The organism is Microcoleus sp. Pol17C6 (assembly GCF_036701145.1).
In the GTDB taxonomy this organism is placed as follows: domain Bacteria; phylum Cyanobacteriota; class Cyanobacteriia; order Cyanobacteriales; family Microcoleaceae; genus Microcoleus.
The window spans coordinates 57672-115342 of sequence record NZ_JAUBQH010000010.1; the positions used below are offsets into that span (position 1 = coordinate 57672).

Here is a 57671-nt window from a genome sequence, read left to right on the forward strand (position 1 = left end):
CCCACTCCTGACTGCTGACAAATGACTACTGACTGCTGACTAATGACTAAATTACCAGCCCAGAGCCGAATAAAACTCGCTGGCGGGCACTTGAGCTCCTGCTGCTTCTGATGTTGCATCCGAGTCTGGTTGCACCCGAATTTCGGTACAAAAAGTCGATGTGCTGAAACCGCCAAAGCGCTTTACGGTACTCGTCCGCATCCGCACGTTCGGGTTAGGAAACCAGAAACGCTCGATCGAACTCATCGTCTCGTATTCCGTAATCAGCAGCAGCCCATCCTCATCATCCATCTCAAAACGGCCAGCCACAGGCACAATTTCCGCATAGCCTCGTTCGCGCAACATCAAGCCCTGCCGGGGATTTTCAGGATCGGGGACGATCGCGAACACCGTAGACCCTTTATGATTCTCATCATCCTTATCCCACGCCATCGAGCCGTGCCATGTCACAAAAGCCCCCCCAGCAGCCCGGCTCGGATCGACTTCGTGCATCTTGCAAATCTCCGCGACTCTAGCGTCATCGGCAGCTAGGGCTGTTACCTGAATATTTGAATCCCCAATCTCCGCTTGGCGGAAAGCGAGGTGGTGAGTGCTGCGCTGAGAACGCCACTCCCCAGCACTGCTTTGAAAAAACTCCATTGCATCCATACGAACTAGCTCCTTTGGCTTATGCTTCCCGGTGTTGACGCCTTTTTATGATAGAGCTCCCCCCACTTAGATGTACTTTTGCTACACAAATTAGTCTCAAAATGTCTACTTTGGACATATTGTCAAGTGAATGTTATGATAGTTTACAATGTAGGAGACACAACAAATCCTGCGAAACGTCATTCCGATCAATTTCGCATCAATCTCAGCAAACTGGAGGAGCGATTTATGGATATGCCTACAACCAGCCTCAGCATGGAACAGCAGTTCAAACTTCAAGTGCTGCGCGAAGAAGTAAAAAGGTTAAGCCAAGACCAAGCTCAGGAATACTTGCTCGAAGTTATGCGGCAAAACATGGTTAAAGAAAACCTGTTCAAGCATTGGATGAAGAATATGTGAACTCTTCGAGCATTTCTTCACAAAAATCAGCGGCTTATATCTGCAAAAAGTACGATCGAGCTTTTAATCATAAAATCCAGAATCCCGCTTTCTCCAAGAAAGCGGGATTCTCAATTCAGAAAAGTTTTACGCGGTTTTTTTTGTTGCTACCAAACTCAGCAAATTAAATGTTTTTACTCTCTTAAAGAGGGACGATAGTTTGTGTAGCGACAGGTTTCAACCTGTCGGGGACTCAACCAAAACGGCCACTCACATAATCTAAAGTAGACTCTTCCTTCGGACTTTGGAAAATTACCTCAGTCTTATCACACTCCACAAGATAGCCAAACCGCTTCCCATCGTCAGAAAGTTTAGCATTGAAAAAAGCAGTCAGGTCAGAAACCCGAGAAGCCTGCTGCATATTGTGAGTAACGATCACAATCGTATACTTCTCCTTGAGTTCCCGCATCAACTCCTCAATCTTAATCGTAGAAATCGGGTCAAGAGAAGCGCAAGGTTCATCCATTAACACTACATCAGGATTAATCGCGATCGCCCTAGCAATACACAAACGCTGCTGCTGGCCACCCGAAAGAGAAAAACCGCTTTGCTTCAACTTATCCTTCACCTCATCCCACAAATAAGCTTGGCTGAGCGATTTTTCCACCAGCTCATCCATATCTCCCTTATAATTGTTTACCCTCGCACCGTAAGCAATATTGTCATAAATCGACTTCGGGAAAGGATTCGGCTTTTGAAACACCATCCCAATCTTGCGGCGCACCGCCACAGCATCAATATCGGGATCGTAAAGATTTTGACCGTGGTAATCAATTCTACCCTCTAAACGAAAACCGCTCACTAAATCGTTGAGCCGGTTAAAACATCGCAGAATTGTACTTTTACCGCAGCCAGACGGCCCAATCAAGGCAGTAATGCGATTTTTAGGAATCTCCATTGAAACATTTTTAACCGCGTGAAAAGCGCCGTAAAAAATATTGATATTTTCTGTCCGTAAAACTGTTTCCGTTTGCTTGTCTAAATCCATCATCATACAGGTAAGTATCCAATCGAATTTTACAAAATAAGGAGAAGATGAGAGTGGGAAAGTTGGAGATAAGGAAAATCTTCCTTCTTTTTACCCGTTCGCCAAGTCGAAGAATCTTCTTCCTTCAATAAACTTTTTGGCGAGTAGCCCAGCGAGAAAGAATACTCGTCAGCAAAACCATTATCACCAAAATCAAAGATGCCGCCCAAGCCAATTCTTTCTGTGCCTTAAAAGGAACCGTTGCAAAGTTGTACACCAAAACCGAAAGACTCGGAGTTGGCTTATCAAATCCTGCCGGCCAAAAAGGCGAATTCAGCGCCGTAAAAATCAAAGGAGCAGTTTCTCCAGCAGCGCGAGCAATTGCCAGCGTCACGCCCGTTAAAATAGCTGGAATGGCCGCAGGCAAAACCACCTGCAACACCGTCTGATAATTAGAAGCACCCACACCAACCGACGCCCATCTAATATCTTGCGGGACGATTTGTAGAGCTTCGTCAGTAGTCCGCACAATCGTGGGCAACATCAGCACAGCCAACGCCGCACCCCCTGCAATTGCCGAAAAACCTCCCATATTTACCACGAACAAACCGTAGGCAAATACCCCGGCAATAATCGAAGGAACGCCGCTGAGGACATTAGTAGCAAAGCGTACCCAGCGAGCTACTTGGCCGCTGCTGAACTCCGACAAATAAACTGCTGCCAATACACCAAAAGGAACAGCAATTAAAGAAGCAATTCCCACCGTCATCAATGTACCGAGAATTGCATTAGCAATACCGCCTCCCGATAGTCCGGGCGGCGGTGGCAGCTTGGTAAACAAGTCTAAATTCAGGCGATTGAAACCTTGTACGGTGACATAGGAAAGAACTGCAAACAAAGGCAGCAGAGTGATGACCAGACTAGCTCCAGCCAGTACAGTCATCCCCAGACCAAACAGCGCTTGCGGGCTGTTTTTAACCTTCTTTAAACTGCCTGTTTTCGATACCAAAGAATTCTCATCGGAGACGCTATTTGACATAAACTAAAAATATGTAGGAAATGGCGGCAAACTTCTAGTTGTACTTCGCTCTTACTTGAGAGACAATCCACTCTGCCAAAATATTAACAATCAGTGTCATAATAAACAGAATTAGCCCTGTGTACATCAGAGCTGCTACTTGCAACCCGGAGGCTTCCGCAAACTGATTTGCCATCAGAGAAGCAATAGTATTTGCCGGAGCTAGCACAGAAAGACTTAACTGATTGGAATTACCAATTAACAGAGTTGCAGCCATTGTTTCTCCCATGGCGCGACCGAGCCCAAGCATAATTCCGCCGACAATGCCGGAAAAAGCTGCCGGTACGAGCACTCTAAAAATTGTAGTCCAGCGAGTAGCTCCTAAACCTAGAGATGCTTGCCGCAATTCGGGCGGGAGACTTGCCAAAGAGTCGCGGGAGATAGCTGTAATAATGGGCAAAGTCATGATTCCCAAAATTACTCCGGCTGGTAACATTCCCGGCCCAACTGGCGAGGTGCTAAAAATCGGCAGCCATCCGAAAGTGCCGTTGAGAAACTTGCCGAGAGTGGTAATCATGGGAATCAATACAGCAATTCCCCACAAACCGTAGACTACGCTGGGAATGGCGGCTAAAAGTTCTACTAAAAAAACTAAAGCTGTACGCACTGGTAGCGGCAGAAAGTCCTCGCTCAAGAAAATGGCAGTCCCTACTCCTAATGGTACTGCAATTAGGAGCGCGATCGCCGAACTGACGATCGTCCCGTAAATCATCGGCAGCGCACCGTACTCTTCTTTAACCGGATTCCAGCTACTGCCAAACAGAAAGCCCAAACCGTACTGTTGAATCGCCGGTAAAGCCCGATAAGCAACCGTGAGCGCGATTACCAGCAAAATTACACCAACTCCTATGCCCAAAATCCGCGTGAGCCAGATAAAGCCTTGATCTAAGGACTTTTCTGCCCCAGAGCGAGATCGGGTCTGCGATCGAGCGCTGTTATTATCTGAAATCATAGAAAAAAAACCAAATATATAGTAGCCGAAAATAGCCTGTTTCGGAAAAAGCTAGAACGAAGCAGAAAGAAAGACCATAAATAAAATCAAAGAGGGGCGGGTTGATTAATTCCCTGACTTTTCAACAAGTATTTCTGGTCAAACCCACCCCTACACAGATGCACCGATTGTTACATAGAAGAGGGGCGGATTTATTAATCCCCTGACTTTTTAACAAATATTTCTGGTAAAACCCGCCCCACAGAAATATCTCTCTTCGTTCTTCCTGATTTTTACCCGCACGCGCAATGCCGAAGGGCTTTTTTCCCTCTGACAACGGACAACAGTCAACAGTCAACAGTCAACAGTTACTATTTTGCAACCTCAATCTTGTAGTCTGCGCTGATGCCGTCAGCGGCCGCTGCTACTTTTTCTTTAACGCTTTGGGGTAGAGGAACGTAGCCCAATTCGGAACTAACTTTTTGACCTTCAGTTAAGCCGTATTCAACCATTGCCTCGATGGTTTTGGCTTTGTTGGGGTCAGTAACTGTTTTGGGGACGAGCATCCAAGTGTAGGTGACAATTGGATAGGATTGAGCGCCTTCGGGGTCTTCGATAAATGCTCGCAGGTTTTCCGGCATCGGCACAGTTGCTAAAGCTTGAGAAGCTGATTCGTCGGTAGGTGCGACAAAGCTGCCTGCTTTGTTTTCCAAAGATGCAAATTTGACATTGTTGTTTTTGGCATAGCCGTATTCTATGTAGCCGAGGCTGCCTACGGTTTGCAGAATTTGGGCTGTGACGCCTTCGTTGCCTTTTGCGCCTACGCCTACGGGCCACTGTACTGTTTTGCCGTCGCCTACTGCACTTTTCCAGTCGGGGCTGATGGCACTCAGGTGTTTGGTGAAGACGGCGGTGGTACCGCTACCGTCGGAACGGTGGACGATGGTGATGGCTTGGTCTGGCAATTTAGCGGCCGGGTTGGCGGCTGCAATTCTGGGATCGTTCCAGTTGGTAATTTTACCGGCGAAGATATCTGCGTAAACGTCCCGTGGTAGTTTCAATGGTTCGGTTAAGTCTGGCAGGTTGTAGCCGATGACGATACTGCCGGCTGTCATGGGTAGCAAGATCACGCCTTTGTCTGCTGGAACTTTGGCGATTTCGTCGTCTTTCATGCCGGTGTCGCTGGCCCCAAAGTCTACTGTGCCTTTGGTAAATTGTTCGACTCCAGCGCCGCTGCCTACTGATTGATAGTTAATTTGTACTTTGGGGTTGATTTTGTTGAAGTCTTGAAACCAACGCTGGTACAGAGGGGCGGGGAATGAGGCGCCGGCTGCGGTGATTGCTACGTCTGAGGCTAGGGCGAGTTTGGTGTTTTCCGCGGTGCCCGTGGCTGCAACGGGGGAAGCGCCGGGGGATGCTGCGGTGTCGCCGGGGCTGGTGGTGCTGCTTGTGTTTGTGCTGGGACTGGTGCAAGCTGCTACACTGAGGGCGATCGCCATAGCGGAAATTGCAGTAGTCAAACGGTTTGGATTAATCAAGTTGAGACGAAAAAGCATAGGTATAAAAAATCTGCGATCGTTATATGGGTCTCCCGCATCAGCATAGCGCGCAAAAGTAAAGGTTAGGTTAAGAATCTTTACACTTAATCCCAATTTAATATTAATTAATATTATTAATGTTATTTATGAGCTTGACAATTGTGAAGTTATAAGATATAGGGCAGAGAAATAGCTACGGAAACAAGCAGTCGATCGCCCGATAGCGAAAAATTCCCCATTAAATTATCACAAGATCGAGGCTTGAGAACCAGAAAACCATACAATGGTGGTTATTTTGACAGTAGTGCTAGTATTAAGAATTTAAAAGCTGCGGGCATTGAAGCTTGCATCTGACAAATACATCCTGACGAATGCTGTTTGATGATATGGCAACCGCCCTGACGGTTAGGACGTTCTTAAGTGCACAAACATAAACGGTCGATTGCAACTTCGGTCTTCCTTCTTTCTTCTGCTATAATGCCTGCTCCTATTGAACTAATCTGGGCTGTTATTGGTTTGCTTCTGACGATAGGAGGCACTTTTTTGCCTGCATCTGTCACAATTCCTATTGGGTTGTGGGACGATCGAGGACTTCAGGCGTACTCTTTAGGTGTTACCTATCAAATTGGAGCCGTTTTGCTAGTAGGCTGCATGGGGGGAAAAAATGCTGCGGCTCTCTCGCAAATTGCTTATTTGGCATTAGGATTAACTTTGTGGCCAGTTTTTTCTCAAGGCGGCGGCATCGGCTATCTCAAAGAAGCGAGTTTTGGGTATTTGCTGGGTTTTGTGCCTGGTGCTTGGGTGTGCGGCTGGGTGGCTTTTAAGGTGGCTTCGCGGCTGGAATCTATGGCTTTTAGCTGTTTGTGCGGTTTGTTCACTGTTCACGCGATCGGCTTAACTTATCTAATTTTTACTTACTGGCTGCCTCCGGCAAAAAAAACACCTTTATTCGATGAGATTCTTAAATATTCGGTTTATCCCCTGCCGGGACAATTGGCGGTAGTTTGTGCGATCGCAGTGCTGTCATTTACTTTGCGCCGATTGATGTTTTATTAATTGCGAAGGAAGTTCGGCAACGGATTATGTAACGGATGTAACGGATGTAACGGATTTCAGGAAGAAGGAAGGAGGAAGAAGGAAGAAGGAAGAGGTAACTGGTAAGTGTCCAAAATAAGGTTATACTATCATTGCCAAACGGGAGATTAATCTCGCTGCGGCTGGGATTGCTTTGCTGCACTGCATTCTGATCGCAATGACAAGTGAGATTGGAGTAAATTCTCTCATGCCCGATGCCCCATTTTCTATTGCTTAATTCATGCGTTTTAAAAGAAATCCCTGGTTTTGGATTGCTGCTGTTATCAGTTTAGTTTTAGACCACCTGACTAAGTTTTGGGTGGTACAAAATTTTGACTTGACGGTTCCTCCGCAGACGCAGCCGCTGTTACCCGGGGTGTTTCACTTCACTTATGTTGTTAATACAGGTGCCGCTTTTAGTCTGTTCAGCAATGGCGGGGCGATTTGGTTGCGCTGGCTGTCTTTGGGCGTTAGTGTGGGATTGATTGTGCTGGCTTGGTTCGGGCCGCGAATTAACCGCTGGGAACAAGCTGGCTACGGTTTGATTTTGGGGGGAGCACTGGGGAATGGGATCGATCGATTTGTTTCGGGCCATGTTGTAGATTTTATCGATTTTCGGCTCATTCGGTTCCCGGTATTTAATCTGGCGGATGTGTTTATTAATGCTGGGATTATCTGTTTGCTGATTGCAACTTTTCACAGTGCACCGCCTACTCCGACTACTCCGAGAACTCAGGACGATCGCAATTCTATTTCAGAGTAAATTTGAAGAAGCAAGAATGAAGTTCGCCAACAGATTCGCTTTCTTCGGATGTAACGGATGTAACAGCTAACTAACGATAGGGTGCGTCAGGGGGGAGATTCTTAGTTTGTGATCGCCACATTCAACCCTGACGCACCCTACAATGACTTTGGTAATGGCTTAAAATGAGATAAGAACAGACCTATTGTTAAAACTAAATTTGCCCGTGACTCCTAATCCCTTTGCTCAAGAACGCTTACTGTTTGCCCCCGCAACGCCCGATACTGATGCTATCCCCACTATTTTTGCTTTTCCCAACGAGTACACCGTGGGTATTACCAGTCTCGGCTATCAGATAGTGTGGGCAACTTTGGCTGTGCGATCGGATATTGAAGTGGGCCGTTTATTTACTGATATCCGCGAACAACTTCCCCGACATCCAGAATTACTGGGATTTTCGCTTTCTTGGGAACTAGACTATGTAAATATTCTAAATTTATTGGAATCTTTAGAAATTCCGATTTGGGCGTCAAAACGAACTGATAATTATCCGATAGTATTCGGCGGTGGCCCAGTTTTTACGGCTAATCCCGAACCTTTTGCCGATTTTTTTGATGTGATTTTGCTGGGAGATGGCGAACATCTCATTGACAATTTTATTGATGCTTATAAAGAAGTCCGTACCGCCGACAGATTAACTAAATTGCGGCATTTATCCCAAGTTCCAGGAGTTTACGTCCCCAGTTTGTACGAAGTAACTTATCTGGATGCGACGGAGGGGATCAAATCGATTCAGCCTGTCGATTCTGGAATTCCCAGTGTGGTTGAAAAACAGACTTATCGCGGCAATACTTTATCTGCTTCCACTGTGGTGACAGAAAAAGCGGCTTGGGAAAATATTTACATGGTGGAAGTGGTTCGGAGTTGTCCAGAAATGTGCCGTTTTTGTTTGGCAAGTTATCTGACTTTGCCGTTTAGAACGGCGAGTTTGGAGGATTCGTTAATTCCGGCGATCGATCGCGGTTTAGCTGTGACTAATCGTTTGGGTTTGTTGGGTGCTTCGGTGACTCAGCACCCGGAATTTGAAGCGTTGCTGGATCATTTGAATCATCCGAAATACGACGGCGTGCGGCTGAGTCTTTCTTCGGTAAGGACGAATACGGTGACAGTTAAGCTAGCAGAAATATTGACCAACAGAGACAGCAAATCTGTGACAATTGCGGTGGAAAGCGGGAGCGATCGCCTCCGCAAAATCGTTAACAAAAAACTCGCAAATGACGAAATTATTCAAGCTGCTATCAATGCTAAGGCGGGCGGCTTAAAGGGAATTAAACTTTACGGGATGGCGGGAATTCCAGGTGAAGAAATGGAGGATTTAGAGGAGACGGTGGAGATGATGCGGGCGATTAGAAAAGCCGCTCCCGGTTTGCGGTTGACTCTGGGATGCAGCACTTTTGTCCCGAAATCTCACACTCCTTTTCAGTGGTTTGGAGTGAATAAAGATGCGGAGAAGAGGCTGAAGTTTTTAGATAAAGAATTGCGGAAGTTAGGTTTAGAATTTAGACCTGAAAGCTATAACTGGTCTGTGATTCAGGGTTTGTTGTCAAAGGGCGATCGGCGGTTGTCTCGGCTGTTGGAATTAGTGCGGCATTACGGCGATACTTTGGGCAGTTATCGGCGGGCCTTTAAGGAGTTGCGGGGACAGTTGCCGGAGATGGATTTTTATGTTTTTCAAGAGTGGGAATTGGATCAGGTTTTGCCTTGGAGTCATTTAAAAGGGCCGCTACCGGAGGCGACTTTGAAGAAGCATTTGGCTGAGGCGATGAGTCATACAACACGACAGCAAAATCAAGAATGTGAGAATTCACTAAGTCCCGTTTAGTAAATTAGATTATAATAGTCTCATGCGTGTCATTAGCCGAAAACGACTAACAGAATTTTGGGAAACACACCCCAATGCTGAAACAAGTCTGTTGCTGTGGTATCAGCGTAGTTGTGATGCTGAATGGCAAAGTTTAGTAGATATTCGTAAAGTATTTCCTTCGGCTGACTTAGTAGGTAACTTTACGGTATTTAATATTGGTGGCAATAACTATCGGTTAATTGCTTTTATCGACTATGAATACCAGATAGTGTTTGTCCGCTGTGTTTTAACTCATGCAGAATATAATAAGGAGAACTGGAAAAATGACGACTGGTTTAAAAACTCCTAGTAGCTACTATATCGAGATAATCACAACTTTTCCACCGCGTCCAATTACTTGTGAAGCTGAGTTGATTGCTACACAAAATCGGATTGATTTTATTGTGAGTCGGAGCAATCTCACGCAGGACGATCGGGATTACTTAAACGTGTTGGGTACTCTTGTTTATGATTACGAACAAAAACATGAGCCAATGCCAGTCTTGAAAGGTATCGCACTACTGAAAGCATTGATGGTTGAGGACAATATTCAAGAAAAAGATTTGGTTGATATTTTTGAATCAGAGTCTTGGGTATCTGAGATGATGGATGGAAAGCGGGAACTGACGGCGAGTCAAATTCACAAGTTAGCTAAGTTTTTCCATCTTTCCCCTGTGGAATTTCTTGAGTATAATTAATTGCCAGGATACTGGGATGAGTGACGCACTATAATATAATTATGCCCGAAGTCCAACCGAGAGAAATTCAGCGTTATACGACGCCAGATAACAAAGTGCCTTTCGAGGAATGGTTTAATTTTCTCCGAGATGGCAAAGCTAAAGCTAGAATTAGGTTGAGATTAGACAGAGTTCAACTCGGCAATATCGGAGATTATCGATTTGTTGGAGAAGGAGTCTATGAATTAAAAATAGATTATGGCCCTGGATACCGAATCTATTTCGGACAAGTCGGCACAACTATTATCCTGCTTTTAATAGGTGGGGATAAAAGCACTCAAGACCGAGACATACAGCAAGCTATCAAATACTGGACTGATTACAGGAGTGAAGATAATGCCTAAAAGTTTACCTTACCATCCCTTTCTAATAGAATCTCTCAAAAAGCCAAGAGATTCTGCTATGTATCTAGACGCTTTTTTTGAAGAAGAAAACCCGGAGTCAGAACTGCTAAAAATGGTACTTAGCAATGTAGCAGAAGCTCTTGGCAAACAGCAGATGTCTCCAGAACAATATGAATTGCACTTAAAAAAACTGGATGAATTGCTTTCGCAGCAAGGAAGTGATGCGATTTATAATCTGGGAACTTGGCTGAATGCTTTGGGATTGAAACTAACAGTTGCTGTTTGTACTGATACAGAGGATAATACTGCAAATGCTGAAACGCGATCGCACTTAACTGTCTAGCCCAAGGATACAATGCCCAATTTTAAATACTCGTCGCTGATTAATGCCACTGTTGAAGCAGTCTGGAACTTTCACGAAAGGCCCGACATTCTGCAACTTTTGACTCCGCCTTGGCAACCGGTGAAAATCATTCGACGCGAAGGGGGACTCGATGTGGGTGCTGTATCAGAATTTCGCCTGTTATTGGGGCCGATTCCTGTAAAATGGGTGGCGACTCACACTGAGTGCGAACAATATCGCTTGTTTGTTGATGAACAAACTGAGGGGCCGATGGCACGTTGGACTCACCGACACGAGTTTACCTCAGAAAATGGCAAGACTAGATTGACAGATGCGATCGCATTTTCGATACCGGGCGGCCCGATTGTCGATTTGTTGTTAGGTTGGTGGGTGGAAATGCGGTTAACAGATATGTTTCGCTACCGCCACGAAGTCACAAAAAGAGAGTGCGAAAAAGATGCAAACAACGGCTGAATATTACTGTGCTTTCTGCGGCGAACCGAGTACAACTTTTGTTGATATCAGCGGTGGTATGGAGCAATCATATATCGAAGATTGTCAGGTTTGCTGTCGCCCGAATGTTCTTTATGTCAGAATAGATGAAGATACCCTGGATATTGAAATAGATACTGACTATCAAGAATAAGTGACTATCAAAATGTATAAATTGCCTTTGATTCGGACTTGGTAGAATTTATAAATCTTGAAGCTGCTGCTTCTACGAAAGCCTGAAAAATTCGAGAGTTGAACGAACAGTTAGGTGACATTTCCGGGTGCCATTGAATTGCTATCATCCAAGGGTGATAACAGTGTTCCATTGCTTCTACCAAAGTGTCAGGTGCATTGGCTACTATTTGCCAATCGGATGTTACCTTCCGCACTGCTTGATGATGCCAGGAAACAACTGTTGTTGAAGTTTTTCCCATAATTTTTGCTAGCCGACTGTTTGGCTCAATTTCAATGGTATGCTCGATCGCGCGCGGGGGAATTCCCGATCCGTGATTAACCTCTTCTCCGTAAGCATCCGGTACGTGAATCACCAAACTGCCGCCGCTGGCTACGTTCAACATTTGCATTCCCCGGCAAATCCCCAACACAGGTATGTCAGCCTTCAAAGCTAGCTTTGCTAAGTTTAATTCAAAATTGTCGCGTTCTGCATTAACCGAGTAAACTGTGCGATCGACATAACCGCCATAAAGTTCTGGGTTGATATCTCCGCCCCCGGAAAAAATCAAACCATCTACTGCATCCAAAATACTAGCCGGATCTAATTGATTGGGCGGCAGTAAAATCGGAATGCCACCAGCCGCCTGAACTGCATCAATATAAGTTCCATTTAAACGATATTCGCCTGCTGGACAGCGGTTGTATGTTGTGATGCCAACAATCGGAAATTTTTTCATTTGCTAGAGGTTGGGAGATAATTATTTAGATTAATACTCAGATTTTGCACTATTTGTAATCAGTGTTTCATGGGCGGGCAACTAGGAGCAACGACCCACAATAAAACTTACTTATTGTTATGAAACATGCATCTTGCCTGTTTCTTGTCTGATTACTTGTGATTAATTCCTACATTACACTGAAACTTCCCTGCACGGCTGTCTAATTCGTAACAGTTTCAGTATTAGTTTCCGGCAGCGATTTGCGCGTGCACAGATAAGCCAGCGGCCCGAACAGCGGCACTAATGTTACCGCCCAAAAAGCTGTAGAATTCTGCATTCCTCGGTGGGCCATATCGTCTCCTAATAAGGCAGGAAATAGTAGGCAAAGCATACAAAAGTCTAAACTCATTACGTGGATAAAACGGTTGGTTTGCCACTGGGCAAAAAAATCATACCAATCGCCTTTTGTCAAGCCAAAGGCAACTAAACCAACAGCAGCTAATGTTAAGAAAATTCCAGTAAAACGGGAGTCTAATATCTTTAAAAAGATATTTTTATGACCGCGAAATTCTGCATTAGGTTCGCGCAGGGCTAAATAAGGCAGCAAGGCAAAGGCACCGACGCCAAAGGATAAAGTGGCAAACAACCATGCAGGTATTTTTTGGCCCCTGCCGTCAGCAAATAAGACACAACTGTAGATGAGCGGCCAGACTCCCATGAGGTTGAACAACGCTACAATTAAAGGGTTGATGTCTGCTATTTTGCCTGTGGAAAGATTGGTAATTAGTGTGATGGTTTGTTCTGGGCTGTCGGGTGGTGCAAATACAAAGGCGTAGGTGGTAAATGCAATCCAAATCACCCAAAATCCAATTTTTCTGAACATAGTTAGTTTTTCTTACTTCTGATATTACTATAGCAAGCTTAAAGGGTTTTTGAATAAGACTTTTTTTATTTACCGCAGAGGACGCAGAGGAAGAGAGGAGAATATCTGAATGTATTGCTATTTGGTATTGCGGGTTTTGGGCACATTGCTAAATTTTTGCATAAATTGGCGATCGATCCAATCTTTCCAGTACCACAGCAGCGCCGATTCCCACATGAAAGATCCGCGAGATGCGATCGCCCTTTTATTCCCAGTACCAATTAACCCTAAGTATTGTTCCTGCGGTGCAAATGGTTTCAGCGGTTTTTCCAATAAAAACTGCTGCAAATTTTCAAACAGCGGTTTGCCCTGACGCACGGCAAAAACGCCCGCTTTGGGACGGGGATAATTAACCATCGCTGCGATATCTCCAGCCGCAAATACGTTGGGGTGAGAGACTGATTGCAGGCAATCGTTGACTTGGATAAAGCCGTTTGAATCGGCTGCTAAACCGGATTCTCTGATCCAATTTGCTGCCGATGCTTGTGTCACCCAAAAAATGCGAGCGCACTCTAATTCTAAACCTGATTTACAGGAAATTTGGTAATCGGTAGGGAATTGAGGATTGGTTTGTCTCTCAATCTTTTTTACAGCACAGACTTTTTCCTTTAAATGCACTTTAACGCCACGACTAATCAGAATTTCTTGAAGGCGCCGACGCACTCGATGGTTATGTGCAGGCATTAATTCAGCACCGCTGTGAAACAAATGAATTTCTAATTCTTCTTCTTTCTTCCCCCTTCCCTTTTCTCTCTTACGTCTTTCGCTGTACCTTAATATCCATCCGTTAAATCCGTTACACAATCCGTTGCCGAACCCTTCTTCCTTCCCCAATCGAGATTGCATATTTAATGCTAATTCTACGCCGCCTGCACCGCCACCGACAATTGCGATCCGCAGCGGTTTATCGGGATGATTTTGCCTATATTCTATCAACTGATTCCAGCTAGCTAAAAACTCCGGTACGGGTTTAGCTGCAATTGCATATTCAGCGGCACCCGGTACAGATAAAGTCGCAGGAGTGCTGCCGATATCCACAGAAAGCACATCAAAATTAACCGGAGAGCGAGTTTGACAAATAACTAAGTTTTTGTTAAAGTCGATCGCGATCGCCCGATCGACCAATATTTGACACCCGGCAAATTCAGCGAGCGATCGCAAATCGATGTGACATTCATCATAATCGTAAAACCCGGCAACGTGTCCCGGCAGCATCCCCGAATAAGGCGCGTGCAGCACGTCGCTAATCAGAGTCAAACGCACTCCCGGCAGCGGTTTGATGCCGAACATTTTTAATACGATAGCATGACTGTGACCGCCACCAATTAACACTAAATCTTTCACAATTACAGATGTTCGATCGAAATATTCCAGCACCGATATTGTACAGCAATCGCATTCCTTGGGCCACACTGTCCGGTAAAGAGAGCTTGCAGTGCGTAATGAATGATTTCCCAGCACTTTGACATAATGCTCTCATCTACTCTCTGTGTCATAGATTATACTTCGCTTAGTTGCGATCGCATAACATCAATCCACTTATTGCACTTAACCGATTCCACATTCAGCGCCAATGGCTGTAGACTGTAGAGCGACCAAATTTTATCACCAAATTATGCCGGGGTGTGTTTCGATAGCTAACTCACCATTCAAAACTATGACATTACGCATCATTCCGCGCAGTTGGCAGCGATCGATTAAAACTCTTTTCCCGCTTCTGTTTGCCCTCTCATTCATTATAGTATTGCTGGCGAACAACTTAATTCCGGCGATCGCCCAGCAACCCCGCCAGGAAATTCGCGGCGTTTGGATGACGACAAACGACAAAGACATCCTCAGAGATCGTCGCAAACTAGGAGATGCTGTCAGCCAATTAAAGCGGTTAAATTTCAACACAATTTATCCTGTAGCCTGGAATTCTGGCTATGCAATGTATCCCAGCTATGTAGCGCAGCAAAGAGACATTCAACCCTTTGTTTACAGAGGGTTAGACGGACAAGATATGCTCGCCGATTTAATCGATCAAGCTCACCGCCAAGGCCTGTTAGTGATTCCTTGGTTTGAGTTTGGTTTCATGGCTCCTCCCACATCAGAATTAGCCACACTTCATCCCGAGTGGCTGACACAAAAACAGGACGGCAGCCAAACATCAAACGACGCCGGCGGCGAAGTAGTTTGGCTCAATCCCTTTCATCCAGAAGTCCAGCAATTCATTACCGAACTCGTACTAGAAATCACCACTCAATATAACGCAGACGGCATTCAATTTGACGATCACATGAGTTTGCCGGCCGAATTTGGCTACGATGACTACACAGTTGCTTTGTATACCAAAGAAACAAAAAAAGCTCCGCCAAAAGATTTTCAAAATCCAGCATGGGTGCAGTGGCGAGCAAATAAAATTACCGCTTTTATGTCGCAGCTAAATCAAGCCGTCAAAGCAGTCAAACCCAATGCAATTTTCTCGATTTCTCCCAATTACTACGATTTTGCTTACAAACATCACCTACAAGATTGGCTGGCTTGGGTGCGTTTGGATATTGCCGACGAGCTAATCGTGCAAGTCTACCGTCCCAATCTAGAATCATTTGTTGACAAGATTAACCGTCCAGAAATGCAAGAAGCACAGCAAAAAATTCCCACCGGAGTTGGGATTATGACAGGCTTGAGAAATAACCCCGTACCGATTCAGCAAATTAAATCTCAGGTGCAAGCAGTCCAAGAATACGGCTTAGGCGTCGCTTTCTTCTACTACGAAAGCTTGTGGGAATATGCGCCAGAACCCACCGCCGATCGACTTTCTCAATTTAGTGCTTTCTTCCCGTCTTCTGCATTCCGAACAGCGCTACAAATACCCAGACGCGCGGCGAATTTTCCTCCACCTGCGCCACCCAAACCCGACCCGAAAGCTAAGCCAGAGCAACCTATTAAAAACACCGCACCTTCACCCTCGCCCACCACGTAAAAGAATAAAGAGTCATCAGTCATTGGTAATTTTGTAGGGCGTGCCATTAGTCCGACAGTCCAACAGGGGTTTAAACCCCTGTTTCATAGCTGAAGTCGTCTTTAGACGACTGTAGCAATTTTATCAAAGCTGTTTTTGTATAGAGTTAGCGCAGAATATATGTGTAACTCTAATTTTCAAAATTGAGATTACTATTTGAGTCGGTTTTAACCGACTTATGCTATTAGACAGGGACTTGAGTCCCTGGCGGCCCGTGGCAGAATGAAACAGCTCTGCTGGGGGCTATGGGATACCGAGTTATGTTCCTATAAAATATCCGTATTACCAACAACTCCCATCAATAAAAATGCAAACAAAGCAAACAATTTTACTGCCAAAAATGGGCTGCGGCACTTGGGCCTGGGGCAACAGATTGCTCTGGGGCTACAATGAAAGTATGGACGAGGAATTGCAAGCCGTTTTCAATCTTTGTGTTAGTAACGGCGTCACTTTATTCGATACCGGTGACTCTTACGGAACTGGCAAATTAAACGGACGCAGCGAGCAGCTTTTGGGGCAGTTTTCTCAACAATATCAAGGTGCAAACAAAGACAGTATTTGTATTGCGACAAAACTGGCTGCTTATCCTTGGAGACTGACGCGACAATCAATGATATCGGCTTGCAAAGCCTCTGCGGCGCGCCTCGGAAAAAATGTAGATTTGGTACAAATGCACTGGTCTACAGCCAATTACGCTCCTTGGCAAGAGGGGGCTCTTTTAGATGGTTTGGCTGACCTTTACGAGCAAGGATTGGTTAAGGGAGTGGGCTTGTCTAATTACGGGCCGAAACGGCTGAAATGGGTGCATAGGAAATTTAGCGATCGCCAAATTCCTATTGTTACTTTACAAGTGCAATATTCGCTACTTTCTACCTATCCGGTGACAGAACTCGGGTTGAAAGATGTTTGCGATGAATTGGGGATAAAATTGATTGCTTACAGTCCTCTAGCCTTGGGTTTGCTGACGGGTAAATACTCGGAAAATGGCTCTATTCCTAAAGGTATTCGAGGTTTGGCGTGCAAGCAGCTACTTCCGGGAATGCGATCGCTTTTGGAATGTTTGCGAGAAATAGCTGCATTCAGAAACAAGACTGTTTCCCAGGTAGCAATCAACTGGTGCATCTGCAAAGAAACTATTCCGATTCCGGGGGCGAAATCTGCGGCACAGGCGAGGGATAATATTGGTGCTTTGGGCTGGGAGTTAGACTCCGGGGAGATTGCCGAATTGGATAAGGCAGCGGCGAGTGTAGATAAGAAAATGGTGCAGAATATCTTTCAAACTCGGTAATATCTGAGATGTTGTACCATTTTCGTGAACAGGCAAGATGCCTGTTCCACAAAGAATCAATTTCTTGTGGGGTGGGCTTCTAGCCCGCCCATAAAAGGCTTATTTACATAGCACAAAAATTTTCGACACACCGCACAAACATTTCTACACCCATCCCCAGCGCAGTTTCATCAAAGTCAAAACGCGGGTGATGGTGCGGGTAAGCCAAGTTTTTCTCTGCATTTGCTGAACCCAAAAAGAAATAACAACCGGGGACTTCTTGCAAAAAGAACGACATATCCTCGCCCCCCATTGTTTGACATTCGGGAACGATGCCTGCAGGAGTTTCGACAACTGATTCTGCCACCCCGCGCACCAATTCAGCTATTCTCGAATCATTAATAACTGGCGGATAAAGCGAACAATAATCTAATTGGTAATTTGCCCCGTGACTTTGACAAATTCCGGCAATTACTTGCTCGATTCGCTTTACAAAATAACCTTGATATGCAGGATTGAAATAGCGCACCGTGCCACCGATTTGAGCGGTATCGGCAATGACGTTGTGGGTGTGGCCTGCGTGGAAGTTGCCGACAGTTACTACCGCTGAGTCGATCGGGTCAATGTTCCGCGCGACGATTGCCTGCAAAGCGCTGACAATTTGGGCTGTAACTACGATCGAGTCCACAGTCTGATGTGGCATTGCGCCGTGTCCACCTTTGCCAAAAATCGTGCAGTCAAAAACTTCGACAGCCGCCATCAAAGCGCCGCTGCGGACGCCTACAGTGCCTAAAGGCAGATTGTTCCACAAATGCAAGCCGACGATCGCATCAACATCAGGATTCTTCAAAACTCCCGCTTCAATCATCGGTTTTGCACCCCCTGGCCCTTCTTCAGCGGGCTGAAAGATAAATTTTACTTTACCCGAAAAGCTGTGTTTGTGCTTGGCCAGATAACAGACAGTACCGAGGGCGATCGCAGTGTGGCCGTCGTGGCCGCAAGCGTGCATAATTCCATCATGCTGCGATCGATAATCCACCTCATTTTCTTCTTGAATCGGCAAAGCATCCATATCCGCCCGAATTGCCAAAACCCGCCCCGGTTTGCCGCTGTCTATAGTTGCGACAATACCAGTTTTAGCAATATTAGTTTCATGATCTATGCCCCATTCCTGCAACTTTTGTGATATAAACTGCGCCGTTAAATTTTCATCAAAACTCAACTCCGGCTTTTGGTGCAAAAGGCGACGCCATTCGACTAGCTGAGGCTGCAAATTTCTAATCTCCAGCCGCAATTGAGATAAATCGACAGAGGTTAAATTCGGTAAAGTAGAAACCATGTTTTATTCTCCTTATAGCAATTTGTAAAACTCTCTCTTTTCTTTCTCTGCGCTCTCTGCGATCTCTGCGGTTAAAATAAAATCTTAGTTTTTAACCGCAGAGGCCGCAGAGTACGCAGAGGAAGAGAAGAATGAGAAAGAGAGGTGTTGAGAATAGGGTTATTTAGAAGTCTGAGCAACTAAATTAACTCCTGGCAGTAACCGCTCTAAATCTAAATCTGAAGCAACTTTAGCTAATTTAGCAAGGTCAGTCGGGTCATCTAAATGCGGCAAAATACCCAACACAGGTATTTGAGTCAGCGACTGGATCAAATCAACGGGCGCTAAATCGGCAATTTCTTGTTCCGAATAAGCTTTAACGCAATTGAGCACAATTCCTCTCAGCTTAAAACCAGTGTGTCTGGCGAGAGCAACATTCGCTACAGCTTGCCCGATCGCCCCCAACCTCACAGGTACTACCAAAACCCCCCTCAGCCGCCAATCCCTGGCAATATCGGCCACCGTCAGTTCCCACGTTACAGGCGATCCCAGCCCTCCCAAAGATTCCACCAACACAAAATCCTTGCGCTGCGAGAGGCTTTGCCAAGCCGTCCAGACCTTTTCGAGTTCGATACGTCTCCCCTCCCGTTCGGCGGCGATCGGCGGTGCTAGAGGCGCATCAAAGTGCAGCGGATTGAGTTCTTCGGGGGATTGGTCGAGGGAAAACAAACGGGTGTAGAGTTCGCGATCGCCCGTTCCCGTTTGCAACAGCTTCATAATTCCCAAACTGCGATCGGGAAAATACATTTGCCAATAAGCAGCCAGAGCGCTGGTCAAAACAGTTTTGCCCGCGTCGGTATCAGTTCCAGCAATTAGCAGCGAGTTCATTGGCAAAAAGCTAACAAATAATTGGCCTCAACCTCAGTCTAGGGGAATTTTGCCAGAAGTTTAGAGTTCCGGCGATGGTGCGGGTGTTGGTGCTGGTTCCGGTTCCGGCGCGGGTTCCGGTTCCGGTTCCGGCGACGGTGCAGGAGTTGGGGCCGGTTCCGGCGACGGTGCGGGTGTTGGGGCCGGTTCCGGCGACGGTGCGGGTGTTGGGGCCGGTTCCGGAGTTGGTGCGGGAGTTGGCGCGGGTGTTGGTGCTGGTGTTGGCGACGGCGCGGGTGCTGGTTTGGGTGCGGGCGTCGGTTTGGGCGTCGGTTTGGGCGCGGGAGTCGGCGCGGGCGTCGGTTTTGGTGTCGGAGTTGGCGCTGGGCTGGGTTCTGGGCTTGGTTCCGGCAAAGGTTCTGGGCTTGGTTCCGGCAAAGGTTCTGGGCTTGGTTCCGGCAAAGGTTCTAGGGTTGGTTCTGGCAAAGGTTCTGGGCTTGGTTCCGGCAAAGGTTGCGGGGTTGGGGTTGGCAAAGGTAGCGGGTTTGGTATCGGAGTTAGTGTCGGCGTCGGACTTGTAAGTGCTGGCGGTGTCGGAGTGGGTTTGGGGCGCGAATTGTTGAGAAATGAGCCGACTAAAGCCCAGGAACCGAAGCCAGTCAAGATTACTAAGCCCGCCAGCAGTCCGATCGCAGCAATGGGATTGTCCCAAAAAGTGTCGCCAGCAGGCTCACTTAACGGGTCTGGCTGGTTTGGCGGGGGGGAACTCTGGGCGGCGGGCTCTGGCGGCCTGCCCACGGCCACCGTTGCTATTAGCGAAGGGTTTGTCGGCACCACTGCTGGCGCGGGCGGTACAGTTGGCTGGCTAGGCTTAGGATTAGTTTGGGCGTCGAGTGCTTGGGCAACTTCGCTGACAGATTGATATCGATCGCCCGGAGACCGGCTCAACATCCGATTCAGCACCAAAGCCAAACCCGTGCTCACCTGCACTTGCTGCTGCCAATTCCACTGCAGCGTTGTTTGATCGAGCAATTCCTGCGGTTCTTTGCCTGTCAGCAGGACGATCGCCGTTACAGCTAAAGCGTAGAGGTCGCTGCTGGCTGTTGCTCGCCCGCTGTGCAACTGTTCCATCGGCGCGTAACCGATTTTACCGACAGTTGTCGCGTGGGCTGTTCCTTCGGGAGACTGGACTTTGGTGGCGAGTTCCTTCACCACTCCAAAGTCAATCAGCACCGGCATTTGGTCGTTTTCCCTGCGGATGATATTTTCTGGGGAGATGTCGCGGTGGATGATGCCGCGGGCGTGGATGTGAGCGAGTACCGGCAGCATTTGCCGGATAAATACCAAAACTTCGGCTTCGGTGAAGCTGCGACCATTTGAAGTTCGATCGAGCAGCAGTTCGCGGTAAGTCATCCCTTCCACGTAATCCTGCACTAAAAACAAACGCTGGTTCTCTTCAAATATTGCCCGAAACTGGGGAATTTGCGGGTGCCCAATTTGGTAAAGTATTGCCGCCTCTCTTTGAAACAATTCCTTCGATTTTTCCAAAACGTAAGGCCCGCTTTGCACTGGGATCAATTCCTTCAGGGCGCAGCGTTCTTGAAACCGTCCCAAATCTTCTACTAAATAAGTCCGGCCAAATCCCCCTTGACCTAAAATATTCACCAAGCGGTAGCGGTTTTGTAGGAGAGTTCCAATAGCAATAGGTGGCTGCATAAGTTTAAGTAAAAACTGTTAAAAAATAGACGATCGCTCACAGACTTAGTAATGCTATGTCTTTAATGCTCTTGAGCATACTTCACTATCTGTAGTCCCCAGTCCCGACCAAAGTTAGTATTTTACATTTTTTTGACATTCTTGGACGCAAGGATGCTCAGAAACCGGGTTTTTTCACGAAAATACACAGGTTGCAACCCGCAAACCCGATCTAAAACCCGGTTTCTGCGTCAATATCTCAAGGGAGAAATGCACGATTTTTCGTAGAAACCGGGTTTTTTGGCCTTAGCCCTAATAAATTGTCGCCCCTCGGTCTAGGCTATACATCTCTATAAAGCTGGAGATTATTTATGGGAGATGTCTGCTGACTACTGACTACTGACTAAGCTTTGCTTTCACCATGTCTTGAATTCTGTTACCGTCTGCTTTGCCCTTAAGCTGCTGCATTGCCTTGCCCATCACCTTGCCCATATCTTTTGCAGAAGTAGCGCCAACCGAAGCAATCACTTCGTCAACGACTTGACTCACCTCTTCGTCTGACATCTGCGGCGGCAAATACTCTTCAACAATTGCTAACTCCGCCTCCTCTTGTGCCACTAAATCTTCGCGGCCACCTTTGCGGTATTGTTCGATCGAATCCCGGCGCTGTTTGGCTATTTGCATCAAAATTTCCATTTCTTGAGCTTCTGTCAGCGTCTCTTGGCCAGAGGGACGAAGGCTGACTTCTTTTTCGAGAATAAATTTCTTGATGCCGCGAACTGTTTCCAAGCGAACTTTGTCCTTGGACTTCATGGCTGCTTTGATTTCTGCGTCAATGCGTTCTCTTAAGCTCATCGATTTCTACCTTGCTTTGCCCAATATCAAAAATCTGGAGTATGCTTCCGATTCTTAACTTTTTTTACAGTATTTTTCAAGTTTATTGCCTGTTGGCGGCATTTTTATCGCATTGAACCCGGATGCCTTCGGCCTTCGACTGAATTTTGGGCGGCTTGACTTCCAGCCTCGGCCCCAAATTGACTCACGCCAGAACTTTTAGACGCCGGGACACAAGTGCGATCGTACTTCTGCCAGTACAGAGTTCGCTACAACCCACATTCCACACCTTGGGGGTGTCGCACAGCATAATTACGCAGAAAACTCTATCTTTACAGTAATCAATTATGCCTTTAAAAAGTTTTTTATCCGTTAATGTACGGTATTCAAGTATAATTCATAGTTTTATGGCTGGATAAAAATAAGTAAAAACCGATTGTGACCGTTAAGGGTACCGAATGTGGGGTAGAAACCGGATTTGTTGGACATATTTCTGCAAGTCCTATTCAATTCGCCTAACTTCACACTTGTGGCCGCCCCGAATGTTAAATCTATTAAAAAATTGGCTGAATATTTCTAGTTTCAGATGGTAAGATAGCGATGGAATAAATGTCCTGCAAGAGGCCTGCTGTGATCCGTTCTGCTACTTTACCGCTTCCGCTTCCCGAGCCGCCGGTTTCCGCTCATGACCGTCTGCGGCTGTTCTCCGGTTCTGCTAATGTTCCTCTCGCCCAAGAGGTGGCTCGCTATCTGGGGATCGATTTGGGGCCGATGGTTCGCAAGCGGTTTGCTGATGGGGAACTCTACGTTCAAATTCAAGAATCAATTCGGGGTTGCGATGTTTACTTGATTCAGCCAACTTGCTGTCCGGTAAACGATCGCCTCATGGAATTGTTAATTATGATCGATGCTTGTCGCCGCGCTTCGGCCAGACAAATTACTGCCGTCATCCCCTATTACGGATATGCTAGGGCTGACCGCAAAACGGCCGGAAGAGAGTCGATTACTGCAAAATTAGTGGCTAATTTGATTACGGAAGCTGGGGCCGGTCGCATTTTGGCGATGGATTTGCACTCAGCTCAGATTCAAGGTTATTTTGACATTCCTTTCGATCACGTTTACGGTTCGCCGGTGCTTTTGGATTATCTGGCGAGCAAGCAATTGACGGATATTGTTGTGGTTTCGCCGGATGTTGGCGGAGTCGCTAGGGCGAGAGCTTTTGCCAAAAAGCTTGGTGATGCTCCCCTGGCAATTATTGACAAGCGCCGCCAAGCTCACAACGTGGCAGAAGTGATGAATCTTATCGGTGATGTCAGGGGCAAAACTGCTGTGTTGGTGGACGACATGATCGATACTGCCGGCACGATTTCTGAAGGTGCGAGATTGTTGCGCCGCGAGGGTGCGAGGCAGGTTTATGCTTGTGCTACTCATGCGGTGTTTTCGCCTCCGGCGATCGAGCGCTTGTCTAGCGGGATTTTGGAAGAGGTAATTGTTACGAATACAATTCCTGTGCCTGAAGAGAACCGTTTTAAGCAGTTGACGGTGCTTTCGGTAGCCAATTTGCTCGGAGAAACTATTTGGCGGATTCACGAAGATAGTTCTGTTAGCAGTATGTTCCGCTAGAGGGCAAAGACACTTTTTGAATGTTTGTTTTAGGGTGCGTTAACCAAGTGTAACGCACCATTTTTTTGTGAATAGTGCGCTCGTTTCCCGCAAGTAATAAGCCCAGGCCCATCTAAATTTTACTGTCAACTTCCCTTAAATTCTTGTGGAGAGGGCGTCCCGCCCGCCCGGAAAATACAATTTAGAGCCCGAACAGCTTATCAAGTTCCTCGGTAAAATAACGGTTATAACTTTGTAGTGAGGACTCAAGTCCTGATAAAAATTCGCTCGGACTTTAGTTCTCACTACGAACCAAGGTGACGATCGCGGATCGATCGCACTTGGTACCACCGGAACAAGAGATGGTAAAATTCTATCTTGTTGTTGGAAGAGGGCGAATTTTTTATATTCTAGATAAGTCTCATCACAATAAGGAGCCAATAGGGAAAAATCATGAAACATTCATTGGCACGAACAGTGGCCGCACTGGCAGGTTCAGCAATTTTAACACTTGGCGCGATCGGTTCGGCTAAAGCATTTACTTTTGACGAAACCGACATTAACCAAGACCGAGTAATTGTCATCGCCCAACCCCGCCCTTCCGGCGGCTACCAATTGCTAATTCTAGAACAAGTATCTGACAAGCGAAAATGCTGGAGCGAAAGTGGCTCTAATCCCGTGAAAGTCGATCCCTTATTAGTTAGTTTTGATTTCACCGGTATTTGTGGCCGCGCAACAGACAGCAACGGCTTTTCAATTCGCATGGCAGGCACCGATTTAGCATTAAAATACACCCTAACTTTGGAAACTGTTGATGGCAATGTTCTACTAATTGGAACTCCGGTAGATTACCAAGGTAAATCGGTGATTATCGGTCGCACAAACGGCGATGTTAACGACTTCATGAAAATCACTCTCGATCCTGCTTGGCGATTGAGTAAAAGAGCTTATCAAGGCCGCACATTAGGTCACTTTTATTTCACTACCAATCAATCCGCACCGGAAGAAATTGGCAATACCGGAGGCAATACCGGAGGCAATACCGAAGCAATACCGCAGCCAATACCAATACCAATACCAATACCGCAGCCATCACCGCAGCCAATAACGCAGCCATCACCGCAGCCAATACCGCAGCCATCACCGCAGCCAATACCGCAGGAAATACCAATACCGCAGACAATACCGCAGGAAATACCAATACCGTAGGCCATACTGGCTTTTCTACAATTCGGAGATAGCTACCGATGATATCTACGCTTCCGAAATTAAAGAAGCTGTGGGCTTTGGATTTGTAGCCCGGTTTTCTCAAAATAATACCTTTCGGCTGCAACTTGCTGTTACCAGAGAGCAATTGGTATCTTTAGTATTGGAATCCTGGAAAAGAATACAAGATGCTATATTACATTTCCTAGCAATGTTTCTATCCGTCCCTATAGCGATGTTGATATTCTCCGCTGGAGTGCCTGAAAAGTTCTATTTGCGCGGGAAAACAAGATAGTTAGCAGTTATCAAGATTGAACTTTTAAACCTACGCAGTCCGTCACTCGCGCTGAATTGATGGCGGTGCTCCGTCGAGCGGCGGAATTTGGTTTCTCTGCCCGGGGAATGAACCGGGATTTAGTTGCTAAAGAGCCGTCTAAAACTTTTTCAGACACTCAGAATTATTGGGCTGCTTCTATTTTTACTCAAAGGTCTTATTATTGTTCTGTTGCTGCCGCTATTAACGAAATTGGCGATCGGTTTGCTGCGAATGATTCTGCAAAGCAGAATTACGCGGCCGCGACTACTTTGCGGATGCTGAAATGCGTTAAGGCTCAGTAGGGCGAATTAGATCCCCGACTTCTTCAAGAAGTTGGGAATCTAAGTATATTGCACAATTACCTCCTTTGTTGGTTAATAGTTATATGTTGTACTCTTGTCAAGAACGGGCAAGATGCCCGTTCCACAAAACTTGATTTTATTGTGGAACGGGCATCTTGCCCGTTCCTAAACAAGTAATTGAGAATGGTGCAAGATATCAGTTAATCAGGACTAAAGTCCTTACTACAAACCAGTTCGCAATCAGGAATTTAGTCCTCATCATATCGTTTTCTTGGGTTTCTTCTTAGATGGCTTTTTAGGAGTTTTCGGGACGGGGATTGTCTCGGATTCTTGCTGTGCGATGTCGGGGGCTAATTTGCACAAGTCATTTAAGGAAAGTTTTTGCTGGGATTCAAGTTCGTTGAGTCGGTTTGATGCTGTTTCTAATATTTGCTTTCCCTGTCTGGCTTGAATAGTAGTTTTATTTTCGATCGCATCTAGCAACACAAAAATCGAAACTGTTTGCCAAATATCTAAGTCGTCGCCGACGACATCGCAAGCAGAGACTATTTGGCCGTTTTGTGGGACGTGAATTCCTAAGCCGGAAGCTTGAATTAACGGCTGGATTTCTGCTAGACTTAAATTCGCAAGGTCGCTAATTTTATGTTCGAGGGATACTAAATCTGCTAAATCGGGTAAGTTGACCGATTCTGCGGCTAAAGGATCGAATTTAAAGGTAAGAGTTTGATTCAGCGGATCGGAAATGGCGTAAATTGATTGAATTTGCGATCGACTAACTGCACCTTTCTCGAAAAAATCTCTACCTTGCGGGGCGATCGCAATTTTTCCATTTTCAGCCACCTCCAAGCTTTCCAAACTAACCAGAGTCGCGGCCGTAGTCTTCACAAAAATCTCGTCCAATCCCAGCAAATCCGCCAATTCCTTCAAAGTTGGCGCAGGTTCAAACTCAACACCCGCCCGCAAAATGAACTCTTCCAACACGTTAAACTCGCGCGGTTCGCTAATCGCCACCTCCAGCGGAGTTTGGCGGATTGCGAAGCGAAATTGACGCGCCGCCAACACTGACAAACCCGGATTTTGTTGCTCAATCTGTTCGGCTAGCGAACTTAAATTCGAGTCTATGGGTTTAGTTGAGGACGCTAGAAACATCTACAAAACCTCCGCAGTGACGCACCGTTTTTGAAACTTCCTGATACATTTTTCCCACTGTACCTGTTTGCTGGGTAAATAAATCGTGGCAGCCGACAACTACCAGCAATTCTTGAGCGCGGGAAAATGCCACATTCACCCGTTCCGGTTCCTTAGCAAATCCAATATCGCCCCTAACATTATTGCACACTGTGCTGACAATAATTACAGGTCTTTCCATGCCTTGAAATATGTCAACAGTACCAGTGCGGATGCTCAAAGCAGGGAATCTTTCGCCTTCGATTCTGTCTTTAATTGCATTTAATTGAGCAGCATAAAAAGTGATAATTCCGATTTCTTTCGGCGGTTCACCCTCGGCAACTTTGGGCCGCCAAGCTGTCTCCATTTGTTCGCACAAACGCTCGATCGCATCAATCTCCTTGACATTCAACCGCGAAGTACCCTGTTTCTCTTCTTCAAACCCTTGTCCGATGGGCGTTTTCACCCACAGAATGTGATTATTTTCTTGAATGATTCTACCTGCGAGGTTGTGGGCGCGCTTGGTGTCAGCTTCCTGAATGCCACAGTTGAGTTTTTGCTGGTAAAATTGATTGATTGCGCCCATGATTTGTGGGTGCATTCGATACTGAGTTGTCAGCATTTTTTTGATGCTGTCGCTGGCATTTTCAAACAAAACTTTGAACAGCGATTCTTTGATAAAGCTAAGTTCGTCTCCGGTACAGCCGATGTCGTCGGCAATATCGTCGATCGTACTTTGATTAAACATCGGCGGCAATTGCCTGTGATCGCCCACTAATACTAACTTTCTGCCTTTCAAAGCGGGAATTAATAACTCTGGGGGAGTGCATTTGCTAACTTCGTCAATGATGACTGCATCAAAGCTGGGAAAGTTTTTAGTAAAATCGAAGCTAGCAGCTTGCACGCAAGTAATGCCGATAACGTTGGCATTGTCAATATAAATTTGCTTTAAATCGTTGCGGTCTTTTTCTGATGGATTGCGGAGTTTTTGAATCCAATCTGTCACAAATTTTTGAGAACGATTTAGGGCTGTTTCTTCTTGTTCTAATTTCCGCTCCCAAGTTTTGAATAAACGCTTAATTTTGTTTAAAAAAGCTACGGTAAATAATCCTGTATTCGGAACTTCTGGCTGATATTGAGTCGGGATAGTTTGCCATGCTGACTCCCACCAATTTCTTTCAAGCAGTAATGCTGCTGTCGGTTGCTGCTGTTGCAGTTGAGCGTTTATTTCGCTCAATTCTGTTTGAAGTTCGGCGAGTTGCTGCTGCGAAGTTGCAGCCGCAGTTTGCAGCGGAGATAAATGCTCGTCAAGAGTGTTTTTGATGGTTTCCAAAACCCCAAAAGGGTCGAGGTCAGCAATTGATTTTTCAAGCTGAATCAGGCTGGCTTTCCAAGCCTCAACTTGCTTGACAAACTGCTGCGGTTGCTCCCAAATATTCGATTTTTGGGCGAGATATTGTTCGGATAAAATCCGCAATTTTTCAGGTACATTTGGCTGTTGGACAATTGCTTGCAACAAATTAGTAACTTCGCTAATTTTTAAGTTTGCCTCTTGCTGTGCTGTTTCTACCTGAAGTTTAGCGGCGGATATTTGCTGCTGGTTTAAGGTTTGACCGATTTTATCTAATAATTGTTGCTGTTTGATAAGCTGCTGTTCGGTTTCGGTTTTCAGGGGAACCACGCACTGACGGGCATTTGCGAGGATACTGTGCAGCAATTCTTTGACTAGGCGATCGAAGGTAGCCTGGATATGATTTGGGTGTAATGATTCACTATAAAATTGTTGAATGCTACCTAAGAAAGTGCGAGCTTTTTCGATGATAAATTTGCGCTGACTTTGACTGACTTGGGAATAGCTGGCGAAGTCTTTGGCGAGTTGTTGCCACTGTGTACGATCGCCCGCAGAGAGCACGATCGGCGTTTGACTCAAATTTAGGTGCAGAAACTCGCTAAACCGGAACTGTTGCCCTTGTATGTCCTTAAAACCTGCGCTTTCTTCGTGGGATATCGCCTTTTGCAACCGATCCAAATCGGGCAAATTGATTTTGCATTTGGGCGGCACGATCGGCAATTTGAGCGATCGGGCAATTTTCAGCAATCCTGCGGGCAATTCTACCATATCATCCGTGAGCATTGCGCCCGTTTCCCAGCAAGCCTTCACGACTTCATAGAGTCCCGTATCCGCTGTCTCGATCCACTCTGCAACGGCGACGACAACGGCTGCAATTTCCGCTTTTCGCAGTTCCAAATTCTTGATTTTCTGTTCGAGATTGTGGCGGTGTGTCTGATTTTGCCGATCGCCCAATTCGAGTTGATTCACAGCCTCAGACATCTGCCGCGACACCCGCAACGACTCCGCAACCGCCGACATAGCGTGACAAACATCATCGGCGCGATCGAATGCCGTCTTAAATTCTGATATTTGCCCTGCTACAGTTTCCTGCAGCCAAACCGCAATCCCAAACGCGCCGCAAGCAGGACGATCGAAGCCGATTTGAGTAGCATTGCTGGTGGCAATCCGAACATTTGCCATAAAGTTTTCTACTAAAACATTACCTTCTGAATAGGGTTTTAGTTGGGGCATAAACTCGGCAACTTCTGGAGATTCCCAGTTGACATTCGGCGCATCTAGCAAATTTCCTAGTCCACTAACTAGAGATTCAATCTCGCTTTTTTCGCTTAAAATCCGTTCATAATCTGCTGCTTGCTGGCTGCACTTTTCCTCAAGATTGGCTTTACGGTCGTGCAGGTGTTTGAGTTCATTAAAGAAATCTCTCTCTGCGGCACAGTAGGCGGTAAATCGCTCTGATTCTGCCACCAACTGCCGCAAAGATTTGACATTAGTCAGGCGCTGCGAGAGCTTTTCTTCGCAGTCAGTCGCCGTATTTTGCAGCCAAGTGCCGATCGCATTTTCCTCTAAAAACGGCTGCCCTTCTTCCTGCACCTTATGAGCTTTTCCCTTCCGCAAAGCCCGAATCGCCGGATTGTGTACTAACCGACTCAAAGCATTGTCTACAGCCAAATTTGCTTGCGAAGCAATGAGCGTTTTGCCGCCCTGACGGGCGATTTGATAGCAAATCTCCGCAATCACAGTCGTTTTGCCCGTTCCCGGCGGCCCTTGAATCAAAATTAAATCCCGCGCCGAAAGCACCGTTTCTACGGCGGCAAGTTGATCCTCATTAGCATTGCGATTTAATAAGTTTTCCCGATCCAATTTAATCAGTTTTTCCGGCAGTCTCGCCTGAGAAGAATCGAATAAAAACTCACTCAAATAGGGATTTTGAGCGCGCCCGTCTGTCAGCATTTTTAAAGCTTTCTTCTTGCGTTCGATCTGACTGATATCGCCCGCCGCCTCAAAATATAAGAATCCTTGTTTGGGCAGTTGATATCTGCCGCCCGCCATGCGATCGCCTAAATCAACATCTAACTTAATTCGTAATTTACTATATTCAAAGTCAATTTCAGCGATGCTACCCAATGTCTCTCCATCGCGGCTGCTTCTGCTTCCGGGCGGCGAATCAAACAGGATTATTTCTTCATTTCTGGCTTTTTTTAGCCTTTCGCGAAAGTCGCCCAATTGTAAGGAATTTTCATCATAGCCGTCAAGAGTTGCGGAATTACGATCGATTTCAAAAGTGACGATTTTAAAGCCGGAACCGTAATTGTGTCCTCGGAAAGGTACGCAAAATTGACGCGCTTCCGCGATGCGTTTTTCCACATTTAAAAAAGTGTGCCAAACTTTTAGCTGTTCGGTAGTCGGTATGTGTCTATCGTCCCAAAATGGCATTTTTTGGACGCGGGCGATCGACTTTGCAGGAATTGGCGATCTACTGTTAGCCAAAAGTCGCAACTGAACAGGCAAAGCGTACCCATCTTTCCTCCCTCTGGGAACCGCCACCAAACCAGCATCCAGCAGTTTTAAACCCCCGATTCCGTCTTCACAGCGTACAGTTGCTAACAACCGCAAAGTGCGATCGGCTTTTTGCAACAATTGAGGTAATTCAAAATCATCTCCATCCGTAGCAAGCAGCAATTCCCAGATTTCTTCTTCAGAAAATCTCTCATTTACCTTTTGGCGGCGGACGTAGAAAAGATTGTGGGATTTGCCAGCTATCTCCGACATCAGAATTTCCGCACGTTCTTTGCATTCCCAATCGCAATATTTCCCTAAAGCTGCTTCTCCTTCTATATCCCGAATAAACTTATTAATTGTGCGATCGCCACTAAATTTATATCCCCAATCTTCTGTTACTAAAGATGGCATATTTTGATGTTAGATGTTAGATTTTAGATTTTAGATTGGATTTAAGATTAGCACATCGGAACTTGTGGCGACAGAACCGCGACATCCCAAAAAAAATTAAGGTGTGCATTGCACACCCTACGACCATCGCAAATTACCATACAGGCGACGGGCGATCTAATTAAACTGTTGAGAATCAAAAGGGCGAACGATGGGACTTGAACCCACGAATGGTGGTACCACAAACCACTGCCTTAACCACTTGGCTACGCTCGCCGTATCAGTTTTAACTATAGCATCAGATCTCAGCACAAGTCTAGGGGTAAGGCAAAAATATTTGGAAATATTTCTGAGCGTCCCTGAACCAGACAGATCGATTGTGCCTCAAATTCCAAGCACAGTAAGAGTTTAGCACAATTTTCGCTCTGTGCGATCGGCTTGTGCGATCGGCAATTATCTCGCCCCCAGCACTCATGCGGCGTGGGTTCGGCAGATCTGGTAGCGTCCCGATTCGATCTAGCGCATTAAAATAGCCTTATCACCCCAGGCGCATCTACATTTCACAGTCCTGTTTGATAAAACTCACCTCTGGCACCATTTTTAAGAACAGGCAAGATGCCTGTTCCACAAAGAATGAATTTCTTTTAGGGTGGGATCTTCTAGCCCGCCCCTAAAAGCCTTATTGAGAATGGGGCAACATCTCAGATGAAATGCTTGTGGGGTGTCCCGCCCGCCCGAAAAATACAACGCCCGAAGCGGGACAGCTTATCCCACACCGCATGAGTTTTCCACCATCCCTTTTCTCTCTCTTCTCTCTTCCCTATTCCTTCGCGCCGCTTCGCGTCTGCGCGGTTCGTTTAAAAAAAAGTCTTGTCCGCAATCTAAAATTTAAAATCTAAAATCTAAAATCGATATGAGCTACTGTGTGAACCCTGAATGTCAAAATCCTCAGAACTCCAACGCCGCACAATTTTGCTTAAACTGCGGCTTTAACCTGGTGCTGAGACAGCGATATCGCCCGATTGAACTTTTAGGTAGAGGCGGATTTGGTAAAACTTTTCTAGCAATTGATGAAGACATCCCATCTCTACCCCCCTGTGCAGTCAAGCAATTTTATTTTTACGACCGTGACCCCGAAATTTTCAACAAAGCCGTTGAATTATTTCGGCAAGAAGGCGTCCGTTTAGACGAACTAGGAAAACACCCGCAAATCCCTACATTATTAGCCTGCTTTGAACAAGAAGGTCATATTTATTTAGTTCAAGAGTTTATAGAGGGATCGACTCTTAAACAAGAATTAGACAAGAGTGTATACGATGAAGAGAAAATTTGGCAACTGCTGCAAGACTTATTGCCCGTGCTGCAATTTATCCACGACAAGCGCATCATTCACCGCGACATCAAACCTGAAAATATTATCCGCCGACAGTCAGACAACAAACTCGTATTGATCGATTTCGGCATTGCCAAACTGCTGACTGATTCAGCTATGCTTCGTCCAGCAACGGTCATCGGCAGTCAAGATTATGTAGCTCCCGAACAAATGCGCGGCAAAGTATTTCCTGCTAGCGACCTTTACAGTTTAGGTGTTACTTGCATTCGCCTAATGACGCAAGTTCCTCCCTTGGATATGTACGACTGCGACAACGAGCGCTGGTGGTGGCGCGAGTTTCTCCCCAAAGCCACGAGTCTTAGCGACGAGTTAGGTGAAATTTTAGATAAATTGCTGCAAACTCGTCTCACTCAGCGGTACAGTTTTGCTACGGAAGTTTTGCACGATATCCAAGCAGCTTTAGATATTCGCGATCAAAATTTGCTTTCGCCCAAAACGCCGATCGCTCCTGCTCTCGATAATAGCGACAACTCAACCGATATCAGCGCCCTACAAACTTCTGATTCTCCCATTTTACCGACAAAATACGTCGCAAATTCCGCAGAAACTTTTTCCTTATCTGTTACTTCAAATCTCGATCAAGCCCTAATTTCTGCACGGGGAGTAGATTATACCAAACTGCGAAATTTTTTGTCTAACCAAAAATGGAAAGAAGCCGATAGCGAAACTTGGGGCTTGATGTGTCAATCTCTTTCCCAGCCACCGGGAACTCAGCTAGAAATTAGCCAAATTTACCAGCTCCCCTGCGAAGATTTGCAAACACTCGATCGCCTTTGGTTGCGCTACAGTCAAGGTCGGTTTGGCTTCAGCGTCCAAAAGCAGATTTATGAAAGCGTTAAGGGAGACTATATCAGATTTTGCGATCGGGTTCACTGGCAAACCTACAATTCTGCTACTACTTTAGGGCAGATTAAATTTAGTCAGCAAGCACCAATCGGACACCTTCCCTCTCGCAGTTGGGTTGGCGGCATTCAGTGGCTGCGACACCTCGATGCCCTGTCAGCAAAATTAACCGAGTGCGACAATAATGCTGCTCCTAAATTGTAATGTTTATACCGACTAACTAACTAAAATTTTAACTTTAAACTCTACCTGAAAGCAGAGAAATTTGTCGCGCTAGATGTAACCAGCGACCGAGGTTCGGTGCGATCGCTTGTCGCACAATGGATGCTGAAGGTGAACACAGCTACAAGTCTGCAATCCAGAGACTGTAACAACAGAATTAAAAGAGGTATCGATCCATGTTTTTTCACAAAAAACAATTAATGGCTGCGGTGACAGTAGACGAAGCCAACCCCCGTTTTGCCCAATTGCTCCTAGAACAGTTTGGCGGAGCAACCGGAGAACTCACAGCAGCTCTGCAATACTGGGTGCAGTCCTTTCACTGTGAAGATGCAGGGATTAAGGATATGCTCCAAGATATTGCAATAGAAGAATTCAGCCACTTAGAAATGGTGGGCAAACTCATCGAAATGCACACCAAAAACGTTGACCAAACAGAAGCTTATAAAAGCACTTTGTTTGCGGTGCGAGGTGTAGGTCCGCACTTGCTGGATAGCCAAGGTCAAGCTTGGACGGGTGCTTACGTCAACGAAGGTGGCGATGTAGTGCGCGATTTACGCGCTAATATCGGTGCGGAAGCAGGAGCTCGCCAAACCTACGAAGAGTTGATTAAACTAGCACCGGATATGGGAACGAAAAAGACCCTGCACTTTCTGCTGACTCGCGAAATTTCTCACACTGAAATGTTCATGAAAGCTCTCGAAGCGTTGGGTAAACTCACCGATCCGCTGTTCGGTAATATTCCGCCAGATTCCACTGTGGATCTCTACTTTAACTTGTCAACAAATGGCAAGGATGAACGCGGCCCTTGGAACTCAGAACCTACTTTCCAATACATTGCCGATCCCGCTCCCAAAGGTTAATTTGAGAGTTGTTTAGATTGTGTGGCTTAGAAGATTTAAGCCCATTATTAAGTAAATTTTAAGCCGCGCACCTTCTTTTGTAAGGTGCGCGGCTTAGAAGATTTAAGCCCTGTGTTGAGTAATTTTCAAGCTGGGTACTTTGCTTTAGTTGTTAGAGGTGCGCGACTCGGAAGCTTCCGGTTGAGGGTTGAGTATTTTTCAAGTCACGCGCCCTACGGTGTTACAATTATTTGAAATCCCGATCGAACATTAACATCAAATCCATATTGAAATTGCGATCATCCACCTATTTATTAGTCTCTCACGGCAGCCGCGACCCCAGACCCCAACTAGCTTTGGAAAACCTAGGTCAACTGCTGTCTCAAAATTTGGCTGACTCGTTCCCCGCAGTAGCAACCGCCACCTTAGAACTTGGGCCCGCACCGCTGCACGAACAAATTTGCAGTTTTGGCGAACGTACCCTGTCGCTGGGACTGACAGAATTGCAAATACTGCCTGTATTTTTATTGCCGGGAGTTCACGTCGCCGAAGACATACCTGCAGAGGTGGAAATTGCCCAAAAAACTTTTGGTGACAAGCTAAAAATTGAATTGCGCCCGCATTTAGGTTCCCAGGAAGCAGGCTTAACAAAATTGGTAGAAAGTCAGATGCAAGAGGTGACTTTTCTCCCCAATCTGCTATTGCCAAAATGGATTTTATTATCTCACGGCAGCCGTCGCCCCGGAGGTAACTCGACAGTTGAGGAAATCGCTAGCAAACTCGGTGCGCTGACAGCTTATTGGTCGGTAAAGCCGAGTTTGGAAGAGCAAATTGACAGTTTGGTTCGTGGTGGACAGCAGCAAATAGGGATTGTGCCATACTTCTTATTTAATGGAGGAATTACAGATGCGATCGCCAAAAATGTCGCACAGCTAAAGCAGCAATTTCCTGCGGCGGAACTTCATCTCGCAAATCCTCTAGGCCCAAGTGTACAATTAGCAGACTTAATTGGGAATTTAATTCAAAAATGAACCGCAGAGGCAAAGAAGAGGTAAAGGAAGAAAGAAAAATGTCTTTAGGAAAAGTGTATTTAGTCGGTGCGGGCCCCGGAGATCCGGGTTTGATGACGTTGAAGGGAAAAGCTCTGTTAGAATGCGCGGATGTGGTGATTTACGACGCTTTAGTCAGCCCTCAAATTTTGGCAGCAATCAACCCCCAAGCAGAACGAATTGATGCCGGAAAACGCAAAGGTCGTCACTCGTTAATGCAGGACGAAACCACTCAACTAATGATAGAAAAAGCTGGAGATAATGCTATCGTTGTTCGTCTCAAAGGCGGCGATCCATTTATTTTCGGCCGCGGGGGCGAAGAAATGGAAGAGTTGGTAAAAGCTGGAGTTTCAGTAGAAGTCGTCCCCGGTGTAACTTCTGGGATTGCGGCCCCTGCTTATGCGGGAATTCCTTTAACACACCGATCGTACAGTTCCTCTGTCACCTTTGTCACCGGTCACGAATCAGCGGGAAAATATCGACCGGAGGTAAATTGGCAGGCGATCGCCCGTGGCTCGGAAACCATTGTAGTATACATGGGAATCCACAATTTGCCTTACATTATCGGCCAGTTAACAGATGCAGGATTGAGTGCAGAAACGCCCATAGCGTTAGTGCGCTGGGGAACGCGGCCGGAACAAGAAGAATTGATCGGGACTTTGGGTACAATTGTAGAGCAAGTTGAGGCGATCGGATTTGCAGCACCTGCGATCGCAGTAATCGGAAATGTCGTCAATTTGCACTCCATATTGTCTGGCTGTCGGCCAGTTTCTCAGACTGTAGAATAAGCGGGAAAATTGGGTCAGAAGCGATCTAATTTCGATCGCTTTGATTTCCTTCCCTCTGAGGTGGCTCGCCAGCGGGGACGAGGGCCCGCTCGATGTCATTTTGATGTCATTCCTGGACCCATAAATGACATAAAAATGTAATGAAATATGCCAATGCCTTGCCCTCCCACTGTCAAAGTTCCAAAGTGGTCAAACATGGACACCGCCAAGGTAAACAGAGCTATCTGTGTCGAAACTGCACTGGTTCTCGTCGATCATCTTTGAATATCCTCTTGTGGTTCATTAAAGTTATAATCCGTCACTTTAGTCTAGCGACTGTCTATTCCAGCCTCACTTGGGCCCCCCACAAATCTTGCGGGAGAAATACTCTGTCGGTGGGTAGGGGAGCAACTGGGGCCGTGAGGGTAAATTGACCCGCTTCAATTTGCTGCTTCAATTCCAATGCTACTTGCCGGGAGAGAAACATACTCGCAAGGGGGGCGGCCCGTACTGGTTTGCCCTCGATGAGAATGCGGCCAGTCTTTAATTGAGCATAGCTGACTAAACCGAAGGTGGGACGAACGCGCCGGGGGATAGAGAAATCTACCACCGGCGCTACTATTTTTTTGTCTGATACTGCACAGTGGGCGACGACTGTTTCGTTTAAGACTGGAAACGGGATGCCGACTCCCAGCATCAGGGATGGGCCGTAGTTTTTGAAGTAGCAGCCGCGCACCCATTTGGAGTTCATCTGTTTGGCGTCGCCGATGAGTGCGAGGGTGGCGGCCGGGCCGATGGGGGTGCGGTTTGGCTGGCGTTTTTGCAGGGGGAAGTGCTGGGTTCCTTCCCAGGTGATGTACCCCTGAGCGCCTCCTAGGAAGATGCGGGTGCCGATGCCGATGATTTCGAGGTCGGGGTCGTTTAGCAGGGGAGACATGGCTCCAAGGTTCGAGTAGACGGCGTTGCCGAGGTTTGGTTGCAGGGGGCCGAGGTAGGTGAACAGCGGGCGATCGCCCCCGTTGACGCCAACAATAAAGTTTTGATATGCGTTGCGGGGATTGAATAAATAAAACTGGTTGATTGTATCGCGGGTAATCGTGGTTTCAAAGGAGGCGCGGGGGTAGCAGTCTGTTACCTGCCCCAAGGCGCGCAACTGCACGGGTTTGCCTGCTATTAAGTCTTCGATGACGTGTCCGCCGCCCCGTTCGCGGGATTCTTCGCCGTCTTCGGCTACTTGGGTGGCTCCCAGGTACAGGTCTACTGCCCCGAAGCCGGAGTAGGCTAAAACGCCGTCTAGCCAGCACTGGCGGATTTTTATGGGCGGGTCGGTATGACCGAGGTTGATGATTGCACCGGAGGATTCCATCGGCTCGAAGGTGCCTGTGGTAATCACATCGACTTCTTTGGCTGCTTGGGTAATGCTGGTTTCTTGAACTCTAGTTTTGAGTTCTTCGATTGTCCAGACTGTGGCTTTGCCCTGGCTGATTTTATCGTTGATTTCGTCGATCGATCTCATATATTTTAGATTTTGGATTTTAGATTTTAGATTTTGAATTGATTGATTTTGGAGTGATTTTGATTTTGGATTGATGGAATGTCGGTCGAGCGAATGCTGTTTTGGCGATCGACCTCGGTTTGATAACACCGCAAAATGCTATAACCGATATCAGGGTTATATTATAAATAAAATAAAGAGCGATCGCCATGACTCAAGCGATATTAAAACCAGTCACCTTCGATGAATTTATTGACTGGCATCCTGAAAATTCGGTAAACCGTTACGAACTGCACAATGGAACTATTGTTCAGATGCCTAAAGCAACCGGAGAACATTCAGAAGTAGCCGGCTTCCTCTGCCTGAAGCTAGGGATTGAAATCGAGAGGCTAGGACTTCCTTACTTCGTTCCCAAAGAATGCGTTGTCAAAGCTGATAACGAGCTATCTGGTTACGAACCGGATGCGATCGTTTTGGACAGGCAAGGGACGGACAGCGAACCGAGATGGAAAAAGGAATCTATCATTACAATGGGTAGTTCTGTCCCGCTAATTGTCGAAGTTGTCAGTACCAATTGGCGGGATGATTACGGCTACAAATTGGTTGATTACGAAGCTTTGGGCATTTCTGAATACTGGATTGCGGACTATTTGGGACTTGGCGGGCGACGCTATATTGGCAATCCTAAACAACCTACTTTTTCTGTTTGCCAGTTGATTGACGGTGAGTATCAAGTCAGTCTGTTTCGGGGTAGTGATAGGGTTGTGTCACCCACATTTGGGCAGTTGAATTTGAGTGTTCAACAGATTTTTAGCGCCGGCAGAGATACGGTAGAAAATGCGAGGCTTGAAGATAGTTAGTTGAGGGTGTTCGTACCACAAATTTCCTACGTTGGTAGTGAAAACTTCTGTCCTATAACTGGGAATTAATCAGGAGTGAAGTCATTATGAACCTTAACTATTGATTGTCAGGAGCCTCATTTTCAGCCGGATCGGGGATGTTGGGTTTCTGTTCTGGTAAATATTGTTCTGGCAGGGTTTCGGTGACTCCTATAGATTCATGTTTTTCATTGATAGCAGAATCGATTGCTGCTAAGGTTTTAGGACTGGCACTCCACTGGTTTAGAATATCTTTAATGAGGGCTTCCCTAATCCAAACTTGAGCTACAACGGTGAGGGGGAGAGCTAGCAATAAGCCTAAAAATCCAAAGAAGGTGGCGAAGAATACTTGAGCTATTAATGTTACTGCTGGCAGCAGTGATACTTGCTGTGCCATGACGTAAGGGGTGAGGAGGTTGCTTTCAAATTGTTGAATTAGAAAGTAGAGGATCAGCACAAAACCGGATTTTAACGGCGAGTCTAAAAGTGCGATCGTCACTGGAGGAATCACGCTCAAACCAGGACCGATATTGGGTATTAGGTTCAGCAAGCCGGCTAAAACAGCGTGAGCTAGAGCTAGGGGAACCTGCAATACTGACAAACCAATTAAACTCAGGAAAGTGATGACGCTCATGCTAATTAAAGCACCGATTACCCATCGACCGAGCGCTATTTCGCATTCATCTAATATGCCATCGATTCGCCGCCGATAAAAAGAGGGGAAAAGTTGTATAAATGCTTTGCGGTAAGAGAGAGGTTCTGCTAATGTCATCAAGGTCAAAACTATGACTAGCAAAAAGCTGAGAATAACGCCTAATGTGTTACCGACAAAAGCTCCTGCACCGCCGACGAGTTGATTGAATAGGGGTTGCAGTTGTTGGATAATGTCGTTAATATCAAGATTCGGTAGCCGCTGACCCATTTGTCCCGAAAATCGAGTTTCAATCTGATCGATCCACTCATTTAATTTTGCTATTCCTTGAGGACCTCTTTGGGTAAGTTGTTGAAACTGTTGGGCAAAGGGTGGTACAATGATGAGGAATAATCCTACGAAGATGAGGACTAGGAAGCTAACTGATAAAAGTACGGCGATCGATCTTTTGAGTCCGAATTTTTGCAAGTAGCGTGCTAGTCGGTTTAAGGCTGTGGCTAAGACGACGGCGGCAAACAGCAGCAGTAGGGCCTGCCTGATTTGCCACAGGATGTAACAAGATGCGATGAGGGCTAATAAGCCCATCCACTGTCCTAGCTTCATTAGATTTTAGATTTTAGATTTTAGATTTTAGATTGAGGAATAGGGTATGGGGAATTGCTGCTTGGTAATTGTTCAGCAGCCCAGAAGCGATGAATCGCCTTTATATCAAGATACAGCAGATGCGCGCGATCGCCTCTTTAATCAGATACCCCTAGTCGGACATTAGCATAAGCAGCCTCCTCAATTCCCTTTGGTGAACACCTGCTGCGCCGTCAGCTTCAATTCGGGGAAAGTTCGGGACTCAATACCCTCGCCGCCTCTGAACAATTTGACTTGGTATTCGCCGTCAATTAGTTGGTAAACCGAAAAAGTGGGTTGTTTGGGATTGCCAATAAACCGTCTGCCGCCCAATCCTAGATAGTCTATAATCCAATATTCTTGAATACCCATTGACTCATAAGCCTCAAGCTTTAGGGCATAATCATCACCCCAATTAGTGCTAGTTACCTCGACGATTAGGGGGACTGATGAACCCATTGTGATAATTGATGATTTTTCCCATCGCGGCTCGTTGCCAATGGTTTGTTCGTGGAGTACAATGATATCTGGTTCATATCCCGATTCCTCGCGCATGGGTTTGATGACGCATTCTTTGGGGATGAAGTAGGGTAGGTTTAAGCGTTCTATTTCGAGAAATAACCAGCCGCTGGTAAAATCGGCCACTTTAGAATGTTTACCTGTTGCTTTTGGCATCTCAACAATCTCTCCATTGTGCAGTTCGTAGCGGTGTTCTGAATTCTCAGGATACCAATCAATGAATTCATCGAATGTTACTAATTCAGGTATAATTTGAATCATGGTGAGTGCCTCAACTTTGGTTTTGATAAGCTGTACGGGGAATTAAGATTTTGGCAAAAATACAGTCTTTAGACATAAGGTAGATCGATCGCACTTTTTGATTCCGTCTCTACTGCTGCTGTTGTTGCGATCGCCCTAACCTATAGAATTCTTGTTACCTTCAAGTCTTTCTCGAACAACTTCTTGATAAAAAGTCTCTAAAGCTGTCACGCAAACTTTATCGTCAAACAGATCACCTTGTCGCTGACTCATGCGTTGTGCAATGTCTCGGCGCCACTTTGAATCTATACCCAACTTGACAGCTATTTGAATATATTCTTCTTCATTTTTGGCGATTGTGTCTATTACTCGCAGCCTTTTGAGAAAGCTATAAGCATGAAGTCCCCGCATAAATTCTCCCTGACAAGTTACTATGGGTAAATTGCAAGCGATCGCCTCCAAAGACGTATTCCCGCCCGACCAAGTAAAAGTATCTAAAAAAACATCAGACAGAAAGTTAATTGCTATGTAATCTTGTCGAGTTGGAATAGTTCGGAACAGACAGTAATCTTCACTGTCGAGATTCACAGCAGCAAAAGCACGCTTTAACCGTTCCCGCAGCAATTCGCCGCGCGGAAAAATAAACTGAGCTTGCGGAAGGCGGCGGGCAATCTCTGCTAAAATAAAATCATATTGTGGTAAGTATTTGAAAGGAGCTTGGCAGCACAAATAAATAACGGCATCTTCTAGCAGGTTAAAATCTGAGCGAGTTTGGGTTAATTGACCAACAATCGGTTTTGGGTAGGCAACGCCAATATTAGGCAACTTAATTAAGGTTTCTGAGTAGTGCAATTGTGCATTTTCTGGTTCCATCAGTTCACTGGAAATAAAATAATCAATCGTCGGTAAACCAGAGGTTACAGGATGTCCCCACGCCGAACATTGCACGGGGGCAAGGCGCAAAGCTGCTATTTGTATAGTTGGTGCGTCCATGCCAATTTCCGGGAAGACCAGGATATGCAATTTGTCATCAATAATTTGTTGACATACGGCTTCTAGGTTGTGAGGAATGTGGTGAAATCGATCGCTGTATTGGCGAAATTGTTCTGTAATTGGATCGGGATCGTTCCCCGTATAGTAACAGTAAATTTCAAATTGTTGGTGGTTGCAATAACGCAACCAGCCAGTCAACCATAAAGTGCCACTGTAAGAATGTAAGTAACTAGAAATATAACCGATTCTAATTTTCCCATTTTCCAGCAGTGGATGCATTGATTGCGGTTGCACCCACTGCGAATAGTTAGCGGCCATAACTTGATGGAGTAAATTAGCATACTTTGATTGCGATTCCACAACATTGTGAGCCTGATATGCTAGGTAAAAATTAGTGAAACTACTAAAACCCCGCAAAGCATTAATTTTGTCTTCGGGAGTTTTTAGGGAGGTTTGCTGAATTAAATTTTCTAATCCTTGGACAAATCTTTCCCTGTAAAATTGGATTTCATCTGATGTGTTATAAACAATCGGCAAAGTTAAGTGTCTCAAAAGTTGGAAAACATACTCATTGGGTAGTATTTTCGTTGTTTGTTCTGCCCTTGATATAGCTTCTTGAGTGCGTCCGTTTTGCTGGAAAATTTTGATGAGTTGAAAGTGCAGTTGTCCGGCTGTTGGGTAATGGTGGATGCCTGAGTCAAGAATACCGATCGCTTCTTCGATTCTGTTGAGGTTTCTTAAACACTCGCTTAAGTTACCATACAGTTCTATATCTCCTATCTCGGATACTAAAAACCTTTGATAGTGCTTAATGGCAGCTTCGTATCTTCCTTGACGATAGAGTTGGTTGCCGAATTCTCTCAACGCTAATGCTTGGGAATCAACAGTTATATCGCTAAGTTGTTCCTGTTCCACTACTGGAAGTTCTGCGGTTCCAGACTCTGCTATTGCTTGGTGATTTTCCGCATTCAACTTAATTCGATATTGAATCTGTGGCAAAATATCCTGCCACTGGCTTCGAGTGAGGTTTTCTAACAAAATAATTTCTGGTTCGCAGCTAGGATCTAAATCTTCTTCCATGAAAAGATTCATCACAATCGCTGATAAAATTAGATTGGCATCTAACTCGGAGTTTTCTAAAGGTTCGCTCACATATATTAAAATAGTGATAAAATCGCAATCGAGATGACTTACCAGACTCCTAATAATTAGTTCTAACTCTAAATAAAGAGATTCTTCGGGTTGGTTCCAATCAGGAAAAATCAGCAAATTTAAGGGTTTGAAATTTAAGGTGGCTAGATCCATGTGATTGTCTGTCTCATCTATATTGCTGGGCAGGGAGGCATTTTGGTGTGAATGTTCGATCGCCCCTAGCTTAATTTAACTCGTCTTTGGGGGCGGGCGATCGCCCTCCATCCCCTATCTTGGCTGTTGGCGCCATCGCCAGCCGAGGATGGCAGCTAGGATGATACTGGGGGTAAAGACGGCGATTAGGGCGTTGAGGTCGGTAGAGGGTATGGATAAGCTAGGCCCTGCGTACTTGATGGCTAGGGAAAGGGCGGCGGATAGGGTGAATACTTTGAGGATGGGGCTGATGTTGGTGTTCATCGGATTGGTCTTTGGGTATATAATTTGGTTTTGGGAGGGAGAAGAGGGGCGATCAAACTTAAAAGAAGAAGCGATAGTGTGGAACAGCAACTGGTTCTGTACAATTGCTTGTGGAGAGGAAAGATGCAAACTCACTACTGCAAGCTGCCTCAAGCTTAGATTACTGCATCCCCTCACCTTAAAGTCGGCGAGCCAGAAGATGGCTTGGGATGAAGTCAAGGAACTGTTAACAAAGCTGGAGCCCTTTGCCCATAAGCTTTTAGACTTATAGGAGCGAGGCGATAAAAAAAAAATGCCGGGATGATATGAAAACGAAAGAAACTGGGTAAGTTATCTGTAGGAGTTAGAAATCAAGCATCGCACGCCTTTAGGAGAAACTCATCATGAAGACTGAATTTAAAGCCAGATTCCTGCAACACCTCAACAAGAAAAGACAGGATAAGGGTTTTACCCTGATTGAACTGCTGGTCGTTATTATCATCATCGGTATTTTGTCTGCTATTGCTTTGCCCTCTTTCCTCAACCAAGCCAACAAAGCCAAGCAGTCAGAAGCTAAGCAGTATGCAGGTTCAATGAACCGCGCGCAGCAAGCCAAATACGCCGAGGATGGTACATTTAAATCTGGGGTTAACGATCTGGGGATTGGCATCAAAACTCAAACCTCTAACTATGTCTATACCATCACGAACAACACTCCGGGCAGTATAGTTGCTAACATAGCAGTACCTTCTTCTCCTGCACTCAAAGGCTATACGGGAAATGTAGCTTTAATCATACCAACGGGTCAAACAGACGCAACCACGGTGGCAATATTGTGTGAAACAACTAGCGCAGGAGTCAGTGGTGCTCCAGGTACAATAAACACTAATAACGTAACGTGTGGTGGAAGCCAAACTGAAGTCTCGAAGTAACAGAGGTATCGGAACAAAAATGGTTTTTGCCAGCCGAACCTAAAATCTGTACGGAAGCGGGTAGTGTTTTTTATACTACTCGCTTTTTGTAATTAGTCAAATTTATTTGATCAATAGTCTTAGTAACTTTTATTTTATGACTGTTACATACTTATCTACTGAGCCAGCAGACTGGCACCAACAAATTGAGCAGTGCAAGCGCCAGGGAGATTACAGGGAGGCTGCAAACCTTTATGAGCAAGCCATTGAAGCCGAACCGGATACAAAATCCTACTACTGGCATTTGGGCTTGTTGCTGCTGTTGCAGGGGCAAGAGGCAGAAGCTCAGACAACCTGGCTGTTAGGCATGGCAGAGGGAGATCCGGAACAATGTGAGCTGTGGACTGCGGAACTAATACAAGTGCTGCAAACAGAAGCAGAGCAGCAGCAAAACCTTGGCAACCATTTAGTGACATGGGCGATCCGGCAACACCTGCGAGAGATTAATCCTGTAGATATTAACAACCTATTGCATTTGATAGGACTCTCTATCTTGCTTGAGAATTACACAGGAGACGAGCTGACTTCTCTGGGCGTAATCGAAATGCTCAATTTACAGCCTCCGATAGAGTTAGACTCCGAGTTATTAATGCAAGTTTTGCATAGTGTTTTAGAATGCGCTCCTTTGCATCCGTCTTCCCTAGAACTAGCGTCAGCCAGTCTAGTCCATGTCCGGCACCCTGAAGTTTTCATTGAAATCGTACTGCGAGCCTCTATAGAAATTGCTTACTCGGCGCGACTACCAACAATAGCGGTAAGCTTTGTTGAGTTAGCCGTGAGTTTAGCTCCGGAAAATCTCGGGATCTTGCTGCATTTGGCAGGATTTTACCAAAATGCTCGGCAATATGAGGAGGGAATAAAAATGGCAAAATTGTGCTATTCGTTAGCCAATGAATTGCCAGATAAAGTTTTTGCTAATCACAAGCTGCTGCGAGGGTTGATGAGTGCAGGTGGATATTGGGAAGAGGTTGGTTCGGTGATGGAAAGGCACGATTTACTGCTGAAATCACTGATAGCAGAACAGCCGACATTGCTGAATCCAGTCACAGTTCAAAACTTATTTCTTAGTCCTTTCTTTTTACCATATTTTGAAGACAATCCTCAAAATAATAGAAAGATTCAAAATCAAATATCTAAACTGTGCCAAGCGAATGTTCAAATTTATGCTAAGGAACAATCAGAGCGATACCCACACAGACGAGATCTTAGGAAAAATATTAATGAGTATGACAAACCGTTGAAGATTGGCTACATATCGCATTGCCTCAAAAGACATTCTGTGGGATGGTTAGCGCGATGGTTATTTCACCATCACAATCGCGAGCGCTTTAAAATTTATGGTTATTATATTAATGCTAAAAAACACAGCGACAATTTACAAGAGTGGTATATTTCTCAATGTGAAACTTCATACAAACTTGGCATTGATGGGCGGGAAATTGCTGAGCAAATTTATCAAAATGAGATTGATATCTTAGTTGATATCGACAGCATTACCCTGGATGTTACTTGTGAAGTGATGGCCCTAAAACCTGCACCAGTTCAAGTCACTTGGCTCGGATGGGATGCTTCAGGAGTGCCTGCAATTGACTACTATATTGCCGATCCATATGTTTTACCAGAGTCAGCCCAGAATTATTACACAGAAAAAATTTGGCGCTTGCCCCAAACTTATATAGCTGTAGATGGTTTTGAAGTGGATGTACCAACTTTGCGTCGCGATCAGTTGGATATTCCTGATGACGCGGTGATTTATCTTAGTTGTCAGACGGGGTACAAACGGCATAAAGATACAGCGCGATTACAGATGAGGATTCTGAAGGAAGTCCCGAATAGTTACTTTTTAATTAAAGGTACGGCTAGCGAAGAATCGATTAAATGCTTCTTTACCGAGTTGGCCCAAGAACAAGGTGTCGAGTGCGATCGCCTGCGGTTTCTACCAGAAGTGGCATTAGAGGGAGTTCACCGAGCTAATTTGGGTATTGCAGATGTGGTACTAGATACCTATCCTTATAATGGAGCTACCACAACCCTCGAAACTCTGTGGATGGGCATTCCTCTAGTTACACGGGTAGGCGAACAGTTTGCTGCTCGTAACAGTTACACTATGATGATGAATGTAGGTGTGACTGAGGGGATTGCGTGGACGGATGAGGAATATGTGGAATGGGGTATACGCTTAGGAAAATATCCGGCTCTGAGGCAACAAATTGCTTGGAAATTGCGACAATCTAGGCAAACTTCTCCCCTGTGGAATGCTAAACAGTTTACACAAGAGATGGAGAAAGCTTACGAACAGATGTGGCAAATTTATGTGAAGAACCATCATTCATAAAACTGCTGATAGCAATGTATGACATAACTTTAGCTGTGGAGGATAGTTAGGTGAATGATTCTTTAGATGAGGTCATTAGCCCTCGATTGTCCCTTTGCATGATTGTTAAAGATGAAAAAGAGAATTTATCGAGATGCTTAGAGAGCGCTAAACCTTACGTTGATGAAATAATAGTAGTAGATACTGGTTCTCAGGATGGTACGCCGGAGATTGCCCTTCTATATGGAGCAAAAGTCGATTACTTCAAATGGTGTGATGATTTTTCAGCAGCTAGGAATTTTTCTCTTTCCTTAGCATCGGGCGACTGGATTTTAGTGTTGGATGCTGATGAAGAATTAGTTGTTAATACTGATTCGTTGAAGAAGGAATTAACTTCACAAACCGAAGTCATAGCATATTTACTGATGCTAAGCGAAGCCAATGCTGTAGAGGGGACAACCCCATTAAAAACACCTAGGCTATTTCGCAATCTTCCAGAACTTAGATATGTAAGTCGCCTGCACGAATATATAGACTTAAAGAATTACTGGGATCGGCAAAACTTTTTGGTTCAGCTAGAAAGTTTGAGAATTTTGCACCATCCCAAAACCGATCCTGAAAAAATCCAGCAAGAACTGATAGAGCGTGACATTGCTATTTTGGAGCGCATCCAACAGGAGGAAGCTCTTAGCTTAAGACTTCTTTATAGTCTGGCTGGTGTTTATGGGGCTACTCAGCAAACCGAAAAAGCTCAAGAATGCTACGCAGAAGCTTTTGAGCGACTTTTTCCACACTTGATGGAAGGCAACGCGCCGGATGATTTTGCTTTTATTCCCTCCCTGATTTTTACATTGGCGGGGCAGTCATTGCAGAATCAAGATTATGAAACGGCACGCTTACTTTGTCAGCGGGGTCTTGAGTGGTGTGCCAACTATCCGCCCATAAGTTACATAGCTGGAATGACTTTAATTGCTTTAGGATTTCCTCTCGGAGCTGTTGCTTATTTTGAGAATTGCTTGCAACTTGGTAAAGAGGCGAGTTACTACGCAGGAGAGCCTTTCGAGCTAAGTTTTATGACAACTTATCCCACCTGTGGTTTAGGTGCTGCCTACATTCAGATGAAGTCCTGGCAAGCAGCTATATCCGCATTTGAACTAGCGCTTGATTTTGATGAAAACTGTACAGAAGCTAAACAAAATATAGATAGAATTAAAGCTTTGCTTAATCAAGGAATGCAATGATTGAGAAATGTGGCAAAGGTAGGTTGTAGGTAAACCTTGACAACAGAATCGCTGCTCGATTTTCAACACCTGCTATTTGTACCCTATTGCCACAATATCCCAGTTTTCTCGCCGTACTTCTAAATCGCGGAAACCTGCTTGCTGCATTTTGTCCTCCAGGCTGTGGACTGTGAATGCTGTATGGTGAGCCATGTAGTAATTGCCAGGAGCGATCATTTTCCTAAAACCATAGAACATATCAATGGCTGCGATCGGGCCAGCAGGAGAAATATACAGGGGAGAATCTTCTAAGTTGCCCTCAGCTACAGCCTCTGCTGCTATCTGGATATCTGGAACAAGAATCATGGCGAAGCCGCCTGGCTTTAAGACGCGGTGGAATTCTGCTAAAACAAGCGGCACTTGATGATAATAAACGTGTTCCACATTGTGGGATGAATAAACGGCATCAACTGACTCGCTGGGTACACCACTCATATCTGTGATTGAGCCGATGATATCCGGCCTCACAGCAGGGTCAATATCCAGTCGCACTTCTTGCCATTCATCAGTAGGGAAGGTTTCAGGTAAACTATCTGGACGATAAGGCCCGCACCCAACATGGAGTACAGTCTTAGTTAAGCTATTTTGAAATAGAGCTTTTGGCAAGATCCACGGTTCTGTTTCTTGTTGCTTTAATCTTTCTTGCACAACTTGTTGGTAGAATTGCTCAAGTCCTTGGACACAGGTTTTGTCTTCATAAAGATAAGCATGACGCTCGCTCATCGACTGCGAGATATCCTGCCGCCATTTGAGGTCTAATCCCAATTTCACGGCAATCTCAATATACTCTGCTTCATTTTGGGCAATGGTATCTCTCACCCCTAACATTTTCAAGATTCCACAGGACTGACGACCTCGCATGAGTTCACCCGCACAGGTCACAATAGGTAAATTGCAGGCAACTGCATCAAAAGTGGTGTGACCCCCCGAAAAACTTAAGGTATCCAGAAAAACATCTGAATTTAACATGAGACTGGTGTAACTCTCCCTGTCTTGAGCGGGCAAAAATACACAATAATCCTCGCTATTCAAATTAACTGCTGCAAAAGCATTGTGTAACCGCTGGCGAAATTTTGTTTCGAGAATTTTAGAGGCATCATTAAAAAACTTCGATCTAAAGACAAATACAAGCTGAGCTTGGGGAACTCGGCGAACTATTTCGACAAAGATATAATCGTATTGCGGTAAATATTTAAAACTCAATTGACAAGATAGATAGATAACTGCTCGCTCGCGAAGCTGAAAATCTGAACGAGTTTTAGTTAGTTTGGGGATCAACGGCTTTGGATAGGAAATTCCCAGATTGGGCAGCCGAACTAATTGTTCAGTATAGTGTTCTTGGGCATTTTCTGGTTCAAGCAAGTCACCAGACAAGAAGTAATCGATGGTTGGCAGTCCCGAGGTAACTGGATGTCCCCAGGCAGTACATTGAATTGGAGCCAAACGCAGGGATGCCAATTGAGTTGTAGGCGCCCACATCCCAATGGCTAAAAATACTAGGATATGCAACTGGTCTTTAAAAATTTGCTGAGAAACTGCTTCTAAGTTGTCTGGTATGTAATAGTAAAAATCACTTAACAGTTGAATCTTTTTATTCGTGGAGCTTATACCTAAATACGAACCTGTGTTGTAGCAAAAAATTTCAAACTTGTCCCTGTCGCACCCCTCTAGCCAACCTAATATCCACTTAGTTGCACTGGAATTACCCATTGCATCAGAAACATAACCAATCCGGATTTTACTATTGTTTTTCAGCGGGGGGAGGGGCATAGGCACTACCCATGCAGGATAACTAGCAGCTACGACTTTATGAATAAACTTCCCATGCTGTTCTTGCAATTCTAAGTCGTTATAGCCTTGATAAGACAGATAAAAAGTTGCCGGTATAAGACTCGTAGCGGACAAGGCTTTTTTTCTAGCTTCGGGAGTATCTAATTTAGTTTCGTTGATGACATTTTGTAGTCCTTGGATAAATTTATGGCGGTAAAATTCTATTTGTTCATAACTTTCATAAAAGGATGGCAATAATAATTGGTTGAGGATATAAATAAACAAATCATCTGGATGAGTGAGGGATGCTTCGCTGGCGCTAGCAATTGCTTCTTGAATACGACCACTCTCATTCAAAAATTCAATCATGAGGCTGTAAAGTGCTGTTTCGTCTGGATAACGGTTTATGCCCTCTTGCAAAATGCTGAGACTTTCTTCTTCTTGATTCAATTTATTTAAACAAGTTGCCAATGCAATATAATCATTACTCTCTACACATTGATCTATATCTAACAGTTCTTTGAAAAACTCAACAGCTTTTTTATATTCTTTTTGGCGATAGTAAGCATAACCAAAATAACTTAGTGACTTGGATTTTTCTCCTTTAGCTTCGTAGGCTAATCCTATATTGTTCAGAATATCGGGATCTCGAGGTTTGAGACTTAAAGCTTGTAGAAAAGCCTCTATTGCTGCATCCCAGTTACTATTAAGCATCAGAATATTACCCAAATTTTGGTAACTGCCAAAATCCTGAGGGTTTTCTTTAATCGCTTGGCGATAAACATCCTCTGCTTCTTGGATATGTCCTATTTGAAGTAAAATGTTGCCGAGATTGTTGTAAGCGTCAGTATATTGGGGATCGAGATAAATTACCTGCCGATACGCCTCAAGAGCTTGATCGAAACTCGATATTTTTTCTAAAACTAAGCCAAAATTATAATGGATAGAAGCCTTTGAGGGCTCAATTTCTAATGCTTTTGAAATTGCATCAATTGCTTCTTTATATCTTTCAGTTAAATAGTAAATAATTCCCAAATTCATCCAAGCAGCCACATTATTGATTTCATAAAGCAATAATGTGTAATACTTTTGCTCTGCTTCCGCATATCGATGCTCATGAGTTAATACTAGTGCTTTTGTTAAGAGGGCGGTAAATAATTCTTTTTGCTGCTTGGATTGAGTTTTTTTATGAGATTCTAAGACGAATTTACTGTGGCGATTCTCTTGTATGTAAGTATTATTTTTAATATTCTCTACATCCCAACTTAAAATAGATATACCATTCCAAAAACTTTCCTCTAAAAAGTTTTTGGTCGGCAAGTTAAGCAAAAATTTACTGTGAGGAGTGACGGCTGTAAAATCCAATACAGCTTGCTGAACTTCACTTGAGTTAGTGTTACTTAAAATAATTATAGCTCGGTCAGCCAGAAAAGGTTTTACTAATAGCAAAGCTATTAGCTGAGAACGGTAGTCATAAGTCGCATCATAAAAATAAACACCAATTTTTTCATCCAGTCCTATCTGTTGCAGTTCGTCAAAAAAATCCTCAAAATCTTGATTGCAAAAAAATACTTGATCCTGCAAATTAAATTTAGATAGATTATTTGTCAGTTTTTCAAAGTTTTCACCGGAATCGTCAAATTCGGAAAAATTATCTACGGCATAAGCCATACAGTCTGGATGATCCAGGAGGGTACCAATTAAACTAGCTCCCCGCAAGCAGCCAATCTCACAATATACTTCCCCAGGTTCCATGCAGTCTATGGCAAAATTAAGCAACTGCATAATATTTGCTGTCGTCATTCCCTCCACTTGTTCAAGTACCTTCCCAAATCTCTGAGACTTCGGCTGCACGGAGGGGAAATTCCAATTATCGTAAAAATTGGGAAGCTGTTCGATAAATCTTTGAAAGTCCATAGAAATGTAATCCTTAAGTTAGATGGGTCAGTTGCCGGTGTCCGTGTCTTCTTTCTAATAGACAAAATTATACTATTGCATATGCCATCCTCCGGTTTCTAATTGAACAACTTTCTTGTTGCTGAAGCTATCAAGTTCATATGAAGGAAGAGTTGTGGCTTTCTGATATGCGATCGCCTCTCTATTTTCATTTTCCAAAACCATTCTTCTATAAAGACGTGGCATCAGAGCTTCCCACTGAATTTCACTTAATTGTCTTATCATGGAAATTTCCGGTCCTTCGGAGACATCTATATCTTCTTCCATCAGCAGATTCATCGCCACACTAGACAAAGCTAAATAAGCATCTTCGTCATTAATGTTGCTGTAGTATATTATGAGAGTGATCTTACTTTTGTCTGGGTGAGTTGCGATCGCCCTCACTACTCGTTCCAATTCTAAACCAAGAGACTCTTCTGCCTGCGTCCAATCTGGAAAAATAATTAGATTAATCTCTTTCAAGTTTAAACGCACTAGAGTTGCGTCAATTAGGGCTGAACTAACCGTTGTCGCCATTTTTGACCAAGAGAACTTTTTGGCTTGTTCCAACCCAGCGGCGATTAATGAGTTGCGAACCTTCGGTTTTTGTACCTCGCAAAGTGCATCGGCTAAACCCTCAACATCCTGATCGTTCACATATAATGCCGCCTCGCCTGCAACTTCTGGAAGAGAAGAATTAGGACAAGTAATGACAGGACAACCGCAGGCTATTGCCTCCAGTATAGGCAAGCCAAATCCTTCATATTTTGATGGATAAACCAATGCAACAGCACCAGCATAAGCTAATCTCAACTCCTCATCATTGACTTGCAGCTTGTGAACTACACAACCTGAAGTATAAGCTCTCAATTCTGATTCTAATAACACTCCACTCCCGGTACACACAATTTCAAAACCTTGTTTGCTGGCAAGTTGACCAAAAGCTTGAAAGAATAATTTAATATTTTTATAGTCCGAGCCACCTCCGACAGAAATAAAGTAGGGTTTGGATATCGCATACTTGGTTTTAAAACCATTAATATCTTCTTGGCGCGCTGGTGAAAAAATACTTGAAAGTCCACAGTGAGCAACTGTTACCAACTCTGAAGAAATATCGGGAAAGAACTCTATCAGGTCACGGGCTGTATTTTCTGAAATTGAAATGTATGCAGATGCGTGGCGAATCCCATAGTGCTTTTCTTGCCACATAGGTTCATTAAAATTCGCTCCTAAAACTTCAGGAATCATGTCATAAGCCATGAACACAGAAGGGGTTGATAGTGGCGTTGTATAGTAAGTGGAGATAAATAAATCAGCACCTTCCTCATCGCAGACTTGCTGCAACATTTCGCGGTCAGCATCCGTGCTTCCGTAGTCATAAAGCGGTACATTGCGATACCAGATTCCAGAAATTTTTGGTGCTGTTCCAGCCCTGTCAAGAACTACGATATGCTTGGCAAAACCGTTTTTGGCCCATTCTTCTAGCAAAGATTTCCAGACACGAGCAATTCCTGTGCTGTAGAGTTGGAAAAACACGCCATCAATGATAATTTTAGGATCTTCCCTGGGGCTTATTAAAGTTTTATTTGGTAAATCCTCTGATGCTAGAAAATGCCAACCCGCGCCTTTAGGTTCTTTCTGTGCGATCGGGACTACACCGCAGGACTCGGCAGTATCAACGGTTGTTCCATCCTGCACCCAGCCTAAATACTGGCGTAATAGAGATGGAAATTTAGTCTGCTGCTGCAAAGCTGTCCATTGCGAGAGAGCATTGGTATAGCCATAATATTGTTCTTTAAACCTCAATTGTTCTGGTATCACATAAGCAAAGTGCTGGAAAACTAATCCCAGGTTTTCTGTTTCTTCGTGTCGAAAAGCGTTGAACTCTGCCACATTTCTCAACTCACCATCTGGTAAAGGTTCAGCTAAAATGGGGGGTTCATGACGTACCCACACATGACCAGGCTTAAACCTCCAAGTTCGCAACCATTCTTGTGCAGGATTCTGAGCGTAACAGTTGCGACTGCTAATCACCAACTTCTCTCCGACAAAATACCAGCACCAATAGAAAGCCGCTGTTTTTTCAGGATGATAGATGAACATCTGTCGCGCTGTGCAGATTTGCTCGACAGTCCACAATTCATCAACGTCTACTTGCCATAGCAAACATTCCTGATTAATATTTTCCAATGGTGCATTAACCATTTCACGTTTGCCTTCCCAAAAAATACCCTCCGGTTTACGATAAACAGTGACATTTTCTGGATATAGCTGTGCCAGTTCGTCTAGGTATTCTGCTGTGCCGTCATTGCTGCGTCCCTTGGAGTGGATTTCGTCGGTAATACGTCCGCCATTTCGCAAAGACCACGCTGTATCATGCTTCAAGTCCGCTACACCCTCGACTATATGCCAATGCCATTTATAGGGGAGTTGTTTGAATACTTCTATGTGATACTCGATGAATGGTTCACCATTGAGGACAATAGTAAAGAAGTGAATCGGTAATTCGGGTGATGAAGTAGAGGAGAAAGCAGTCAATTTTTTTTGACCGCAGGCGAGAGTGGACGAATACTCATGATTGAGCAAGCGATGTTTGGCAATATTGTGCCATACACGTTCAGAACCAGGCCAAGTAGGTACAACGTCGTGATGAAACGCTATCCATCCCCCATCTTTGACAAGGGGGAGTGACTGCTCATAGTCTTTCAAAACGTCTAAAAACTGATGAGAACCATCAATAAAAATAAAATCAATAGCTTTCTCGCCTGCTAATCCTTCCCACTGGCTTAATATTTGATGCGAACAACCCCGCAATGGTACTACATATTGAGATAATCCATTTTTTTCTATATTTTCTTGCCATATATCAAAAAAGTTTCTGTCCGAAAAGTCCGTATCATTTCCGTCCCATGTATCTATGCAATAAATTTTTCGATTAGTGCCTATGCAGGCATAGGACATGGCCACGGTGGAGCGTCCTTTGTACGAGCCTATTTCAACGATTACAGCATCATTGGGGAGGGACTTGACTTTATTGAAAAGGTACTCTTCTTGCCCTGGAACCATGAAACCTTGAATGGCTTCAACAGCAGACTGAATGGTTGTATAACTGACTGGTTGAACTGCCCTTTTCTTGAAAATCGCAAACCCATTGCGTACACTATTGTTTTCGGTGATCACAGTATAATCGGAATCCTGATACATCCGCTGGAGATTATGATAATTTTTAAATGTATTAATATCATCTAAAATAATATATTTTGCTCCACAAACCTCGTCTAGTTCGGAACTGCCAGTAAATTCCGAGCCATCTATTAGTACAACGTCAAAAAAATCTATATTGTTTTGTTCTTTAATTTGATCTATACCCCTCCCTGATAGCCCAGATTGCTTTATATATTCAATATCCTGATGCAGCCAGTTTATGACCTGTTCAAGTGGATAGTAGTTCAGATTTGTGTGATTGCTTTTGTAAAATTTAATGACTTCCTCTTCATCAGCCAACTGTTCTAGTGAAACAGACGAGAGGTTGTAGCACTTTACAAAAGGATCGTCCTTGTAAGTATTTTGAAGTTCTGCAAACCGAGGCTTTGAAATTTCTAGGCAGAATAATGTTGGCTGATTGGGATTTTGCCGCAGCCCGGTTACAAATGCTTCTGTGCTACCTTGCCCTGAAGATGACCCTATTTCTAAAACTGTTTGAATATCTTCTTCTTTGGCAAGATTTTGGATGACTCTGTAAAAATCATCGTTTTTAATTTCAGGAGGAATCAGACGGTTGAGTTCATAATCGAAAACGTTATTTTCCATTATTTTAGAGAGCCTGTTTTCAACTTGTTTATTGGCTTACCTATCGCCCTTTCCGCTACTATTTCCTCTTCGCCTGCCCCAACAGCGCCTTATAATCCGCCCGATCGGGATTTAGCTTCACCAACTTCTCCAAAGGCTCGATTGCCCCCACCTTATTATTCATCTGCAACCGCACATTTGCCAACCCCTCCAGAGCCGTCTGATTCTGCGGTTCCCGCTGCAAAACCGTCTCATATCCCCGTTCCTGCGCCGCCAGCAAAGATTCCTGAGAAACTGCTACCGGAGCAGATTTTTGCTGGTGCTGGCTGCTCAAACCGCTGCCGAACAGACTCACCATACCAAAAATTGCCGAACCACCAAAGCCAACCATTGATACTAACGCAAAAATCTGCTTAATTCGATCGCTCCGATGAACCCGACTATCACTAGATTTTTTCTGTGTACTTTCCATTGCTAACTCTTGGTGTCGCTGTTTTCCAGGCACTCGCAAAGCACCTAATCTCTAGAATGCCCAAGTTCGATCGCAAAACGATCGCCCTTGGCCATTTAAAATTTGAAACCCATCCTAGCCCAATACACAAAACCTGAGATTGGTCAAGGACATTTAGGTGACAATAACACGCGGGCGATCGAGATTGGTGAAGCGCGATCGCACCCTTATACCATTTTTTAAAGATGTGATAGAGATAAAGAATGTAAAATCCAAGGGTAGTCCTAAGCAGGAAAGGATGAGCAGACAGGAAGCGAGGCATTGTAGTAGTGAATGAATAACCAGATTGCTCCAATGTGGTTCTCTAGCTTCTTTGAGAATGACAAGGTTTTACGAACTAGACGTGACACGCGCTGACGTAAAGTGCAATTGAAGCGTTCAATATAGCTAGTTTTTCCTGTTTCTTTGCCCACTGCATTCCGGCCGTTTGCTGGGTAAGACCTCCGCATAGGCTGACCAGAAATCGCTGTAAATCACCGCACTGCAGGCGGTACACCGGGGGCAGTGACTGCCACAACCAAGAGTGCTGATCCGGAGCTCCGGTCGCCGATGTGAACTCCGACAATCTCACGGGTTTGAACATCAAGAGCCAGCCACACCCACTGCTTGTTGCCTTTGTCACCGACTCTCCGACCACAGTTCATCCATCTGCACCGTCAGACGGCGTTTCGGCTTTGGGCGCACCTGCACCTCCTTGTTGACCTGCTGGTATTTGGCGTTGACGTACTGTTGCACCCACAGTTGTGAGATTCCCCGCAGCACGGGCAATCCCGGCTAGCGACACCTTCTCGGCTGAGCAATCGATCAACGATAGCTTTGGTTTCCTTGCTAATCCTCCGCCACGGAGGATCTTCGACAAACTGCCGTCCACAATCTCGACATTTATAATTTTGCTTCTGATGCCGAGTTCGACCGTTTTTCATCACAGATTCAGACTGACAACTCGGACACAGAGGTAAAGCAGTAGACATAAAGACAAACGACGTCAGCATTACAGCAGTTTTATTCTCTCACCCTTTCCTCTTTAGCACTACCTGAACTTTTTGAGCGGGCGAAAATTAGTTGGAAAAAAACTCAAAAAATCAATCCTAAATTTGATGAATAACTGGTAAAAAAAAGACGGAAGAAATTAACAATATTTTATTCAAAAACAAGGCTGGTATAGAATCCGGGCAAATAATAGTATTATTTATAGATGAATGTCATCTACTTCATGGCGATCTGACTGGTTATGTTTGGGGTCAATCAAAAATCAGAATTGAAGTCCCAATTCCCAATGAAAAAGATAGACAAACTTATTTTGGCGCACTCAATTATCAAAGCAAAGAATTCCCTGTTCAGAGCCATCCATCTGGGGATGGAAAATCAACAGTTAAATTTATAAAATACTTACAATATAAATATAAAAATCGCAAGATTATCTTGATTTGGGATGGAGCCAGTTATCATAAATATGGCGAATTTAGAGATTTTTTATTAGAAGTAAATGGTGACAAAGAGCCTGATGAGTGGTCAATTACTTGTATTTTATTTGCTCCCAATGCTCCCCAACAAAATCCCGTTGAAGATATTTGGTTACAGGTTAAAAACTTTTTAAGAAAGTATTGGTATTTATGTAGGTCTTTTAAGATTGTAAAATTTTTGTTTGAATTTTTTACTAAGGAACATAAATTTGATTTCCCCACAATACATAAATATAATTGCACGGAAAAAATTAATTAGGATTGCTCTAGGTCTAGAAAATCATTTAGGATTGCTATATTAGCATTGAAGCTAGGATAAATCCTGCCAGATCCAAGGCTTCTCGGAGGGCCGCAGCTAAAAGTGGTTGATCGATGTTTTCCACGGGCTCGTCGGGTAATTTAAAGTCATCTGGCAATTTTTCCCAAGTTATAGTATACTTGGTTTTGGTTTTTTCCGGTTTCGATAATGTTGGCGTCATTGGTTTTCCTTGTTTCGAGAGAAAGAGCTTTTTGTTAATAGGATTTTGACAATAACTTTAATGCCGGATGCCAAAGCCACACCTTATTGAATAGCTTTAATCGGAGTGCGTATTGCCCACCTAACTAACTAGAGGAAGTCGCGAATCTTGCAATGGCGGTTATTCAATGATACCCTGTTTTAAGGAGTAT

47 protein-coding genes, 1 tRNA gene and 3 pseudogenes (1 of these 51 only partly in view) are annotated in these 57671 nt (G+C 44.9%); 25 read left to right on the forward strand and 26 right to left on the reverse strand.

Features of this window, described 5'->3' with window-relative positions; genetic code table 11:
- Nucleotides 1-51: 51 nt before the first annotated feature.
- Nucleotides 52-648 carry a phycobiliprotein lyase gene (locus QUA25_RS07650; RefSeq protein WP_333036857.1) on the reverse strand — a complete coding sequence of 199 codons (597 nt, stop codon included), beginning with the start codon at nucleotides 646-648 and terminating at the stop codon, nucleotides 52-54.
- A 135-nt stretch (nucleotides 649-783) separates the two neighbouring features.
- Between QUA25_RS07650 and QUA25_RS29430 the strand changes: the two genes are divergently transcribed.
- Nucleotides 784-1047, forward strand: a complete 264-nt coding sequence (locus tag QUA25_RS29430; protein ID WP_445242210.1) for an NblA/ycf18 family protein — start codon at nucleotides 784-786, stop codon at nucleotides 1045-1047.
- A 232-nt stretch (nucleotides 1048-1279) separates the two neighbouring features.
- On the opposite strand, the gene pstB is transcribed toward QUA25_RS29430, so the two are convergent.
- From pstB to pstS, 4 genes are all read right to left on the reverse strand, one after another.
- Complete coding sequence (gene pstB / locus QUA25_RS07660; RefSeq protein ID WP_333036858.1) at nucleotides 1280-2080, reverse strand: phosphate ABC transporter ATP-binding protein PstB; 801 nt, start codon at nucleotides 2078-2080, stop codon at nucleotides 1280-1282.
- A gap of 118 nt (nucleotides 2081-2198) precedes the next feature.
- Entirely contained in the window at nucleotides 2199-3092 is an 894-nt protein-coding gene (gene pstA / locus QUA25_RS07665) for a phosphate ABC transporter permease PstA (RefSeq protein WP_333036859.1), read from the reverse strand.
- 34 nt (nucleotides 3093-3126) lie between these two features.
- A complete protein-coding gene (gene pstC, locus QUA25_RS07670; protein WP_333036860.1) occupies nucleotides 3127-4083 on the reverse strand; it encodes a phosphate ABC transporter permease subunit PstC in 957 nt (318 codons plus the stop codon).
- Between the two features lie 350 nt (nucleotides 4084-4433).
- The gene (gene pstS / locus QUA25_RS07675; RefSeq protein ID WP_333036861.1) at nucleotides 4434-5618 is read right to left on the reverse strand and encodes a phosphate ABC transporter substrate-binding protein PstS; all 1185 of its coding nucleotides are present in this window, start codon (nucleotides 5616-5618) and stop codon (nucleotides 4434-4436) included.
- Nucleotides 5619-6077: 459 nt separating this feature from the next.
- Between pstS and QUA25_RS07680 the strand changes: the two genes are divergently transcribed.
- The 9 genes from QUA25_RS07680 to QUA25_RS07720 all read left to right on the forward strand — a co-directional run bounded on the left by QUA25_RS07680 (nucleotide 6078) and on the right by QUA25_RS07720 (nucleotide 11389).
- A complete protein-coding gene (locus QUA25_RS07680) occupies nucleotides 6078-6656 on the forward strand; it encodes a biotin transporter BioY (RefSeq protein ID WP_333036862.1) in 579 nt (192 codons plus the stop codon).
- Nucleotides 6657-6915: 259 nt separating this feature from the next.
- Nucleotides 6916-7437, forward strand: coding sequence for a signal peptidase II (gene lspA / locus QUA25_RS07685; RefSeq protein ID WP_333036863.1), 522 nt, complete (start codon nucleotides 6916-6918; stop codon nucleotides 7435-7437).
- Nucleotides 7438-7642: 205 nt separating this feature from the next.
- A complete protein-coding gene (locus tag QUA25_RS07690; protein ID WP_333036864.1) occupies nucleotides 7643-9298 on the forward strand; it encodes a radical SAM protein in 1656 nt (551 codons plus the stop codon).
- A gap of 22 nt (nucleotides 9299-9320) precedes the next feature.
- Nucleotides 9321-9629 carry a type II toxin-antitoxin system HigB family toxin gene (locus tag QUA25_RS07695; RefSeq protein ID WP_333036865.1) on the forward strand — a complete coding sequence of 103 codons (309 nt, stop codon included), beginning with the start codon at nucleotides 9321-9323 and terminating at the stop codon, nucleotides 9627-9629.
- Nucleotides 9604-10017: a transcriptional regulator gene (locus QUA25_RS07700; protein ID WP_333036866.1), complete on the forward strand. Its 414-nt coding sequence runs from the start codon at nucleotides 9604-9606 to the stop codon at nucleotides 10015-10017. Before QUA25_RS07695 ends, QUA25_RS07700 begins: the two co-directional genes overlap by 26 nt.
- Before the next feature lie 41 nt (nucleotides 10018-10058).
- Complete coding sequence (locus QUA25_RS07705) at nucleotides 10059-10400, forward strand: type II toxin-antitoxin system RelE/ParE family toxin (RefSeq protein WP_333036867.1); 342 nt, start codon at nucleotides 10059-10061, stop codon at nucleotides 10398-10400.
- Nucleotides 10393-10743, forward strand: a complete 351-nt coding sequence (locus QUA25_RS07710; protein ID WP_333036868.1) for a transcriptional regulator — start codon at nucleotides 10393-10395, stop codon at nucleotides 10741-10743. The genes QUA25_RS07705 and QUA25_RS07710 overlap by 8 nt, the downstream gene beginning before the upstream one ends.
- A 12-nt stretch (nucleotides 10744-10755) precedes the next feature.
- On the forward strand, nucleotides 10756-11217 hold the full coding sequence (locus tag QUA25_RS07715) for an SRPBCC family protein (protein WP_190745192.1): 462 nt from the start codon (nucleotides 10756-10758) through the stop codon (nucleotides 11215-11217).
- Nucleotides 11201-11389, forward strand: a complete 189-nt coding sequence (locus QUA25_RS07720; RefSeq protein WP_006635525.1) for a CPXCG motif-containing cysteine-rich protein — start codon at nucleotides 11201-11203, stop codon at nucleotides 11387-11389. Before QUA25_RS07715 ends, QUA25_RS07720 begins: the two co-directional genes overlap by 17 nt.
- A gap of 7 nt (nucleotides 11390-11396) precedes the next feature.
- Here the strand turns inward: QUA25_RS07720 and QUA25_RS07725 are convergent, their stop codons facing one another.
- From QUA25_RS07725 to QUA25_RS07735, 3 genes are all read right to left on the reverse strand, one after another.
- Complete coding sequence (locus tag QUA25_RS07725) at nucleotides 11397-12146, reverse strand: gamma-glutamyl-gamma-aminobutyrate hydrolase family protein (RefSeq protein WP_333036869.1); 750 nt, start codon at nucleotides 12144-12146, stop codon at nucleotides 11397-11399.
- A gap of 202 nt (nucleotides 12147-12348) precedes the next feature.
- Nucleotides 12349-13011, reverse strand: a complete 663-nt coding sequence (locus QUA25_RS07730; protein WP_333036870.1) for a DUF2834 domain-containing protein — start codon at nucleotides 13009-13011, stop codon at nucleotides 12349-12351.
- A gap of 117 nt (nucleotides 13012-13128) precedes the next feature.
- The gene (locus QUA25_RS07735) at nucleotides 13129-14394 is read right to left on the reverse strand and encodes an FAD-dependent oxidoreductase (RefSeq protein ID WP_333036871.1); all 1266 of its coding nucleotides are present in this window, start codon (nucleotides 14392-14394) and stop codon (nucleotides 13129-13131) included.
- A gap of 229 nt (nucleotides 14395-14623) precedes the next feature.
- Here QUA25_RS07735 and QUA25_RS07740 point away from each other — a divergent pair, with 229 nt between their 5' ends.
- Together QUA25_RS07740 and QUA25_RS07745 are read left to right on the forward strand one after the other, a co-directional pair.
- Nucleotides 14624-16015: a glycoside hydrolase family 10 protein gene (locus tag QUA25_RS07740; protein ID WP_333036872.1), complete on the forward strand. Its 1392-nt coding sequence runs from the start codon at nucleotides 14624-14626 to the stop codon at nucleotides 16013-16015.
- 346 nt (nucleotides 16016-16361) lie between these two features.
- A complete protein-coding gene (locus tag QUA25_RS07745) occupies nucleotides 16362-17342 on the forward strand; it encodes an aldo/keto reductase (RefSeq protein WP_333036873.1) in 981 nt (326 codons plus the stop codon).
- A 103-nt stretch (nucleotides 17343-17445) separates the two neighbouring features.
- Here QUA25_RS07745 and QUA25_RS07750 read toward each other — a convergent pair whose 3' ends face one another.
- From QUA25_RS07750 to QUA25_RS07765, 4 genes are all read right to left on the reverse strand, one after another.
- Nucleotides 17446-18660 (reverse strand): M20 family metallopeptidase, encoded by a 1215-nt coding sequence (locus tag QUA25_RS07750; RefSeq protein WP_333036874.1) that lies wholly within the window; start codon nucleotides 18658-18660, stop codon nucleotides 17446-17448.
- A 159-nt stretch (nucleotides 18661-18819) separates the two neighbouring features.
- Nucleotides 18820-19527, reverse strand: a complete 708-nt coding sequence (gene bioD, locus QUA25_RS07755; RefSeq protein WP_333036875.1) for a dethiobiotin synthase — start codon at nucleotides 19525-19527, stop codon at nucleotides 18820-18822.
- Nucleotides 19528-19587: 60 nt separating this feature from the next.
- Nucleotides 19588-21222: a protein kinase domain-containing protein gene (locus tag QUA25_RS07760; RefSeq protein ID WP_333036876.1), complete on the reverse strand. Its 1635-nt coding sequence runs from the start codon at nucleotides 21220-21222 to the stop codon at nucleotides 19588-19590.
- 375 nt (nucleotides 21223-21597) lie between these two features.
- Nucleotides 21598-22056, reverse strand: coding sequence for a GatB/YqeY domain-containing protein (locus tag QUA25_RS07765; RefSeq protein WP_333036877.1), 459 nt, complete (start codon nucleotides 22054-22056; stop codon nucleotides 21598-21600).
- Nucleotides 22057-22665: 609 nt separating this feature from the next.
- Between QUA25_RS07765 and QUA25_RS07770 the strand changes: the two genes are divergently transcribed.
- The 3 genes from QUA25_RS07770 (at nucleotide 22666) to QUA25_RS07780 (ending at nucleotide 25461) form a co-directional block, all read left to right on the forward strand.
- The gene (locus tag QUA25_RS07770; RefSeq protein ID WP_190734335.1) at nucleotides 22666-23658 is read left to right on the forward strand and encodes a ribose-phosphate pyrophosphokinase; all 993 of its coding nucleotides are present in this window, start codon (nucleotides 22666-22668) and stop codon (nucleotides 23656-23658) included.
- Nucleotides 23659-24090: 432 nt separating this feature from the next.
- Complete coding sequence (locus tag QUA25_RS07775) at nucleotides 24091-24846, forward strand: DUF3747 domain-containing protein (protein ID WP_333036878.1); 756 nt, start codon at nucleotides 24091-24093, stop codon at nucleotides 24844-24846.
- A gap of 351 nt (nucleotides 24847-25197) precedes the next feature.
- Nucleotides 25198-25461, forward strand: a complete 264-nt coding sequence (locus tag QUA25_RS07780; protein ID WP_333036879.1) for a hypothetical protein — start codon at nucleotides 25198-25200, stop codon at nucleotides 25459-25461.
- Nucleotides 25462-25719: 258 nt separating this feature from the next.
- On the opposite strand, the gene QUA25_RS07785 is transcribed toward QUA25_RS07780, so the two are convergent.
- The 3 genes from QUA25_RS07785 to QUA25_RS07795 form a co-directional block, all read right to left on the reverse strand.
- A complete protein-coding gene (locus QUA25_RS07785; RefSeq protein WP_333036880.1) occupies nucleotides 25720-26610 on the reverse strand; it encodes a hypothetical protein in 891 nt (296 codons plus the stop codon).
- Nucleotides 26588-30892: an AAA domain-containing protein gene (locus tag QUA25_RS07790; RefSeq protein ID WP_333036881.1), complete on the reverse strand. Its 4305-nt coding sequence runs from the start codon at nucleotides 30890-30892 to the stop codon at nucleotides 26588-26590. The genes QUA25_RS07785 and QUA25_RS07790 overlap by 23 nt, the downstream gene beginning before the upstream one ends.
- Nucleotides 30893-31074: 182 nt before the next feature.
- Nucleotides 31075-31147: transfer RNA gene (locus tag QUA25_RS07795), tRNA-His, on the reverse strand.
- Between the two features lie 637 nt (nucleotides 31148-31784).
- Here QUA25_RS07795 and QUA25_RS07800 point away from each other — a divergent pair.
- The 5 genes and pseudogenes from QUA25_RS07800 to QUA25_RS29435 all read left to right on the forward strand — a co-directional run.
- Nucleotides 31785-33311, forward strand: a complete 1527-nt coding sequence (locus tag QUA25_RS07800) for a serine/threonine-protein kinase (RefSeq protein ID WP_333036882.1) — start codon at nucleotides 31785-31787, stop codon at nucleotides 33309-33311.
- A 194-nt stretch (nucleotides 33312-33505) separates the two neighbouring features.
- The gene (locus QUA25_RS07805; protein WP_333036883.1) at nucleotides 33506-34189 is read left to right on the forward strand and encodes a manganese catalase family protein; all 684 of its coding nucleotides are present in this window, start codon (nucleotides 33506-33508) and stop codon (nucleotides 34187-34189) included.
- Nucleotides 34190-34455: 266 nt separating this feature from the next.
- Nucleotides 34456-35199, forward strand: coding sequence for a sirohydrochlorin chelatase (locus QUA25_RS07810; RefSeq protein WP_333036884.1), 744 nt, complete (start codon nucleotides 34456-34458; stop codon nucleotides 35197-35199).
- On the forward strand, nucleotides 35196-36005 hold the full coding sequence (gene cobA, locus QUA25_RS07815; protein ID WP_333036885.1) for a uroporphyrinogen-III C-methyltransferase: 810 nt from the start codon (nucleotides 35196-35198) through the stop codon (nucleotides 36003-36005). The genes QUA25_RS07810 and cobA overlap by 4 nt, the downstream gene beginning before the upstream one ends.
- A 153-nt stretch (nucleotides 36006-36158) precedes the next feature.
- A pseudogene (locus tag QUA25_RS29435) lies at nucleotides 36159-36244 on the forward strand (IS1/IS1595 family N-terminal zinc-binding domain-containing protein); the annotation flags it as partial.
- 80 nt (nucleotides 36245-36324) lie between these two features.
- Here the strand turns inward: QUA25_RS29435 and QUA25_RS07820 are convergent.
- Nucleotides 36325-37500 (reverse strand): homocysteine biosynthesis protein, encoded by a 1176-nt coding sequence (locus QUA25_RS07820; RefSeq protein ID WP_333036886.1) that lies wholly within the window; start codon nucleotides 37498-37500, stop codon nucleotides 36325-36327.
- Nucleotides 37501-37688: 188 nt separating this feature from the next.
- Here QUA25_RS07820 and QUA25_RS07825 point away from each other — a divergent pair, with 188 nt between their 5' ends.
- Nucleotides 37689-38339 (forward strand): Uma2 family endonuclease, encoded by a 651-nt coding sequence (locus tag QUA25_RS07825; protein WP_333036887.1) that lies wholly within the window; start codon nucleotides 37689-37691, stop codon nucleotides 38337-38339.
- A 97-nt stretch (nucleotides 38340-38436) separates the two neighbouring features.
- Here the strand turns inward: QUA25_RS07825 and QUA25_RS07830 are convergent, their stop codons facing one another.
- The 4 genes from QUA25_RS07830 to QUA25_RS07845 all read right to left on the reverse strand — a co-directional run bounded on the left by QUA25_RS07830 (nucleotide 38437) and on the right by QUA25_RS07845 (nucleotide 42990).
- On the reverse strand, nucleotides 38437-39612 hold the full coding sequence (locus tag QUA25_RS07830; protein ID WP_333036889.1) for an AI-2E family transporter: 1176 nt from the start codon (nucleotides 39610-39612) through the stop codon (nucleotides 38437-38439).
- Nucleotides 39613-39792: 180 nt separating this feature from the next.
- Complete coding sequence (locus QUA25_RS07835) at nucleotides 39793-40410, reverse strand: Uma2 family endonuclease (RefSeq protein ID WP_333036890.1); 618 nt, start codon at nucleotides 40408-40410, stop codon at nucleotides 39793-39795.
- Between the two features lie 135 nt (nucleotides 40411-40545).
- On the reverse strand, nucleotides 40546-42687 hold the full coding sequence (locus tag QUA25_RS07840) for an O-linked N-acetylglucosamine transferase family protein (protein WP_333036891.1): 2142 nt from the start codon (nucleotides 42685-42687) through the stop codon (nucleotides 40546-40548).
- Between the two features lie 114 nt (nucleotides 42688-42801).
- Nucleotides 42802-42990: a hypothetical protein gene (locus QUA25_RS07845; RefSeq protein WP_333036892.1), complete on the reverse strand. Its 189-nt coding sequence runs from the start codon at nucleotides 42988-42990 to the stop codon at nucleotides 42802-42804.
- Nucleotides 42991-43373: 383 nt separating this feature from the next.
- Here QUA25_RS07845 and QUA25_RS07850 point away from each other — a divergent pair, with 383 nt between their 5' ends.
- From QUA25_RS07850 to QUA25_RS07860, 3 genes are all read left to right on the forward strand, one after another.
- Complete coding sequence (locus QUA25_RS07850; protein WP_333036893.1) at nucleotides 43374-43901, forward strand: type IV pilin-like G/H family protein; 528 nt, start codon at nucleotides 43374-43376, stop codon at nucleotides 43899-43901.
- 136 nt (nucleotides 43902-44037) lie between these two features.
- The gene (locus QUA25_RS07855; protein WP_333036894.1) at nucleotides 44038-46275 is read left to right on the forward strand and encodes an O-linked N-acetylglucosamine transferase family protein; all 2238 of its coding nucleotides are present in this window, start codon (nucleotides 44038-44040) and stop codon (nucleotides 46273-46275) included.
- Between the two features lie 50 nt (nucleotides 46276-46325).
- Nucleotides 46326-47495 carry a glycosyltransferase family 2 protein gene (locus QUA25_RS07860; RefSeq protein ID WP_333036895.1) on the forward strand — a complete coding sequence of 390 codons (1170 nt, stop codon included), beginning with the start codon at nucleotides 46326-46328 and terminating at the stop codon, nucleotides 47493-47495.
- 72 nt (nucleotides 47496-47567) lie between these two features.
- Here the strand turns inward: QUA25_RS07860 and QUA25_RS07865 are convergent, their stop codons facing one another.
- The 4 genes and pseudogenes from QUA25_RS07865 to QUA25_RS07880 form a co-directional block, all read right to left on the reverse strand.
- Nucleotides 47568-51221, reverse strand: a complete 3654-nt coding sequence (locus QUA25_RS07865) for a tetratricopeptide repeat protein (RefSeq protein WP_333036897.1) — start codon at nucleotides 51219-51221, stop codon at nucleotides 47568-47570.
- Between the two features lie 72 nt (nucleotides 51222-51293).
- The gene (locus QUA25_RS07870; RefSeq protein WP_333036898.1) at nucleotides 51294-55049 is read right to left on the reverse strand and encodes a class I SAM-dependent methyltransferase; all 3756 of its coding nucleotides are present in this window, start codon (nucleotides 55047-55049) and stop codon (nucleotides 51294-51296) included.
- 58 nt (nucleotides 55050-55107) lie between these two features.
- Nucleotides 55108-55500 carry a tetratricopeptide repeat protein gene (locus QUA25_RS07875; protein WP_333036899.1) on the reverse strand — a complete coding sequence of 131 codons (393 nt, stop codon included), beginning with the start codon at nucleotides 55498-55500 and terminating at the stop codon, nucleotides 55108-55110.
- Between the two features lie 263 nt (nucleotides 55501-55763).
- Nucleotides 55764-56510, reverse strand: a pseudogene (locus QUA25_RS07880) (IS1 family transposase).
- Nucleotides 56511-56730: 220 nt separating this feature from the next.
- On the opposite strand from QUA25_RS07880, the gene QUA25_RS07885 reads away from it, so the two are divergent.
- Nucleotides 56731-57261 (forward strand): transposase, encoded by a 531-nt coding sequence (locus QUA25_RS07885; protein WP_333036921.1) that lies wholly within the window; start codon nucleotides 56731-56733, stop codon nucleotides 57259-57261.
- A gap of 37 nt (nucleotides 57262-57298) precedes the next feature.
- On the opposite strand, the pseudogene QUA25_RS07890 reads toward QUA25_RS07885, so the two are convergent.
- Nucleotides 57299-57481: pseudogene (locus tag QUA25_RS07890) on the reverse strand (hypothetical protein); the annotation flags it as partial.
- 179 nt (nucleotides 57482-57660) lie between these two features.
- Nucleotides 57661-57671, reverse strand: the final stretch of a protein-coding gene (locus tag QUA25_RS07895) for an MlaD family protein (RefSeq protein WP_333036900.1). It continues 1480 nt past the right edge of the window; only the last 11 of its 1491 coding nucleotides appear in the window; its start codon lies beyond the right edge, outside the window; the stop codon is at nucleotides 57661-57663.

Coding starts and splice junctions, on each gene's coding strand:
- QUA25_RS07650 (WP_333036857.1), bottom strand. CDS start 648: ATGGATGCAATGGAGTTTTTTCAAAGCAGTGCTGGGGAGTGGCGTTCT.
- QUA25_RS29430 (WP_445242210.1), top strand. CDS start 784: ATGATAGTTTACAATGTAGGAGACACAACAAATCCTGCGAAACGTCAT.
- pstB (WP_333036858.1), bottom strand. CDS start 2,080: ATGATGATGGATTTAGACAAGCAAACGGAAACAGTTTTACGGACAGAA.
- pstA (WP_333036859.1), bottom strand. CDS start 3,092: ATGTCAAATAGCGTCTCCGATGAGAATTCTTTGGTATCGAAAACAGGC.
- pstC (WP_333036860.1), bottom strand. CDS start 4,083: ATGATTTCAGATAATAACAGCGCTCGATCGCAGACCCGATCTCGCTCT.
- pstS (WP_333036861.1), bottom strand. CDS start 5,618: ATGCTTTTTCGTCTCAACTTGATTAATCCAAACCGTTTGACTACTGCA.
- QUA25_RS07680 (WP_333036862.1), top strand. CDS start 6,078: ATGCCTGCTCCTATTGAACTAATCTGGGCTGTTATTGGTTTGCTTCTG.
- lspA (WP_333036863.1), top strand. CDS start 6,916: ATGCGTTTTAAAAGAAATCCCTGGTTTTGGATTGCTGCTGTTATCAGT.
- QUA25_RS07695 (WP_333036865.1), top strand. CDS start 9,321: ATGCGTGTCATTAGCCGAAAACGACTAACAGAATTTTGGGAAACACAC.
- QUA25_RS07700 (WP_333036866.1), top strand. CDS start 9,604: ATGACGACTGGTTTAAAAACTCCTAGTAGCTACTATATCGAGATAATC.
- QUA25_RS07705 (WP_333036867.1), top strand. CDS start 10,059: ATGCCCGAAGTCCAACCGAGAGAAATTCAGCGTTATACGACGCCAGAT.
- QUA25_RS07710 (WP_333036868.1), top strand. CDS start 10,393: ATGCCTAAAAGTTTACCTTACCATCCCTTTCTAATAGAATCTCTCAAA.
- QUA25_RS07715 (WP_190745192.1), top strand. CDS start 10,756: ATGCCCAATTTTAAATACTCGTCGCTGATTAATGCCACTGTTGAAGCA.
- QUA25_RS07720 (WP_006635525.1), top strand. CDS start 11,201: ATGCAAACAACGGCTGAATATTACTGTGCTTTCTGCGGCGAACCGAGT.
- QUA25_RS07725 (WP_333036869.1), bottom strand. CDS start 12,146: ATGAAAAAATTTCCGATTGTTGGCATCACAACATACAACCGCTGTCCA.
- QUA25_RS07730 (WP_333036870.1), bottom strand. CDS start 13,011: ATGTTCAGAAAAATTGGATTTTGGGTGATTTGGATTGCATTTACCACC.
- QUA25_RS07740 (WP_333036872.1), top strand. CDS start 14,624: ATGGCTGTAGACTGTAGAGCGACCAAATTTTATCACCAAATTATGCCG.
- QUA25_RS07745 (WP_333036873.1), top strand. CDS start 16,362: ATGCAAACAAAGCAAACAATTTTACTGCCAAAAATGGGCTGCGGCACT.
- QUA25_RS07750 (WP_333036874.1), bottom strand. CDS start 18,660: ATGGTTTCTACTTTACCGAATTTAACCTCTGTCGATTTATCTCAATTG.
- bioD (WP_333036875.1), bottom strand. CDS start 19,527: ATGAACTCGCTGCTAATTGCTGGAACTGATACCGACGCGGGCAAAACT.
- QUA25_RS07760 (WP_333036876.1), bottom strand. CDS start 21,222: ATGCAGCCACCTATTGCTATTGGAACTCTCCTACAAAACCGCTACCGC.
- QUA25_RS07765 (WP_333036877.1), bottom strand. CDS start 22,056: ATGAGCTTAAGAGAACGCATTGACGCAGAAATCAAAGCAGCCATGAAG.
- QUA25_RS07775 (WP_333036878.1), top strand. CDS start 24,091: ATGAAACATTCATTGGCACGAACAGTGGCCGCACTGGCAGGTTCAGCA.
- QUA25_RS07780 (WP_333036879.1), top strand. CDS start 25,198: ATGGCGGTGCTCCGTCGAGCGGCGGAATTTGGTTTCTCTGCCCGGGGA.
- QUA25_RS07785 (WP_333036880.1), bottom strand. CDS start 26,610: ATGTTTCTAGCGTCCTCAACTAAACCCATAGACTCGAATTTAAGTTCG.
- QUA25_RS07790 (WP_333036881.1), bottom strand. CDS start 30,892: ATGCCATCTTTAGTAACAGAAGATTGGGGATATAAATTTAGTGGCGAT.
- QUA25_RS07800 (WP_333036882.1), top strand. CDS start 31,785: ATGAGCTACTGTGTGAACCCTGAATGTCAAAATCCTCAGAACTCCAAC.
- QUA25_RS07805 (WP_333036883.1), top strand. CDS start 33,506: ATGTTTTTTCACAAAAAACAATTAATGGCTGCGGTGACAGTAGACGAA.
- cobA (WP_333036885.1), top strand. CDS start 35,196: ATGAACCGCAGAGGCAAAGAAGAGGTAAAGGAAGAAAGAAAAATGTCT.
- QUA25_RS07820 (WP_333036886.1), bottom strand. CDS start 37,500: ATGAGATCGATCGACGAAATCAACGATAAAATCAGCCAGGGCAAAGCC.
- QUA25_RS07825 (WP_333036887.1), top strand. CDS start 37,689: ATGACTCAAGCGATATTAAAACCAGTCACCTTCGATGAATTTATTGAC.
- QUA25_RS07830 (WP_333036889.1), bottom strand. CDS start 39,612: ATGAAGCTAGGACAGTGGATGGGCTTATTAGCCCTCATCGCATCTTGT.
- QUA25_RS07835 (WP_333036890.1), bottom strand. CDS start 40,410: ATGATTCAAATTATACCTGAATTAGTAACATTCGATGAATTCATTGAT.
- QUA25_RS07840 (WP_333036891.1), bottom strand. CDS start 42,687: ATGGATCTAGCCACCTTAAATTTCAAACCCTTAAATTTGCTGATTTTT.
- QUA25_RS07845 (WP_333036892.1), bottom strand. CDS start 42,990: ATGAACACCAACATCAGCCCCATCCTCAAAGTATTCACCCTATCCGCC.
- QUA25_RS07850 (WP_333036893.1), top strand. CDS start 43,374: ATGAAGACTGAATTTAAAGCCAGATTCCTGCAACACCTCAACAAGAAA.
- QUA25_RS07855 (WP_333036894.1), top strand. CDS start 44,038: ATGACTGTTACATACTTATCTACTGAGCCAGCAGACTGGCACCAACAA.
- QUA25_RS07865 (WP_333036897.1), bottom strand. CDS start 51,221: ATGGACTTTCAAAGATTTATCGAACAGCTTCCCAATTTTTACGATAAT.
- QUA25_RS07870 (WP_333036898.1), bottom strand. CDS start 55,049: ATGGAAAATAACGTTTTCGATTATGAACTCAACCGTCTGATTCCTCCT.
- QUA25_RS07875 (WP_333036899.1), bottom strand. CDS start 55,500: ATGGAAAGTACACAGAAAAAATCTAGTGATAGTCGGGTTCATCGGAGC.